This window comes from Alcanivorax xiamenensis (genome assembly GCF_009846745.1).
In the GTDB taxonomy this organism is placed as follows: domain Bacteria; phylum Pseudomonadota; class Gammaproteobacteria; order Pseudomonadales; family Alcanivoracaceae; genus Alloalcanivorax; species Alloalcanivorax xiamenensis.
In genome coordinates this window covers 1-56,553 of record NZ_AQPF01000024.1, presented here as the reverse complement: position 1 = coordinate 56,553, position 56,553 = coordinate 1, and the positions used below count along the sequence as shown (strand labels likewise).

The following is a 56,553-nucleotide window of genomic DNA, read 5'->3' as shown; positions in this document are numbered from 1 at the left end:
CGGCGCCGGGCAGTTGGAGCGCCGAGGCACCGTCGGTGCGGGTGTCGGTGCCGGGGCGGCTCTATCACAGCGAGGCGCTGCTGCCACCCGGGGACGCCGCCGCGCGCGGCAACTACATCCAGAAAGTGCGCTGGCGCTACAGCACGCCGCCGGGGCGTTCGTTGCGCGCCTGGCTGTGTCAGGGCGACCGCTGCCTGCCGCTATCCGGCAACCGGGGGATCAGCGAAGCGTTACAGGGGCCGGCGTGGTCGCCGCTGTCGTTCCGTTTTCAATTGCCCGATGGGGAGCGCCGCGCGGTGACGGTCACCGACATTCAGGTTCTGGTCAATTATTGATCTCAACCCCATCGTGGTCCTTTCCGGTATGAAGAGGACCAATTATGAAGAGGACCAATGCCGTCCCACAGTTCGCCAGCACGCTTGCACGCTAACACCCCGATTCGCGGCCAAGGCCGCTCCCACAAAGAGCGCTACGAAGCAGCTGTGGGAAGCTGGCTTGCCAGCGAATACAGCGCGAATTCATGTCTCCAGGGCTGACAATCAGGCTTTCAGGCTTAGCGTGCAAGCGTGTTGCGTGTAAGCCAGCTCCCGGTCCCCGCCAGTCGCCGGAATAACCCCCAACAATGCCGTCTTTTCCGGGCATGGCCATGGTCATGGAAGCGAATAATGGGAGGACTCCCACGATTCGGGGTGATCAGTGCGGACGCCGATGGGGCGCTGTTGAGGACAGGGCATGTACACCGCTCAAGGGAAAATCGACCAACAGGCACTGCTGGAAGAGCACCTGCCGGCAGTGCGGCGCCAGGCGCTGGCGCTGCAGGTCAAGCTGCCTGCCAGTATTGAACTGGATGATCTGATCCAGGCCGGCACCGTCGGTCTGCTTGACGCCCTGCGCCGCTATGACCCCAACGCCGGCGCCAGTTTCTCCACCTTCGCCAGCCAGCGTATTCGTGGCGCCATGATCGATGAACTGCGTTCACGCGACTGGTTGCCGCGCAGCGTGCGTCGCCATGCGCGGGAGCTGGACCGGTGCATGCACCGGCTCGAGCAGCGTCTCGGCCGCGCCCCCCAAGAGCGGGAGGTGGCGGCGGAGATGGGCATGGGCCTGGAGGACTACCGGCGGCTACTCAGCGATACCAACAGCGGCTTGTTGCTGCCGTTCGAGGACATTGTCGCCGAACAGGGCGAACCGGACGCTGGCGGCAACGGCCCGCCGGACCCGTTCAGCGCTCTGCTGGACGGGCAGCAGCGCGATCGCCTGATTGCCGCCATTGAATCGCTGCCGGATCGGGAAAAACTGCTGATCGGGTTGTATTACCAGGAAGATCTCAACCTCAAGGAAATCGGCGCCGTGCTGGGCGTCACCGAATCCCGGGTGTGTCAGTTGCACAGCCAAGCGGTGAGCCGGTTGCGCGGCCGTTTGAGCTGATTCCCGCCCGGCTCGCGCGGCTTCCTACACGAAGCGGCCCGTCGGCGCTACAATGCGCGCCGACGCAGACCGAGATCGCTATGAAGCCCATCGACGAAATCCACAAACGGCGCACTTTCGCCATCATCTCCCACCCGGATGCCGGTAAGACCACCATTACCGAGAAGCTGCTGCTGTACGGAAATCAAATCCAGCTGGCGGGTACGGTGAAGGGGAAGAAATCCGGCCGCCACGCCACCTCCGACTGGATGGAGATGGAGAAGGAGCGGGGGATTTCCGTGACCACCTCGGTGATGCAGTTCCCTTACCAGGACGCCATGGTCAACCTGCTCGACACGCCGGGGCACGCGGATTTCTCCGAGGACACCTATCGCACCCTGACCGCGGTGGATGCCGCCTTGATGGTGATTGATGCCGCCAAGGGCGTGGAGGAGAGGACCGTCAAGCTGATGGAAGTGTGCCGGCTGCGCGACACGCCGATCCTCACCTTCATCAACAAGCTGGACCGCGACGTGCGCGATCCCATCGAGGTGCTGGACGAGATCGAGGACGTGCTCAATATCGAGTGCGCCCCGGTGACCTGGCCGATCGGCATGGGCAAGAGCTTCAAGGGCGTCTACAACCTGCTGCGCGATACCACCGTGCTGTATAAAACCGGCCAGGGGCACACCATCCAGGACGTGCGTGAAATCCAGGGCCTGAATAGTCCGGAACTGGATCAGGCGGTGGGGGCGGACTACGCCCAGGAACTGCGTGACATGCTGGAACTGGTGCGCGGCGCCAGCCACGATTTCGATCTGGAGCGGTTTCTGGACGGCCGGCTGACGCCGGTGTTCTTTGGTACCGCGCTGGGCAACTTCGGCGTCGATCACATGCTTGATGGCCTGGTGAAATGGGCGCCGGCACCGCAATCCCGGGTGGCGGTGGAGCGCAAGGTGGAAGCGGAGGAGCCGAAGATGACCGGCTTCGTTTTCAAGATCCAGGCCAATATGGATCCGCGTCACCGGGACCGGATCGCCTTCATGCGCATCTGCTCCGGCAAGTATCAGAAGGGCATCAAGCTCAAGCAATGCCGTACCGGCAAGGAAGTGCGCATCTCCGATGCGCTGACGTTCCTGGCCGGAGAGAGGGACAATGTGGAGGAAGCGTTCGCCGGTGACATCATCGGCCTGCACAACCACGGCACCATCCAGATCGGTGACACTTTTACCGAGGGCGAGGATCTGCGCTTCACCGGTATCCCGCACTTCGCGCCGGAACTGTTCCGCCGGGTGGTGCTGAATGATCCGCTGAAGAGCAAGCAGCTCCATAAGGGCCTCACCCAGCTTGCGGAAGAGGGCGCCACCCAGGTGTTCTTCCCGCTGCGTAACAATGACGTGGTGCTGGGCGCGGTGGGAACGCTGCAGTTCGACGTGGTGGCGGCTCGCCTGAAGGCCGAGTACGGCGTGGAATGTCGGTACGAGCCGGTCAACGTCACCACCGCCCGCTGGATGGAAGCGGACAGCGAACGCGAACTGGCGTTGTTCGAGCGCAAAGCCTACGACAACCTGGCCCGTGACGGGGCCGGCCATCTGACCTACCTGGCGCCGACACGGGTCAACCTGCAACTCACCGAGGAACGGCACCCGGAAATCCGTTTCCTGGAAACCCGGGAGATTTGATCTCCCGGACTTCCCCGGACACCGTCACCGTACGAATTTTAAACAGACTGAAACCCGCCGGTCCCCGCTTTGCAACAACGGGGACCTAGGCTCCTCCCCCAGCGCCTTTGCCGTTATCTCCGCCCCGGCGACCATTCCATGGGCCATCGCGGCAACGATCGCCGTGATGCCGCCGGGAACCTTTTGGGGGCGCTTCCATAGCATCAATAACATCGGGGAGCACAGTCATGTTTTTTTCCTCTCGCCCCGGCCGTCTGGTCCGGGTGTTTCTGATTCTGCTGTTGTCGATGCCGTCGCTGGTGTCGGCGCAGTCCGCTCCGAATCCCACGGTTCGGGATACCGTATTTGAAATTCAGCAACGCTTTCTTGAGCAGTTCAGTACCGAAGAGTTGCAGTCGATGACGCCGGATCAGGTGCTCGGCAATATTTCCGCCGGAGAGCGTCATATCCTTGGCACCGATTTCGTTCGCTTCACCGTGAACGTGCCGGTGGTGGTTTCGGTGATACGGGATCCGTGGCCGGCGGAACAGTTCTGGCTGTCGGATCTGGGGTTCGAGAAGACCGATCTGAAGGCGCGCATTCGCCATGAGACCGAGTGGGAAGTATGGCAGGCGAGGTTTCCCGCCGGCGAGGTGGGGCTGGGCGTGAACGGCATCATCGACGGCGATTCCAATGGCAGCATCGAGTCCTACGCCATCGCGGTGGCGCCGGTGGACGCGACGGCGGAGCTGGTTATCAGCGATCTCTATCACCCGTCCTTCGGCCTGGACACCGTGGCGCTGGAGCGCCCGGCCTGGGCCGATGAGGAAAGCCGTTACTTTATCGAACTGCCGGAGCAACTGGTGGGGCAGCAGTCCGTGCAACTGCTAAGGACTCGCCGCAACGATGGCCAGTTGATCCGATTCGCCAACATCACGCCGTACCCGTCCACCGCGAGGCCGGATCAGGTGGTGTTGACGTTGGGTGATGACCCGGCCACATCCGCGGTGGTGCAATGGCGTACCGGTCGCACGGAAGGCGCCGGCAAGGTCCTGTTCCAGGAGAAAAGCCGCTTTACCGGCTTCGATGCTGGTGATGAGTATCTGTCGGCCTCCTCCGGGGGGCCGGTGGTGATTGATTCGCCTCGGGAGGACATTCTGGCCGAGTACGACACGCTGGACGATTACCCCGGTGGCTTGCTGGAGCTGCGCCCGGAGCCGGGCAATGATCCGGTGGTGAACCGGCATATCGTTCCCCTGCGTGACCTGAAATCGGCCACCACCTATGTCTATGCCGTGGGTAACGGCGAGGATGGCGGCTGGAGCGCGCCGCGGGAGTTCACCACCGATCCGGCTGATCCGGAGGCCTTTTCCTTCATCTATATGGGCGACGTGCAGCACGGCTTCGAGGAGTGGGAACCGCTGGTGCGTCGGGCCTATGAATACACGCCCAACGCCCGCTTTATCGTGATGACCGGCGACATGGTCAATCGCGGGCCGGAACGGGACGACTGGGACGCGTTTTTTCACGCCAGCGAAGGGGTGTATTCGGAACAGCCACTGGTGCCGGTGCTGGGTAACCACGAATACAACGGCCAGGAACCGACTCTCTATCTGGACCAGTTCATGCTGCCGGAGAACGGCCCACGGGGCATGGAGGAGCGTCTCTACAGCTTCCGTTACGGCGACGCCTTCTTCGCCATCGTCGACGGCAGTCTCAAGGGCGAGGATGAGTTGGCCAGGCAGGCGGCCTGGCTGGATCAGCAACTGGCCCAGGCGGATAGCACCTGGAAATTCGTCGCCATCCACCAGCCCATCTACGGCTCCCGTCCGACTCAGGACGAGCCGGAATTGCGCGAGGCTTTCCTGCCGGTACTGGACCGCCACGGCGTGGATTTGATGCTGCAGGGGCACACCCATGCCTATCTGCGCACCCAGCCGATGAAGGGCGGAGAGGTGGTCCCCGAAGGCGAGGGCACGGTGTACCTGGTGGCCAATTCCGGCACCAAGTTCTATGAAGTAGGCGGTTTCCAGGAGAAATACGGGGTGGAGCCGGCGGTCATGATCGCGGATCTGGCCACTTATCAGGTCATTGATGTGGACGGCGGAGAACTGCGGTACCGGGCCTATGATGTGGATGGCACCGTGGTGGATGCTTTCACGGTGGAGAAGACCCCGGTGGACCCCGAGCCGGAGCCGCCCGCATCCGGAGGGGGATCCGGTGGCGGAAGTTGGGGGCCGGGTCTACTGCTGGCCGGGGCTTTGCTGCTCCGGCGCCGCCGGCCCCGGGGCTGAGCGCGGCGAGTGGCCGGAAAACCCCGGCCGGCGCCCCGAAAAGGCTGACCATCCGGTCGCGCCGGCCTCCGCCGGCGCGGCGTTTCCGGGCCTTTTCGCGGTTTGCCACCATCATTCACCAGAGAAATATTGGGTATAACCCATATTGATTGTTTTTATGGGTGAGGGCCCCCTAGAATGCGCGCCATCGGTAGCCGGCGTCGGGTAGGGGCCCTTTTCCCTGCATGACCGGCGGCTTCGGTGTTCATTCTTCTATCGACAAGGATTGACCATGTCACAGTACCTCAAAGAGATCGAAGCACTGAGCTCCGTGGTTGGTGCCAACAACACCTGGCACGACATCAACCCGGAATCCGCTGTTCGCATGCGCCTGCAAAACCGCTTCAAAACGCATCTGGACATCGCCAAGTACAACGCCAAGATCATGCGCGAAGACATGGCGGCCTACGATGCGGACTCCTCCAAGTACACCCAGTCCCTGGGTTGCTGGCACGGTTTCATCGGTCAGCAGAAGATGATTTCCATCAAGAAGCACTTCGGCAGCACCAAAGGCCGGTACCTGTACCTGTCCGGCTGGATGGTTGCCGCGCTGCGTTCCGAATTCGGTCCGCTGCCCGATCAGTCCATGCATGAGAAGACCGCGGTCGCCGATCTGATCCGCGAACTGTACACCTTCCTCAAGCAAGCCGATGCCTGGGAACTGAACCACCTGTTCCGTGCCCTGGACGACGCCAAAGCCGCTGGTGACGAAGCCAAAAAAGCCGAAATCATCAGCCAGATCGACAACTTCGAAACCCACGTTGTGCCGATCATCGCCGATATCGATGCTGGCTTCGGTAACCCGGAAGCCACCTATCTGATGGCCAAGCAACTGATCGAAGCCGGTGCTTGCTGCATCCAGATCGAGAACCAGGTTTCCGATGAGAAGCAGTGTGGTCACCAGGACGGTAAAGTGACCGTTCCCCACGCCGACTTCCTGGCCAAAATCAACGCTGTGCGTTACGCCTTCCTCGAGCTGGGCGTTGACGACGGTGTCATCGTTGCCCGTACCGACTCCCTGGGCGCTGGCCTGACCAAGCAGATCGCCGTGACCAACGAGCCGGGCGACCTGGGCGACCAGTACAACGCGTTCCTGGATGGCGAGTACATCGACGACGCGTCCCAGATCAACAACGGCGACGTTGTCATCAAGTCCAACGGCAAGCTGCTCAAGCCGAAGCGTCTGGCTTCCGGCCTGTTCCAGTTCAAAGCCGGCTCCGGTATTGACCGCGTGGTTCTGGACTGTATCACCAGCCTGCAGAACGGCGCCGATCTGCTGTGGATCGAAACCGAGAAGCCGCACGTTGGCCAGATCGCGGAAATGGTTAACCGTATCCGTGAAGTAGTGCCGGACGCCAAGCTGGTTTACAACAACAGCCCGTCCTTCAACTGGACCCTGAACTTCCGTCAGCAAGTGTTCGACGCTTGGGAGAAGGAAGGCAAGGACGTGTCCGCTTACGACCGCGACCGCTTGATGAGCGCCGATTACGACGGCACCGAGCTGGCTCAACTGGCCGATCAGTGGACCCAGAACTTCCAGCGCGATGCTTCTCGCGAAGCGGGTATCTTCCACCACCTGATCACCCTGCCGACCTACCACACCGCTGCTCTGTCCACCGATCAGCTGGCCAAGGGTTACTTCGGCGACGAAGGCATGCTGGCTTATGTGGCCGGCGTACAGCGCCGCGAGATCCGCGAAGGCGTTGCCACCGTGAAGCACCAGGACATGGCCGGTTCCAACATCGGTGATGACCACAAAGAGTACTTCTCTGGTGAAGCCGCGCTGAAAGCCGGTGGTAAAGACAACACCATGGGTCAGTTCGAGAACATCTAAGTCTCGATCCTACTCAGGTAAGTCTGGAAAAGGCGGGCCCTCGGGCCCGCCTTTTTTGTTTGACGGAATTAGCCTGCGGATCGCGCTACAAGCTCCCGCGGCAGCCTTGTGGCTACCTCTGAATTCATGTCTCGCGTTCCTGTCACCATGACCGTTTTCGTCAATGGATCTGGCGTGATCGGCGATTGTCCCGGCCCGCTCCCCGGGCGGATGATGCTGGAACCCTCATAAAAGCGTGGGCAGCGCCCCGCGATATCAGAACAACAACATCCGATGCAAGGAGCCGAGATGCAAGACGCTCACGATGTGGGTCTGACGTTGGGCACGCTTGTCCTGCGTGCGCTGGCACGTTATCCGGACCGCACCGCCTTCACCTGGGAGGGCGGAGAACTCAGCTATCGCGGCGTCGCCGACCTGATCGGCCGCATCCAGAAGGTCTTTCTGGAGCACGGCCTGCAACGCGGCGACCGGGTCGCCGTGCTCAGCGCCAACCGGGCCGATGGCTGGTGCGCCGGGGTCGCCGCTCAACTTTGCGGCGCGGCCACCACCGCTTTGCATCCCAAGGGGGCGTTGTCGGACCATCAGTTCCAGCTGGAGGACTGCGGCGCCGCCTTCCTGGTGGCGGATGCCGAAGCGTTCGGCGAGGTCGGCGTGGCGTTGTCGACCCGGCCGGGAATGACCACCTTTACCCTGACGGCGGCGGAGTACGGCATTGATTTGAGTCGGGCCGTGGAACGGGCCGGCGCGGCGACGGCCCGCGATCTGGCCCACGCCGGTGATATTGCCACCCTGAACTACACCGGTGGCACCACCGGGCGCGCCAAGGGCGCGTTTCGCCGCCATCGGGCGCTGGTGGCTTCCGCCGTGGCGATCCTGGCGGATTTCGAGCTGCCGCGCCGGCCCTATTATCTGGCGGTGGCGCCGGTCAGCCATGTGTCCGGCACCAAGGTTTTGCCGACGTTGATCCGGGGCGGCTGTGTACACCTGATGCACGGTTTTGATAGCGGCGAGGTACTGGCGGCGATCGAGCGGCGGCGGATCAACGTCACCTTGATGGTGCCGACCATGCTCTACAGCCTGCTGGACGACACCCGTCTGGCGAAGACGGATCTGTCGTCCCTGGAGTCGCTGTTGTACGGCGCATCGCCGATGTCGCCGGCCCGGCTGGCGGAGGGCATGGAGCGGATCGGTCCGGTGTTCGCGCAGCTGTTCGGGCAGACCGAATGCTATCCGATCACCTATCTGCCGAAGGAAGATCATGACCGGGCCCAGCCACAGTGGTTGGCGTCCTGCGGCTTTCCGGTGACATCCAACCGGATCGCTCTGCTGGATGACGAGGGCAGGGCGGTGCCGCTTGGCGAAGCCGGGGAGATCTGCGTGCGCGGTCCGTCGATGATGGAAGGCTACTGGAACCAGCCGGAGCAAACCGAAGAGGCGATGCAATTCGGCTGGCTGCATACCGGGGATGTGGCGCGGGCCGACGAACAGGGCCGCCTGTACATCGTGGACCGTAAGAAGGACATGATCGTCACCGGTGGTTTCAACGTTTACACCCGCGCGGTGGAAGACGCGCTCAGCGCTCATCCGGCGGTGGCCATGGCGGCGGTGATCGGCGTGCCGGATCCGCGCTGGGGCGAAGCGGTCACCGCCATCGTGGTTTGCCACCCTGGGGAGCAGGTAACAGCGCGGACTCTGATCCAGCAGGTCAAGGATCTGAAAGGCGCCGCCCACGCTCCAAAGAAACTCGAGTTCGTCGATGCCCTGCCGTTGACCAGCCTGGGCAAGATCGACAAGAAAGCGCTGCGGGCCCGTTACTGGGCCGGCCAGAGCCGACAGATAGGATGAACAGCGTGACGCCGAACACCACCACGGAATTATCGTCTTCTATTGCGCGCCGGCTGCGTTTGCCGCTGATCGCCGCGCCCATGTTCCGGGTTTCCGGGCCGGAACTGGTGATCGCCGCCTGCCGTCAGGGCGTGATCGGTTCCTTTCCCACCGCCAACTGCCGCACGGTGGAAGAGTACGACCGCTGGTTGTGTGAAATCGGTGCCGCGCTGACGCCCGAGGACGCGCCGTTCTGTCCCAACCTGATCATGCGGCGGCGGAGCCTGAAGGAAGAACTGGCCTGCTTGCTGAAGCACAAAGTGGAAATGGTGATCACCAGCGTTGGCGAGCCGCGGCCGGTGATCGGCCCGTTGCACGACATCGGTTGCCTGGTGTTCGCCGATGTGGCCAATGTTCGTCACGCCGAGAAAGCCATTGCCGCTGGTGCCGATGGGCTGATTTTGCTCACCGCCGGTGCCGGCGGGCAAACCGGCTGGGCCAACGGTTTTGCCTTCGTCCGCGCGGTGCGGGCGATGTTCGACGGGCCGCTGGTGCTGGCTGGTGGCATCGGCGACGGGCAGGCGTTGTGGGCGGCCCGTACCCTGGGCTGTGATCTGGGGTATATGGGCACCAAGTTCATCGCCACCCGGGAAAGCCTGGCGGCGGAGGGTTATAAACGGATGCTGGTGGATTCCCGCCTGGATGACATCATGCTCAGCCGCGCCTTCACCGGCCTGGAGACCAATACTTTGCGTCCCTCGGTGATCGCCGCCGGGCTGGACCCGGACAACCTGCCCATCGACATGACCGAGGAGCGGGCCGCGGCCCTGTACGGTGGCGGCTCCGACAGCCCCGGGCCGAAACGCTGGGTGGACGTATGGAGCGCCGGACATTCGGTATCCGGTGTCTCCGGGGTGCCGTCGGTGACCGAGCTGGTAGCGAGAACCGTGCAAGAATACCGGCGGGCGCAGGCGGAAACCTTGTCGTTGCTGGACTCGAGCAGCAATGGATCAGAGGGCCGGTCTTGCGGGTAGCACGGCCGTCCACGGTTCGCTCGCACGCTTACACGCAACGCGCTGGTACGCCATTCGCTGCCAAGGCAGCTTCCCACAGTGACTTCGCAGTCCCGTGTGGGAAGCGAGCTTGCTCGCGAATAGAGAGTGCCAGCGAACGGTGCGATGGCCGATCGGTCGTAGTGCCTTCACATTCCCCCTTGCCGAGACCCGGCGCAGGTCAGGCACAGACGCGTCGTTGGGGCGAGACGTAGCCGCGGCACGGTTACGGCCCTTCATTTCTTTGCGATCATCGTCGTTCATTCTGGTACCTTGCTCTGATCATGCTTACTGTTGTGGCCGGTTTGTCCCGGTTGGTCAATAGTCAGGGCCTGACAGGATTGTTCGATAGTCAAACGGAGTAGTAATGAACATTGCGGTGTTTTGCGGTTCCAGTTCCGGTGTCGATCCCATCTATGAACAACAGGCGCGGGCGCTGGCCCGGGCGCTGGTGGCGCAGGGGCATGGTCTGGTCTATGGCGGTGGCCGAGTCGGGCTGATGGGCGTCATCGCCGATGCGGTCCTGGAGGCCGGCGGCGAGGTTATCGGAGTGATTCCCCAGGCGCTCAAGGACCGGGAAATCCAGCACACCGGTATCACCGAGTTGCACGTGGTGGAGAACATGCATCAGCGCAAGGCGATGATGGCGGAGCTGGCGGACGGTTTCATCGCCATGCCCGGCGGCGCCGGTACCCTGGAGGAAATCTTCGAGGTGTGGACCTGGGCGCAGCTGGGCTACCATCATAAGCCCTGTGGTTTCTTCAACGTGATCGGTTATTACGATGGCCTGATCGGCTTTCTTGAACACATGGTGGACCAGGGCTTCATGAAACCCGCCTACCGGGAAATGTTGACCGTGGACGCGGACCCCGAAGTCCTGGTGGCGGCGTTCGCCGATTACCAGGCGCCGGTGGCGAAATGGGAGAAGCAGTAAGCCATGGCGGAAATGCAATCTGACCAGGAGACCTGTCGATGATGGCGGTGCTTGCCGGTGGTTTGATCATCATATGGCTGGCGCTCTCCGCTGGCCGGACCATGCTGCACTATCTGCATGTGGAGCTGCATCGTCCAGCGGCCATCGCCGCGCCGCTGCTGCTGGCGGTGTTGGAATCGGCGCTGTTCCTGTGTCAGCTGCCGGGCACATCATTGCTGCCGGAATCCGAAGCGACCCTGGCCTTGCCGTTGCTGCTGGCGCTGGCCTGGGGGATTAATGGTCTGGTGGCGGTGAAGGCGGTAAGAGCCGGACGCTAGACGTTTAATAGAAAAATGACAGGCCGCCGGTGTCCCCGTTCGCTGCTAAAGCAGCTTCCCACAGCCGGTGCCACGAAGCCGCTGTGGGAAGCTGCTTTAGCAGCGAATGGGGGACGCCCCTCGTTCAGAACGTCGACCAGCCGGTGAACTCCATGATCCGATACAGCGCCACGCGCCAGTACGAGGTGTCCTCGTAGGCCTCGTAGGGCAGGCTGAACAGCATGTCGTCCGGGTTGCTCCAACGTCGTTCAAAGGTGCTCCGCGCTTCGCTGATCACCGGATCATCGGTCCCGGCCACCCATTCCACGCTGGTTTCCAGATTCAGATTATCCAGGTTGCGCCGGGTGTAGTTGGCGGAGCCGAGGATCAGCCGCGCCGGCCGGTCGCTGTCCGCCGCTGGGAAACGCAGCAACATCTTGGTATGGCATTGCTCCCCGGTGGTGGCGCACCAGCGCACCGCGGCGCCGGCGTCATGCAGTTCCCAGGCTACCTGACGGTTGGGCACACCGTTTTTCTCACGGCCGAAGGCATCCTTGTTCGGGTCCAGCAGCAGACGTACCCGTACGCCCCGCTGTTGCGCTTCGGCGAGAGCTCTCACCAGACGCCGGTGGGACAAATAAAATACGCCGACATCCAACTGCTCGCCCTGGCGGGCTTCGCTCACGGTGGCCAGCAGGGCATCGCGGATGGCACCTTCGGTGAGCAAGCGTAAATGGGGCAGGGCGTCGTCGCCGGTTTTCGAGGGCGCCGCCGGCCAGTCCCCGCCCACTTCGGCACCGGACCAACGCGCCACCGCCAGTTCCGAGTGCAGCACGTCGAGCGCCACCGAGCCGCTGAAGCGCAGAGCAATATTGGAGTGGGCACTGCTGGCGTCGTGGGCATTCGCCGAGGTGATCAGAGCAGTCCAGTCATCGCCCTCATCCACCACCAGGGTCTTGCGGTGATTGGCCTTGAAGTTGAGCAGGCTCAAATAGGTCCTCAAGGTCACCTCGTCTCCGCCGGTGGGATTGGGTAGCCAACCACCGCCGGCACTATTGCCGAACCACTGACAACATACCCGCCACGGCGCCGACCAGCTTGGGTTGGAGTCGCGCAGCCGGGGCAGACTGGTGAACACCACCGGAATGCCGGCTTCGCGCAGGCGTTCCAACTGGGGTGCCTGGACACCGCCATAGAGCGTGTTGAAGGGGTCGGTGATGACCAGCACACGCAGCCCGGGCACCGCTTGGTGCCGGGCCAGCAACGCTTCAGTGAGTTGCTCACTGAGCGGCCGATGAGCGCTGCCGCTGTCTCCGGCGAAGGTGTTGAACAGGAACATATCCACCACCACCAGCTTGCGGGCCTGGCCGATCAAGCGGAAATACTCGTCGAAGATGGCCTGATCAAAATGGCGATCCCCTTGCGCGTCGCTCCAGGTGTCGTCCACCAGCAGCGCCACCTGGTGGGCGGAACGTGGTGGTCCGGCTTCGCCGACGCCTTCCGGCAGAGGCTTGTAGCGTTGCCAGATCGCTATCGCGATGAGCAGCACCAGCACCGTCAGCAGTGCTTTTTTCCATGGCTTCATAGTGTTTCCTGTCGCAAGTAGGGAGCAGCCGGAACGTGGCCGACCGCTGATATTCGCGGGGAGGGCGGCGGCGGGTCAAGGCGGACGGCGTGATTCGATGGTGCAAGGGATAATGGCACCTTCGTACATGTTGAGAAAAAAATGACGGTTTGGTTAACGCTCCGGTAACCGCCAGCCAACAGTGTTTTCACCCCCGTTGGGATAACAATCGGGGAAAACCCGGCATCGGCCGGGACTGAAAACGGAGAATAATAATGAAACGGCTGTTCTTGATCGGACTTTATGGTCTGTGTTTGCTCCTGGCCGCGTGTGGCGGTTCAGGGTCCTCGTCTTCCGGTGATCCTGCCCCGTCCCCCAACCCCGGGGGACCGGATGAGCCGGGGGAAACGGTGTGGGCGGACGGTGAGATCCAGGTGCTGTCCAACCGCGCCGATCTGATCAGCGGCGGTGACGCCCTGATCAACATCGTGGTGGAGGAGCCCGCCTTGCTGGAAGGCGCCCGTGTCAGCGTGGGCGGGCAGGATGCCGGGGCTGATCTCCAGCGCACCGGCGACACCCTGAGCGGTTTGATTACCGGCCTGGCGGAAGGCGGGAACACCGTCACCGTGACGCTGGCGGACGGCTCGCTGCTGCAACGTTCCCTGGTCAACCACCCGATTGGCGGGCCCGTGTTCTCGGGGCCGCAGATCGGGCCCTGGACCTGCACCAACGCCGCCGCCGAGGACGCCTTCTGCAACCAGCCGGCGGAATACCGCTTCAAATATGTGCCGGCGGATCGTCTGCAAGCGCTACTCACCGGTTTCGATCCGATGAACCCGGGCCTGCCCGCGGCTTTTCAGGACTATGACCCGGACAACCCGCCGCCGGCGGACCAGATCGCCAGGGTCACCACCGACCAGGACGTGGCAGTGCCGTTCATCGTTCGCGTGGAAACCGGCGTGATCAACCGTGACCGCTACCAGATCATGGCGCTGTACCAGCCGGACCAGCCCTGGAACGCGCTGGCGCCACAGCCGCAATGGAATGGCAAGCTGCTGATCCATCATGGCGGCAATGTGGGCGTCAGTTACGGGCCCGGTGAACCGCCCAACGGCGACATCGCCGGTACCGCGCCGGAAGGGGCGGAGATGCTGTTGGGTGACAGTGTTTCCGTGGCGCTGGGGCGTGGCTTCATTACGCTTTCCACCGCCCAGGCCAATCTCGGCCATAACGTCAATCTGGTCACCGCCGCCGAGTCGTTGATGATGGCCAAGGAGCGCATCGTCGAGCAGTACGGGCCGCTGCGCTACACCATTGGCACCGGCTGCTCCGGCGGCGCCATCGCCCAGCAACACATCGCCAATGCCTATCCGGGTATTTACCAGGGACTGATCGTGCAGTGTTCCTATCCGGATGTGTGGACCACCGCCAGTCAGTTCGCTGACTACAACCTGCTCAGCCGTTATTTCGGTAACCAGTTGCCGGAGAGCCCCACGGATCTGCTGTCGGTGATCACCTCATTGCTGACCTCGGGGACCCTTCCCGCGCTGCAGTGGTCGGCGTTTTACGGGCACTTGCCGCTCAATCCGGTGGTCTCCGATCTGGCGTTCTTCCCCTCGGCGTACCCCACCCAGGACGACTGTCCGGGGCTGGCGGACGGGGTGCCGCTGTACCACCCGGAAGAGCAGCCGGACGGGCTGCGCTGCGGTCTGATCGATTACATGGTGAATCAGTTCGGCACCCGGCCACCGTCTGTGTGGAGTGCCAACGAACAGGCGCTCGGCCGGGGATTCGCTGGTATTCCGCTGGATAACGTGGGGGTGCAATACGGCCTGCAAGCGTTGCGCGACGGCACCATCACACCAGGGCAGTTCCTCACCGTGAACCGGGAGATCGGTGGCTTCGACGTGGACATTCGTCACCAGCCCGAGCGCACCAGGGCCGACCCGGAAGCGCTGCGTAATGCTTACCGCACCGGCGCCATCAATACCGCCGAACATCTCGCCAATGTGCCGATCATCGATCTGCGCGGCCCGGACCCGGGGCTGGCCCATGACGCCTACCATTCCTGGCAGATGCGTGAGCGGCTGATCAGGACCCAGGGGCATGCCGACAATCATGTGATCTGGTTCGGCGCCTTCCCGTTGGCCGGCGACACGGTCTACACCACCGAGGCGTTGCTGGTGATGGACCGCTGGCTGTCCGATATCGAGGCCGATCCGGAGCCCGGGACCATCGAGGAGAAAGTGGTGGCGCGCAAGCCGATTCAGGCGCGCGACCGTTGTCTGTCGGTATCGTCGCTGTTGGGCGCCGATGGCCCGATCGTGCCGTTCACTGGCAATCTGTTGTATCCGGACCCGTTGATTCCAGGGCTGGATTTGTCCCTGCTGCCACCGCCGCCGCCGGAGCTGGGCGTGGTGGTGGATGCGGTCACCGCCCAGGTGTGTGGTCTGGACCTGAGCGCGCTGGGTTTGCCGGGTATCGTCGGTGATCTGCTGTCCCCGATCACCGACATCGTCGCCGGATTGCAGCAAACCGTGGTGCAGACCCGCTTCGGTACGCCGCGCACCGTGGCTGGTGACGATATCACCACCCTGGTCAACAAATGCCAGTTGAAACCGGTGGACCCGGCGGACTATCCCTCCGGGCTGTTGTCCGGCATTCCCGATCCGGACGCCTTCGTCGCGCAGGTGGCGGAGATTTTCCCGGACGGGGTTTGTGATTACAGCCAGCCGGGCGTGGAGCAGGTGCCCACCGAAACCTGGTTGCAGTATGGCACCGCGGAGCAGGTGATCACCGGCGGCGCGCCGCTCACCGGCGACGCCGGCGATTCCCGTCAGGGATGGGCGTCACCGGCGTTCGGGGTGGGGCTGTAGGACGTTTGAAGGCGCTTCCATCGCGGCTCGTGAGCCGCGATTGATCAGCGGTAGTCGTCGAAGCCCGGATCGTCGCGGAAGGTCAGTGCCTGATCCCAACCGGGCAGACGGATATCCTGGTCGGTGATGCTCAGGTCATCGCCGCTCAAAACGCCGTCGTTGAAGTGGTAATCCGGCGCGGTTTCACCGGCCAGGGCCCGTCGTTCGTAGTCGGCGGCGGCTTCGCGGGTGCCGCTTACCCGGTCCCGCCAGCTGTCCAGAGCGCGCTCGCCATGACGACGACGCAGCAGGTCCAGAGTGGCGTCCGGGGACAGCATCACTGCGGTGGCGTTGTTGCCGCCGAACCCTTTCGAGTTGAGCAGCGCCGCCGAGGGCCGTAATTCGCGGTGCTCGCGGGAAAACGACAGATTGCTGTCGTGCAGATCGGCGGCGAAATGATCCACGGTGGCGATCCCCGGCAGTAATCCATCCTGGAAGGTGCCCGCCGCGGACGCCAGCTGGTCGCCGCCGGCGCTACCGAGGGAATGGCCCACATAGGCTTTGATCGCGGCCACCGGCCAGTCGCGGATGGCGAACGCCTTGGCCACTTCATTGAGGACGTGGGATTCGGTAACCCGGTTCTGCGGCGTGCCGGTGCCATGGGCGTGCACCACACTGTTGTTGCGCAGGGCGTCCTCGCCCAGCAACTGACGCACCAGGGAAGCGGCGCGGCCCAGGGTCAGATAGTTGCCAATGCCCGGCGATGAGATGGATTTCTTGGCGCCGTCGGCGTGAACGAACACATCCGGTACCGACGCCAGAATATCGGCGCCCAATTCCAGCGCCAAGCTGTCGTCCATCACCACCGCGAACTGAGCGGATTCCGCCATGGTGAAACCGCAGTTGTCCGAGAACGGCCGGCAGGCGCGGCGCAGGTCCGCCTGTTTGGCGCCATCCAGGGCCGCCAGGGCTTCATCCTCGGCCAGGGCACCCATGGCGCGATAGCCTTCCAGCACTTCCGGCACCAGTGGCGCTTCGCTGGTGCCCACCACCACCAGCCGGGCGCGGCCGTTGCGGATCGCGTGTATCGCTCGTTCCAGGTTGTAGAGGAACGTGGCGCAGGCGCCGAGCATGCCGCCGGTGCCGCCAGGGCTGCGCAGCACATAGGCGTTGATGAAATCGGCGGTCATCTCGCCGAGGCCCAGCGGACACTGCTTGGAGGTGGTGCGCTGGCCCAGCGACGGGGCGCGCATCATGCCGCCGAGACCATGGTCGTCCAGTTGCGCCATGGCGTTGGAGGCGAACATCGCGACCTCGTCCGGGGCCAGCCGGCCACGCAATTGATCCCAGGGAATACCGAGCATGCCAAAGGCGTCACTGACACCGTAAATAGCCATTTGCAGGGCGCGGGGATGATTGCGTGAAGCGTACAGAGTGGCGGGGTCGAAACCGCTGGGCAGTTGACCGGCGGCGCTGACCCGCCGGGCACTGGCCGCCGGTGCGCGCAGTTCGGCACCGGCGGGCAAAGTGACCCGGCTGCGGTGGCGGTTCAGTTCGGTGACTTGCCAGCCCTCCGGCAGCGGGTGGGGCAGATCCAGATTTCGCATCTCCAGAGTCACCGGAGCGTCGCTGTGGCCGTTGCTCGCCATGGTGATGCGCACCGCTTCCGGCAATTCGCGAATCAAAGTGGCGTTGAGCAGTTGCTGGCGATCGCTCAGGCCGGTGAGCGCGGACAGGCTGTCCAGAGTCTGTTGTTGTCGGTGGGCATCCAGCGCTTCGAACACCATGCGGCGGAAGCCGTGATGCATGGAGGTGCGGCCGGCGGCGTTGATGCCGCCCACGGCGGTAATGACGGGCAGGGCGGACATGGTACTCCCTAGAATGATGACTAATCGGTCAATTCTAGGCCCCAGGATAGCGTTTGCGTATCAATGCCGCCGCCGGAGTTGCAACGGGATATTACCGCTGGCACCTCCGCAGGCTGACTACTTTCCATTGAGGGTGCCACGAGGCCACTGTGGGAAGCTTGCTTGAAAGCGAATCTTGGTCTCCGAGAACCCATTCGCTTGCAAGCAAGCTTCCCACAGTGGCTCCGTGGCCCGGCCCGTGGGAAGCTGTCTGACGCGGCGGTTTTTACAGCAGTTCGATGGCCACCGCGGTGGCTTCGCCGCCGCCGATGCACAGGCTGGCCACGCCGCGTTTGCCGCCGGTGCGTTTGAGCGCGTGAATCAGTGTCAGGATGATGCGCGAGCCGGTGGACCCGATCGGGTGGCCCAATGCACAGGCGCCGCCATGGATGTTCAGTTTGTCGTGGGGAATGCCCAGGTCGATCATTGGCAGCATCGCCACCATGGCGAAGGCTTCGTTGATCTCGAACAGATCCACGTCATCCACGCTCCAACCGACCTTTTTCAGCAGTTTCTCGGTGGCGCCGATCGGTGCCACGGTGAACTCGCTGGGATGACGGCTGTTGGTGGCATGGCCGAGGATGCGTGCCACGGGTTGCAGCCCGCGCTCGGCGGCCACCGATTCCCGTGCCAGCACCAGCGCCGAAGCGCCGTCGGAGATGGAGCTGGCGTTGGCGGCGGTGACCGTGCCGTCTTTCTTGAACGCCGGTTTCAGATTCGGGATTTTGTCGATATTGGCGTTGCCCGGCTGCTCATCGGTATCCACCACGGTTTCGCCCTTACGGGTGGTGACTGTGACTGGCACGATTTCGTCCTTGAACCAGCCCTGCTGAATGGCGGCCTGGGCGCGTTTCAACGATTCGATGGCGAACGCGTCCATCTGCTCGCGGGTAATGCCGCGCTGATCCGCCACGTCCTGCGCGAACGAGCCCATCAACCGGCCAGTCTCGGCGTCTTCCAAGCCGTCCAGGAACATGTGGTCATGGACCTGACCGTGGCCCATCCGCAGGCCGGCACGGGCCTTGTCCAGCACATAGGGAGCGTTGGTCATGGATTCCATGCCGCCGGCGACGACGATGTCATGACTGCCCGCCTTGATCATGTCGTGACCGAACATGGTGGCACGCATGCCGGAACCGCACAGCTTATTGACGGTGGTGGCGCCGGTGCTGTCCGGCAGACCGGCCTGGCGCATGGCCTGACGCGCCGGGCCCTGTTTGAGGCCGGCCGGCAGTACGCAGCCCATGACCACATCTTCGATATCGGTGGCCTTGAGGCCGGCGCGGGCCACTGCTTCGCGGATGGCGACGGCGCCCAGGGTCGGCGCGGTCACTGGCGCCAGACTGCCTTGAAAGCCGCCCATGGGGGTACGAGCGCCATTAACGATGACAACGGAATCTTGGGACATGATGTTTCCTCGATCATGGGAGCCGTCCACCATTCCATGGCGGCCGGCCGGGATGTAAAAAGCGGGGTTATTGTACTTGAGATGGGCGGGATCGTCCCCAGGTGTCAGAGACACCGTCGCGGATGATACAGCCGCAGCCAATCGACACGATAGTGCCGGTCTATGTGGTTCGCCGAAAAGCCGCTTGCTATGATGCACCGGGCCACGGGTGGGAGCGCAACTTCCGCCTGCGGATGGCTGCGATCATCCGCTTCAATGGCAACACGTCAGATAACAGTCAGGGGAAATGACTATGGCTTTTGAACTTCCGCCGCTTCCGTACGAGAAGAACGCCCTGGAACCGCACATCTCCCAGGAAACCCTCGAATACCATCACGGCAAGCACCACAACGCCTACGTCACCAAGCTCAACGAGCTGACCAAAGGCACGGACGACGAGAACAAATCCCTGGAAGAGATCATTCAGTCCGCCAAGGGCGGCTTGTTCAACCAGGCGGCGCAGGTATGGAACCACACCTTCTACTGGAACAGCCTGAGCCCCAACGGTGGCGGTGCGCCCACCGGTGATCTGGCTGATGCGATCAACAGCGCCTTTGGTTCCTTCGACAAGTTCAAGGACGCGTTCAGCGCCAAAGCTGCCGGCAACTTCGGCTCCGGCTGGACCTGGCTGGTGAAAAACAGCGATGGCAGCCTGGAAATCGTCAACACCGACGACGCCGACACCCCGATCGCTCACGGCAAGGGCCAGACGCCGCTGCTGACCGTGGACGTGTGGGAACACGCCTATTACATCGATTACCGCAATGCCCGTCCCAAGTATCTGGAAACCATCTGGAACCTGATCAACTGGGACTTCGCCGCGAAAAACTTCGCCGGCTGATCCTGCCCGCAGGCGGTGCCCTGGTGCGCCGCTGTGGACTTGCCGCGCCGCCGGACGAGGCCTTCGGCCACGTCGTGGCGGCGACGGTACCCACTCTCCCCACCGGCCGTGACGCGATGCCGGACAAGATTCTCCCGACACGGTAATATGGGTGCCTTGAACGGCGGCCGTTTCCGCCTGTCTGACAGATTCCCGTCCACTTTACTGGTACCACTTCAGGATGCCCTATGACCCAAGAGCGTGACGTCAAGCTGGGTGATATCGACGATCTTTCCCTGGATGATCCGCCCCATTCCAACGACCATCGGCCGCCGCCAAAGGAACCGGCCCCGCGTGCCGGCGGAGGAAAAGGAGGCGGCGGCCGGCATGAGCCACCGGCGCGCTCCAAGAAGGGGAGCGGTGGCGGCGGCTGGATCGCCGCCACGCTGGTGCTGGCGGTACTGCTGGCGGTGGTCGCGGGCTACTTCTACACTGAAATCTCCCGTTTACAGGCGCAGATGGAAACGCGCATCAGTGAATCGTCCGAGCAACTCGGCGATCTGCAATCCAAGCTGTCCAAGACTGGCGAATCCGCCACCGAGTCCTACGGCAAGCTGCAGGCCAACGTCGGCGATCTGAACAAGACGGTGAAGGAACACGGTTCCGAGATCCGTAAACTGTGGGACCTTAGCAACAAGGGCAATAAAGACGCCATTGCCGCCAACGACGCGGCGATCAAGAAGCAGGCCCAGAGTGTTCAGTCCACCCAGGCCAGCCTGGCGGAACTGAAAAAAACCGTGGCCGGATACGACGATGCCATCCGCAAGGCCGGCGGCCAGGCGGACGCGGTGCGCAAGCAACTGGACAGCGCGGTGAAGTCGGTCAACGACAGCAACGCTCAATTGCGTACCCAGGTTGGCCAGTTGCAGACTCAGGTGGATGTACTGGTGGATTCGCTGAAACAGCTGGAACAGCAAAGCAAGAACCAGCAAACCGCCATCAGCCGCCTGCAAACCCGCACCAGCGGCCAAAGCGACGAGCGCCTCAAGGAAATCGAGGCCGCCATCCAGGCCTTCGACGCCTATCGCATCCAGGTCAACAACCGCCTGGATCAATTGGAGCGCTAAGGACTCTCTGAAAAACGCCATGCCGGACTTGATCCGGCATCTCCCGCTACGAAGTGATGCGCCCTCCAGAGGGAGAACCCGGGTCAACCCCGGGATGACGAGGTGTTTTTCAGTGGTTCCCTAAAGCCCCACGACCGGCTGGCTTTTGCCCGGCCGGCTGCTACAATGTGCCCGCCCGCGCCAGTGGTGGAATTGGTAGACACGCCAGATTTAGGTTCTGGTGCCGAGAGGTGTGGGGGTTCAAGTCCCTCCTGGCGCACCACTATCCCCTTGATTCATCCCCTCGAGTTTCGAGTGATATCCGCCGGATTTTCGGCAGGTTTATCATTCGTCGCTGTTACGACTCTTCCTTGTGGCCTTTCACCAACGGCAAAAAAATCCTGTCCACCCACGCCGTTCGTAATGCCTCCGGCGGTGGTGAGAAGGTCATCAGGACGTGGTGACGAAACAGCACGCCCAGCAGAGTATCCACCGGAGGGGCAAGGTTTTGCTCCAGGATCTCACCACGCTCCACCGCTCTGTCCAGTAGTGCCCTGAGCGTTTCCTTGCCGCCTGCCAACAGGGCAGTGCGCAGGTCCTGCGGCGTGGAGGAGGTGTCTTGAAAATACTCGCTGGAGAACAAGGTGAAGACAGCGGCGATCCCCTTGGCACGGGTGGATGCCAGCTCCAGGTATTCCAGCAATTCCGTGCGCAGATCACCTCGATCCGCCACGGCCATGGGGTGCTTCGCCATCTGCTGCCGGATCGCCGCGATGGCCAGTTCCGCTTTGTCGTTCCAGCGTCGGGCCAGTACCGGCCGGCTGGTGCCGGCCCGATTGGCCACGCCCTCCATGGTTAAACCGCTATATCCACGTTCGGTCAGTTCCGTCCAGGCTGCTTCCAGCAGAGCGGCCTCGAGATCCGCGCCGCGCCGGCGTCCCTTCATTGTATGAATCCTTTATTAAGATGCATTGATGTATCTTGACGTGCCAGAAGGTCCGCCAATAGGATGCGACAACGCATCTTAATTGACGGGGAATGAAAATGACAAACAGTGATGGGCTGAGACGCCTGGGTGAGGCGGGTTTTAGATGCTCGCTGGGTATGGTGATGCTGGGTATCTCGGCGTCGGCGGCGGCGGATTCGGAACAAGCCCGCTCCCGTCATTTGGCCCTGGGCCTGGGGGTCGCGGGGCTGCCCCGATACCAGGGCGCCGATGAGTACGAGGCCGAGCCCGTTCCGCTTATTGACGCACGCTATGGTCGCTTCTTCGCCAGAAGCGGCGAGGGCATTGGCATCACCGCCATCGATACCGACGGATTCACGGCGGGCGTCAGCGCTAACTGGATGAGAGGTTACCAGGATGATGACGTGCCCAGGGGGATCGACGAGGTAGACAGTGCTTTGGGGGCACGGTTGTTTGTCTCGACCAGACTTTGGGGCGTGGTGGCTACCCTGGCCACCACTCGGGCCATTACCGAAGTGGAGCGAGGGTTGCTGGTCAATGCCGTTCTGGCTTATCCCATTCACGCCACGGAACGGTTGGTGGTGACCCCGAGTCTGGGCGCGACCTGGGCCAATGAGAAATACATGATCAGTTATTTCGGTATTGATGCCACCGAGTCGGCGGCATCGGGATTGGCTCCATATCAGCCGGAGGATGGTTTCAAGGATGCCTCGCTCCGCATCAAGGCCAGCTATCGGATGACGGAGAACGTCAGCGCCTGGGGAGCCGTCGGGGTAACGCGTCTGCTTGGTGAAGCAGCGGATAGTCCTCTGGTCGAGGACGACACGCATGCCATCGGGCTGCTCGGGTTCGTCTACAGATTCTGAATCACGGACGGTGTGGCAGGGCTAGTGCATTTCATTCATGTCGTGGGTCAGGTTGCGCTGCAGGGTGTGCTTGAGCATGGCATTCAGATCCACATCCAGTTCGGCCAGTGAGCGCGCCGGCCGTTGCTCCCGGGTCGATAGCGGAGTGATACCTGTCGGTGCCGCGACTCGGGGGGCGAGGGAGAATTCATCGAGCAGTACTTCTTCCCCCTCGGGATACAGGTTGCCGTCTTCGTCGCTGACCGCGTAGCTGCGTGCACGGATTCGCCGGTCTTCCACATCCACGACGGTGAAGCCGTGGCATACCCTGGACACGGCGGCCCAGTTGGCGGGTTCCTCGATCAGCTCATAGAGACTTTGCCCGCCGCCTCCCTGAGTGACCTGGACATAACCGTTGTCGGATGGCTTGCCGTAGGCCATCGGATACGAGCGCTCAAAAACATGGTCGTGGCCCACCAGGACCAGGTCCACGTCGTAGCGCAGCAGAATTTGTTCTTCCACCGCCACCAGGGCAAAGTTGGCGGGGTCGCGGCCTTCGCAGTTGGTCCACAGGGTGTAGTGCTGGACAAAAACGATGAAGTCTATTTCGCCGTCACGCCGGCGCCGCCAGGCTTCGGCCAGGTCTTTTTCCATTGCCGCCAGTTCCACCAGAAGTTCGGTGGTGGAGGACAAATCGGTCAGCAGTGAACCACCAGTGCTGAAAAAGAAATGCACGCGATTGTAATCGAAACCGTAATAAATGCCTTTGCCCGGCTGGCTTACGCGGCTGCGGTAGCCCTGCCCGCCGCCGTCCTTGTTTTCATGATTGCCAGGACAGGTCATTACCGGTACTCGGGTAGCGAGGGGCTCGAGCATGTCGAAGTACCGGTCCCATACCGGCTGGTCGCCGTTGGCGTAGGAGAGATCGCCGGCGACGATGAAAAAATCCGGCGCCTGGTTTTCCACGTTGCTTAGAACACGCTGGCTGGCGTCCCGCAGTCCGTGATCGCCGAAGTGGCAAAAACGAAAGCCATCGGTGCGGGTGGGCGCGAATACCCGCGTTGGACTCCAGCCGCCGTTGTCTGACCCGACCCGATAGCGTACCGCCTGTCCCGCTTGCAGACCGGTCAGTGTGGCTACGTGCGTGAGGGCCTCCACGCCGTAAGTCTCATGCGCCGTGCCCGTGACCTCAAAAGGAAAGGCCGCGTTGGTGAGTGAGCATGAGTCCGCATCCCCAATGACGGGACCGTACTGAATCCGGGTGCCGGGATCCGTGGTGCCGTCGGTGAACCAGGTCAGGGTGCGGGTGGTGTGAGGATGATCGGTCCAACTGGCGTGAAGCCCTCGCGGGGGCTGCGCGCCGACGGTTTCCTCGGGAGGGCATTCGGGCTCCTCCGGTGTCTCCGGATCGTCCGGTTGGTTTGGGGAGGGGGGCGGGGTAGATGGGGTGGACGGTGGGTTGGAGCCGGAACCCCCGCCGCCGCAGGCGGTGAGGGTCGACGATGCCATTCCCAACAGAATGGCCCGGACGATAGCGCGGCGAGTAAAACGGGAATCCACGGCAAGCACCTTGGTTTCAGAGTAGTTGCAGCACGAAAGGGAAACCCTAAGAGGCCTTGTTGTCGCTAATGTGACGTTCCCGTTTGGGGATACATAAAAAAACAATAATCCGGAAGGAATAAAATTGCCGTTCAGCATAAACCGGTCAGGTTTATCCGTTCAGATTTTGCTGAAAGAACGCCTTGATCGTGTCCAACACTTCCTCCGGTTTTTCCTTGTGCGGCACGTGGCCGCAGTCCCGCACGATCTTCTTCGTCGCCGGTCCGGCGCAGAGTGAGGTGATGCGTTCCGGGTGAATCAGCGAGCCGTACTCATCACGGTCACCATGGATGGCGAGCACCGGGCAACGCACGCGCGGCAGGGCGTCATTGAGGGTCCAGTCCTGGAAGGGTTCGGAAAGCCAGGTGTCGACCCAGGCGCTGAGAACCCATTCCGCTTTGTCACCGTGGTATTTGCGCAGGCGGTCCATTTGTTCCTTTTCGGCGAAGCCACGGTCGGCGTCACGAATGCCGGCCAGGGTGAGGTCCTCGACGAAGGTTTGGGCGGACTCCGTGATCAACGCCCGGCAACGGTCGGCGAAAGCATCGGCGCAGAACGTGGCCATGCCGCCACCGACACTGTGTCCGAATACCACCGCGCTTTCCAATTGCAATGCCTGACAAAGTTCGGGGAAGGCATCCCGCGCTTCCTGCCGCACGAAGTCAGGGCCCAATTTGCCGGGGTGGGGATCCGATTGGCCGAAGCCGAGGCGGTCATAGGCGATCACTTCCCGTCCGCTGGCGCTGGCAAGCTGTTGCGGGAAGTCGCGCCATAGTGCGACACAGCCCAGTGAATCATGGAACAGGACTATCGGCGTTGGAGTGGAGACGTTTTTCGGTGTCCAGCGTTTCACGAAAAGGCGCCCCTGGGAGGCGTTGATCCAGGTTTCTTCCACGAAAAGCGAGTGCATGCGGCTTCCTTGATTCAATCGGTGGTGGTCTCTCCGGATGGCCGGGAACGGCCGGTCAGGGAATGGGGTGGTGGCCGGCATCAGCGGCGATCATAACAAGAGCTTGTTTTTCATGCCTGCTCCATCCCGGGAATGTCTTTCATCTTCTCAACCAGAAAATCGATCAACAAGCGCACCCGGGTGATGCCGGCGCGTTCCGGCACGATCAACAGATTGATCGGCACCGACGGCAAGGCATAGTCCGGCAGAATCCGCACCAGCCGCCCCGAGGCCAGCAGGTCGTCCACCAGCCAGTGGTGGGTGGGGCCGAGGCCACGGCCGGCGGCGAAGGCCTCACGGGCCGCCAGGCCATGATCGACACGCAGACGTCCGCCAAAGGGCACGGTGTGCTGGCGGCCATCCGGTCCTTGCAGGGTCAGGGTATCGCTGCCCGCCACGTTGGTCATGCGTACACCCTGATGCCGGGATAACGCCTCAATGGTGGTGGGCGTGCCGTGTCGGGCCAGATACTCCGGTGAGGCCACCATCAGGCGTTGGGAGCGGCCCAGTGGGCGCAGCTTGAGGTTGCTGTCATCGAGTGGGCCGAGACGCAGGGCCAGATCCACGCCTTCGCGAACCAGGTCGATGCGTTCATCGGTGAGATTGAATGCCACATCGATGTCCGGGTAACGATCCTGGAAGGCGAAAACCAGCCGGCAGGCTTGCCGCACGCCGAACGCGGCGGAGCAGGACAAGCGGATGGTGCCGGCTTCGGCGCCACGGGCACTGCGTGCCTCCGCCGCCGCCTGATCCACCAGGCGCAGAATCTGCACGCATCGGCTGTAATAACGGCGGCCTTCCTCGGTGACGGTGACACGGCGGGTGGTGCGGCTGAGCAGCGGTACCCCCAGTGCGTCCTCCAACTCCCTCAGGTGACGGGTCACGGTGGACTGGCCGATGCCAAGTTCCCGTGCCACCGCGGACAGACTGCCACGTTCGGCCACGCGAACGAAACTGCGCAGGCGCTCCAGGCTGATGTTTGATTTATCCATTTTTCGGCTAAATGTTATGTATTGAGTTGGTATACCGGATTAGTGCCTCGCTGGCTATGGTCCTTTCTCCGAGCAATCAATGGAGAGGATCCATGAAAGTATTACTGGTGTTCGCTCATCCTGAGCCCCGTTCCCTCAACGGTGCCTTGCGTGATGTGGCGGTGGCGGAGATGGAAGCGCTGGGGCATGAGGTACGAGTCTCGGATCTGTATGCCCGGGGTTGGAAGTCCCACGTGGATGGCGCCGATTTCCCGGCGTTGCCGGCGGAGGCGCGGTTGAAGGTGCCCGGCGCCTCCAGGGATGCGTTCGTCGGTGATGGCCTGACCGCCGACGTGGCGGCGGAAATCGAGAAACTGCGGTGGGCGGATACCCTGATTTTGCAGTTTCCGCTGTGGTGGTTTTCCATGCCGGCGATTCTCAAGGGCTGGGTGGATCGCGTGTTCGCCTATGGTTTTGCCTACGGCGTCGGCGAACACAGTAATGATCGCTGGGGTGACCGCTATGGCGAGGGGAGCCTGACCGGCAAAAAGGCCATGCTGATGGTGACCGCCGGTGGTTGGCGGGAGCATTACTCCGCTCGCGGTATTAACGGTCCGATAGAGGATCTGTTGTTCCCGATCCATCACGGCATCCTGTTCTATCCCGGTTATCAGGTGCTGCCGCCGTTCGTGGTGTATCAGGCGGACCGGTTCGGTGAACGGGACTTTGAGAGCGCGGCGCGGCGGTTGCGGGAACGGCTGGGCAATCTGAAAACCATTGCGCCGCTGGCATACCGCCAACAGAATGCCGGCGATTACACCATCCCCGAGTGCGAATTGCGGCCCGGATTGGAGGGCGCCGGCGGCAGCGGGTTCGCCCTGCACCTGTACGATGACGGAAAACGGTAACACCGGCGAAGTGTAATCAGCGTAACCGGACGTGCCTGGTGCCGCTCGCGGCGGGTATCATGCCCTTCCCGGAGTTCAGCCCTACATGGGAGGCACGCGTGAAAAACGGACTGTTCCTGTTGGTTGCCATTGTCTCTGAAGTGGCGGCGACATCGGCGTTGAAAGCCAGTGAAGGGTTTACCCGATTGTGGCCGTCGCTGGTGGTGGTGCTGGGGTACGGGTTGGCGTTTTACTTTCTGTCGTTGACGTTGCGGGCGATTCCGGTGGGGGTGGCCTACGCGATCTGGTCCGGACTCGGCGTGGTGCTGGTGGCGATACTGTCCTGGTTGCTTTACGGGCAAAAGCTGGATGCACCGGCGTTGCTGGGGATGGGCCTGATCATTAGCGGCGTGGTGGTCATGAACCTGTTCTCCAGTTCCTCTGTTCATTGAGCCGGGCGATCAGACGGGTCGAGGTTGAAATCGGCGCTGCGCGTCTCTATTATTTGACTATATCAACTATTTGCCGTCCCCCGTTCTCACCCCACTATCAGGTCTCCTATGTCCCGTCCTTACCCGGTTACCTTGCCTGTCATATTGGCACTGGCCATGGCCCTGGGGCCATTGTCGGTGGACGCTTATCTGCCGGCGTTTCCGCGCATGGCCGAAGCTTTGGGGGTGGAGATCAGCGAGATTGCCCGCAGCCTGTCGATTTACGTGTTCGGCCTGGCGGTGGGGCAACTGGTGGGCGGGCCCCTGTCCGATGCCATCGGCCGGGCGCGGGTGATGTATCTGGGGCTGCTCATTTTCATGGTCGCTTGTCTCGGCGTCAGCAGCTCGGAATCGGTCTCCGCGTTGTTGGGCTGGCGGGCGCTGCAGGCCTTCGGCGGCGGCTGCGTCGCGGTGCTGGTGCCGGCGTTGGTACGGGATCGGGTGCATGGCGCGGATGCCGCCAAACTGTTCAGTATGATCGGTTTGATCATGGTGGTGGCGCCGGGGGTGGCGCCAAGCATCGGCAGCGCCATTCTGGCGGTGGGAAGCTGGCATACCATTTTTCAGTTTCTGGCCGTGTACGCGGTCTGTCTGGCGCCGCTGACTTATTTTTTCGTGCTGCGGCAGGGCCCGCGCAATGGCGGCGGCGCGGCGCCAAGCGAGTCGCTCTGGCAGCGTTACAAGGCAGTGTTGGCCATCACCCCGGCGCTGCCGTTCCTGTATCTGCAGGCGTTCGCGTTTTCGGTAATGATGCTGTTCATCACCCACGCGTCCTTTATCTATCAGGAACATTTCGGTCACACGGAGAGCGTATTCGCGCTGATGTTTGGCGCCAACATCGTGATGATGCTGATCGCCAACCTCACCAACCGGGTATTGTTGAACCGATTTTCTTCCCGGCACATTCTTTGCGGTTTCCTGGTGCTGCAGTTCGTCGGCTGCGTGTGGCTGGCGATCATGACCGCCACCGAAGCCCCGGTGTGGCTGTTTCTGCCGGCGATGATGCTCACCGTGGGCGCTCAGGGTGGGGTGGTGCCGAACAACCAGGCGTGCTTCATGGAGTACTTCGACCGTCACGGCGGCACCGCCGCGTCACTGCTGGGAGCGGCTCAGTTCGGCATTGCCGGGGCGTTGAGCGCCTTGTCCACGCTGTTGCCGGAAACCCTGCCGTCGGTGATCGCCGCCATGTTCGCCTGCTCACTGGTGTGCATGGTGATCGTCATGGCGGTGGTGAGGCCATTCCGCGATCCGGCCTGAGTCGCAACGCATCATTGGCCATTCGCGAGCAAGCTCGCTCCCACAGCGACTTCGTAGCCCTCTGTGGGAACGAGCTTGCTCGCGAATGGCCGGGATCAGCGCCCCATTGGCGGCGCTGTCGCTTCCACGCATTGCGTGATCACTTCAACGACCAGATCCCGGCTCGGATCGGGCTGATCCCGCAGCCAGATGCACAGCGACTGATGATGAGCCGGGGCATCCTCGATAGGCAGGAACACCTCCTGGCGGAAGCGTGCTCCGGTCAGCGCCTTGGGCACCAGCGAGACACCCATGCCATGCGCCACCAGCGCCATGATGGTCAGCCAGTGCGTCACCTGGTGGCGGATTTGCGGCTCCAGTCCGGCCAGGTGGAATTGGGAAATGATGCGGTCGTAATAATGCGGCGCCAGATTGCGGCTGAACATGATCAGTGGCTCGCCGGCCAGATCCCGCAGCGTCAACGAGCGCCGTGAGGCCAGCGGGTGATGCGGAGGCAGACAGGCCAGGAAAGGGTCATCGGCAATGGGCAGCGAGGCGATGCCGTCCGGCAGCGGCATGGCATGAATGAAAGCCAGATCCAGTTGTCTGGCCTGCAGTGCCGCCAACTGTTCCGCCGAGTTACGCTCGATCAACTGAACCTCGATACCGGGGTGAGCGTCTTCCAACTGCCTCAGCATCGCTGGCAGGTGACGAAAAATCATCGCCGGCGTGAACCCCACCCGCACCACGCCGGAGGCGCTGGAAGCGATCCGTTGCACCAGGTTCTGGGAGGCTTCCAGATTCTCCAGCAGTCGCCGGGCCTCGCGCTGAAACACCTCCCCGGCGGGTGTCAGGGCCACGTGTTTACTGCTGCGTTCCAGCAGCTTTACCCCCAACTCTTCCTCCAACTGACGCAGACTGGCGCTCAGTGGTGGCTGGGAGATGTGCAGGCGTTTGGCGGCACGGCCGAAGTGCAGGTCCTCGGCGAGCACCAGGAAGTAGCGCAATTGGCGGAAGGTCAGGGCCATGGTCCGGCTCCCATTAAGAATACTTAAAATACTATTGATGAATAGAAAAATCGGATTGGAGGTCGGAAAAACCCCTTTATATCATGCGATAAATACTATGAATAAGAGAGGTTTGCCATGGCCAAGGCGATTTATCGCAATATTCCGGACAGCCAGGGGAACAACGCTTACCAACAGGACCCGGATTTCGCTCGTTTGTTGTCGGTGTATCTGCCCGCGGAACTGCGCGATCACCTTGAGCCGGTGTTTCAGGAACTGGGTGCCCTGACCGGGGATGAGCTGGAAGTGCTGGCCCGGGAAGCGGACCGCAATCCGCCGACATTGCGGTTCCGTAACCGGGATGGCAGCGACGCCCAGATGGTGGTGAAGCATCCCTCCTATCAGCGGTTGGAATACTACGCTTTTTCCCGCTTTGGTCTGGCCGCCATGTCCCATCGTGGCAATGTGCTGGGCTGGCCGGAAATCATGCCGCCGTTGGTCAAATACGGGCTTACTTATCTGTTCGTGCAGGCGGAATTCGGCCTGTGCTGTCCGTTGAGCATGACCGATGCGCTGACTCGCACCCTGCGCAAGTTCGGTGACCAGGAACTGATCAACCGCTTCATCGATGACCTCACCTCCCAGGACGAAGACACCCTGTTCCAGGGCGCCATGTTCATGACCGAGCAGGATGCCGGTTCCGACGTTGGCGCGATCACCACGGAGGCCCGTTTCGAGGACGGTGTCTGGCGTCTGTACGGTGACAAGTGGTTCTGCTCCAACGCCGACGCCGATCTGGCCATGGTGCTGGCTCGTCCCTCTGGCGGCGATGGCGGCACCAAGGGGCTGACGTTATTCCTGCTGCCGCGCCGTCTGCCCGACGGCAGCCTCAACCGCTATCGCCTTATCCGTCTCAAGGACAAGCTGGGCACCCGGTCCATGGCCAGCGGTGAAATCGTGTTGGAAGGCGCGGAAGCTTATGTGGTGGGGGAGCCGGGCAACGGCTTCAAGCAGATGACCGACATGATCAATATGTCGCGGTTGTCCAATGGCGTGCGTTCCGCCGGCATGATGCGCCGCTCCATCAATGAAGCCCTGTTCATTGCCCGTAACCGGGTGGCGTTCGGCCGCAAGCTGATCGATCTGCCGTTGCTGAAGCGGCAACTGGTGAAAATGATGGTCACCGCCGAACAGGGCCGCAGCATGGTGTTCCACACGGCGGAATGTTTGCGCCGAGCGGACCAGGGGGATGCGGTGGCGGCCAAACTGCTGCGCATCCTCACGCCGTTGATCAAGTTCCGCACCACCCGGGATGCCCGCAAGGTGGCCGCCGACGGCATGGAAGTGCGTGGTGGTTGCGGCTACATCGAAGAGTGGTCCGATGCCCGGGTATTGCGCGACGCCCACCTGGGCTCGATCTGGGAAGGCACCAGCAACATTGTCGCGCTGGACGTGTTCCGCGCGATCCGGCGGGAACAGACATTGCCGGTGTTGAGCGAGCATCTCCAACAACTGTTGTCGGAAAGCGCCTTGTCCGACAGCGAGCGCCAGCGTTTCGAGTCGGTGCTCGAACAGGTGACCGCCGCCGCTGAGCGGGTGGCTGGCGACAATACCCTGGAAGCGGATGCGCGCCGCATCGCCAGCGCGTTGTACAACTTCACCTCGGCGGTCTTCCTGGCCTGGGAAGCGGCGCGCATCGGCGATGACTTGCGCCGTCTGGCGCTGGCCAAACTGGTGTTGAGCCATAAACTGTTGCCACGGGATCCGCTCAAGCCGGAGGCCGGCGACGGTGACTGGTTAGCGGCCTTACTGGCGGAAACGCCGCTGTCCCGGGATCAGGTGGACGCGGTCTGGGACGAGGTGGATTGATACTTATGCGATTGGAGTGGATTCGGCTCTCCTGTGTTCACAAGTTCTGGTTTGTGAACACAGGCGCGCCGGGTGGTGGGGTTTACTGTCCGATGACCTCAATCTCTGAAACGTGTACGTTATGGGCGTTGCTCTCCATTTCCACCTGGGCGCGGAACGCCCTGGCGATTCGCGGCTCCTTCATTTCACAAGTAATCATGCCGCCGCCGATGGTGGCGGCATTGCAGTCATTGGTGAATGCAAAAGGCTCGAACGTTTCGCCATCCTCTGACAACCAGTAAGAGGTGTAGCCTGCGTTGTCGTTGCCGGTGAAATTAACGTAGACGGCAAACTCACTGATGGTGTAAGCCCGATCAAAGGTGATTTGCACGTAATCACCCTGGACATTGCCCTGCCAGTAGTACCCATCATACGGTTGGGTATCGCCGTCATTGACCAGACCGGCGGTTTCCTCGAGATAACTGGCGTTGGCTACTCCGCCATTGTCGGCCAGAGCGACATTGGTGGGTTCAGGCAATGGGCCGGGATCGCTGGAAGAGCCTCCACCGCCTCCGCCCCCGCAAGAGGCCAGCGCCATTGTCACTGCCACCAATGTCATTGTCCTTTTCGTCATTGAATTTCCCTCATTTTGATTTTTTTCCTGATAAACCAATGGCTCCGCCGACGATATGAGAACCGCTTTCGCTGACAACGAAAGCCGCTGCCGGATAAGACGGTTTCTTTCCTGTGAAACAGGTAAAGTCGCAACCAAACCCTCCCATTTGAGCAAAAACCTGCCCGGCAGTATGTAAAAGGAACAATAAGTGAGGAGGGGTTGGCAAAAATGGGATATTCCGCGCCTCCGCGCTGGCCCGGACCAAAGCCTCCGTCCCCGCCCATTCGGGCTGTTCGATGAAAAACCCTTTATTGTTATGTTATAACATGATAAAAATGCCCGGTCGTAATCCGCCTTCCCGCAAGGCCCTTATTGCCGTTTTCGGCACCCGCAGTCAGGAGCCCGCCATGACGCCAGCCCAACGCTTACCCGTCACCGTGTTGTCCGGTTTTCTCGGTGCCGGCAAGACCACGGTACTCAACCATATCCTCAATAACAGGCAGAACCGCCGGGTGGCGGTGATCGTCAACGATATGAGCGAGATCAATATCGATGCCGCCCTGGTTAACCAGCAGGTCAGTCTTAATCGTGCCGAGGAAAAGCTGGTGGAGATGAGCAACGGCTGTATTTGCTGCACCCTGCGCGAGGATCTGCTGGTGGAAGTGCAGCGGCTGGCCGGGGAAGGGCGCTTTGATTACCTGGTGATCGAGTCCACCGGCATTTCCGAGCCGTTGCCGGTGGCGGAGACCTTCACCTTCGAGGACGAAAGCGGCGCCAGCCTTTCCACGGTGGCGCGGCTGGATACCCTGGTGACCGTGGTGGACGGCGCCAATTTCCTGCGCGATTACCGCGAAGCCCGCTCGTTGCAACAGGTGGGAGAAAGCCTGGGCGAGGAGGATCAGCGTAATGTGGCGGACTTGCTGGCGGACCAGATCGAATTCTGCGACGTGCTGCTGGTCAGCAAGACCGACCTGATCGACGAGGACGAGCTCAAGCAAGTGGTCGCTTCCCTGCGGGCCTTGAATCCGGAGGCGGAAATCGTGCCGATCCGCCGGGGGCAGGTCGACCTGGATCGGGTCCTGGATACCGGCCGCTTTGATTTCGAACGGGCCAGCCAGGCGCCGGGCTGGCTCAAGGAAATGCGCGGCGAGCACACGCCGGAAACCGAGGAGTACGGTATCGCCAGCTTCACCTACAAGGCGCGCCGACCGTTTCATCCCAAGCGCTTTTTCGAGTTTCTTCATCAGGACTGGGAGCAGGGCAAGCTGCTGCGCTCCAAGGGCTTCTTCTGGCTCGCCTCGCGCCCGCGGTGGGCCGGCAGTTGGAGCCAGGCCGGCGGTATCGCCCATCACGGTCCCGCCGGTTTGTTCTGGAAGGCGGTGCCGCAAAGCCACTGGCCGAAGGATCCGGAGTACCGTGATAATATCCTTGCCAACTGGGAGGAGCCGTTCGGCGATATGCGTCAGGAGCTGGTGTTCATCGGCCAGGATCTGAGCCCCGAGCAGGCCCGCCGCGCGCTGGACGCCTGCCTGCTCGATGATGATGAACTGCGGGCCGGGCAAGACCATTGGCGCACCCTGGAGGACCCGTTCCCCGACTGGGGTGAGCCGCCGGTGGGGTAAAAGCGGCGGGGGTTGATGTAGAATGGGCGGTTCGCATTCCGCTCTCTGGAGCCCGCATGACGGAAACCGTGGAAAAGCAACTGCGCATCGCCGAGCAGCGCTGCGCCGAACAAGGCCTGCGGCTGACGCCGCAGCGGCGTCAGGTGATGGCACTGCTGCTGGAGCAGGACGGGCCGCGCAGTGCCTATGATCTGCTGGATGCCCTGCAAAGCCAGCATCACCCCGGCGCCAAGCCCCCCACCATTTACCGGGCACTGGACTTTCTGGTGACCGCCGGACTGGCCCATCGTCTGGCGTCCACCAACCGCTACCTCGCCTGCGGTCACCTGGCCTGTGAGCACGGCCATGACGGCACCCTGTTTCTGGTCTGTGACCGCTGCGGCGCGGTGCGTGAGGCACCGATGGAAGGCCGCTTCAAGCAGGCCCTGAACAACAGCCTGGCCCAGCAGGATTTCGTTGTCGGCATGCAACCGGTGGAAATCCACGGCCGCTGCCGCCAATGCCAGGACTGACTCCCTTCCCGATTCTCCACCGTTGAAGTCTCCGCGCGGCGCCCATAAGCGCGCGCGGATGCGGTAATACCGGTGGTTGTGTTTAGATAAATCGAAATAACACAGCAAATCGGGAGAGACGTATGAAAACAACAATGTCGGGTCTTCGGTCGGGATGTCGGTGTTTCCTGGCCGGCTGTCTGCTGGCCTCGGTGTCGCCGCTGTTGGCGGAAACCGCCATGGAGCGATTGCAAAAGGATGCCCCCAACAACTGGAGTAAATGGGGAGAAGATGATCAGGTCGGCGCGCTGAACTACCTTGCCGACGAGTCGGTGCTGACCGGACTCAAAGCGGTCAGCAAGGGGCGTGTCTTCACCCTGCAGATTCCAATGACCTCGGGGAGCGGGCCGGTATTCCCCGGGCGTATTCCCACCCAGCATTTCATGGCCAGTGACGCCAGTGTCTATGCCGCCGGCAAGGCCGATCCTCTGCCTGGCGGTATCAAGTATTCCGATGACGCGGCTTTCCTCTATCTACAGGGCACCACCCATGTGGATAGCCTGGCCCATGCCTGGTATGGCGAGCAGGTCTACGGCGGCAAGAGCGATCAGACCACGGTGCACGGTCACGCTCACGCGGACGTAGCGCAATTGGGCAAGAAAGGCATCGTCGGTCGCGCCGTGCTCCTGGATGTGGGCCGCCACCAGAACCAAAGCGCGCCGTTCCGGTTGCCGCCGAACACCTGCGTTGACCTGAAGGATCTCAAGGAGACCGCCGAGGCGCAGAAGGTGAAAATCAACAAGCGGGACATCCTGGTCATTCGTACCGGTTCCATCGCCCGGTTCTGGGAGGAAGAGCCCGATGCCAAGTGGGAGGCCTACACCGAGCCGGGTCTGTGCTACAGCAAGGAACTGGTGAGCTGGGTGGATGAGATGGAAATTCCGATGATCGCCTCGGATAACCTGGCCATCGAGAAAGTGTCCCAACAGATCGATGGCGAAACCATGATTATTCCCCTGCATGGTGCCTTCATGCGCGACCTGGGCGTGGTGCTTTCGGAGATATGGTGGCTTGATGATCTGGCGGCGGACAGCGCCAAGGACGGCAAATACGACTTCCTTCTGGTGGCGGCGCCATTGAAGATGGAAGGTGGCACCGGCGCGCCGGTGAACCCGGTGGCGATCAAATAGCTTGACATCCTCTCCGCCCTAAAGGGCGGAGATTTCCACTTCTGGACGGCGATGTCCCGCCGCGAGACTGAGGATATTCCGGGCGGCATTCACGTCCCGGTCGTGGAGCGCACCACACTCCACGCACTCCCAGTCTCTTACTCGCAGCCCGCTTACGCCTTGTGGCCCGCTGAGCGAGCCACAGGACGAGCAGGTGCGGCTGGTGTACGCCTCGCGAACCTCCTGGAAGACGATGCCTGCGTGATCGCACTTGTATTCCAGCATCGTCTTTAGTTGGCCCCAGCCAGCGTCCAGTACTGACTTGGCCATACGGGTCTTCGCGAGTTTCAGTGGGCTTACGTCGCCCACATAGATTTCGCCATGCTGATTAACCAGCCGACGGGAGAACTTGTGCAGTACATCCTTGCGCCGATTCGTGATTTTGGCGTGGATGGCCTTCACCCGACGCTTGTTGCGGGCGCGCTGAGCTGTGGCCAGCCTGGCTTCCAAGTCGCGGTAGAACTGACCGTTCTCCAGCTTCTCACCGTCGCTACAAGTGGCCACGTCCTTCAGTCCCAAGTCGATGCCGACGGCACCCTGTCCAGTCGAAGGCTGAACCTCTACTTCGACCACTACATTGAAGTACCAGCGGCCTCGGGTATCCTCGTTGAAGCTGCCGGAGCGGAACCTGTGCTGGCTCAACCCATAGCTGTCCCAAACCTTGAAGTAGCTGCCATTGTAGAAGACTTGCCCGTTTTTCCATTTGGCTGCCCCGGTCTTGAAAGGAACCCAGCCGAGAGAACGGCGGGTACCTCGGGACTTTCGCCAGGCAAGCCGTTGTTTCTTGAACTGTTGGCGGCGTGTCGCATACTCTCGGGAGACCTCTTGGAGCGTCTGCGAATGCAGGTTGAGGTCCTTGCTGGCCCCCTTGGTGTAGCGATCCATATCGTAGGCAGACAGAAAGACCCCGCGCTCACGGATCGACCGAGAACTCAGCTCGTTAAGGTAGTTCCAGACGAAATTCACGCTACGCGCCATACGATTGAGCTGGGTGGCGTGCTTGTCCTTCACTCGAACCTTTAGGGTCTTGGTTTGCTTCATGGTCCCGATTATACAATGTGTCGGTATCTTATTTGGTGAACAGCATGAAGGGTGTCTCCAGCTGGAGGCTTAAGCTGATGCCCTCCTGATCTGATGAAACCAGCCTACATGAAGAACGCCCTATGGAGCCCGAGCTATTTTGCCGGAAGCGTCGGCGGCGCACCGACCAAGGCATTGCGCGGCAAGCAAAACCGTACTAGGGGCCTGCTATCCATCCCCGCGCCCAAGTACGGGCCATTCCGCGAAATATTGGTAAACTGGGGCTCCGAGCCGAGAACGGAGCCCCGATGTCACCTGCCCAATTCTGGCGCGACCCGGCGCTGCCGTTCGTGGAGAGCCGGCGGGCCTGCCGCGGCCGCGCTTGTTATCGCGCCCATAGCCATCGCACCTGGTCCATCGGGGTGGTGGACGGCGGGCGCAGCCGTTTCACCAGCCTCGGAATCGGCCGTACGCTGCTGCCCGGCACCCTGATCAGTATTCCTGACGAACAGGTTCACGCCTGCAACCCGGTGCCCGGCGGAGACTGGAGTTACCAAATGCTTTATCTGGATCCGCAATGGCTCGGGCGGGTTCTGGGGGAGATGCCGCCGCGACGGGTGGAAGTGGGCCGGGACCCGGTGGCCTATGCCGCTTTCCGCAAGCTGAATCGATGTCTGTTCTCCGCTGCTTCGCCGGCGGTCAAGGAGCGTCACCTGACCGGTTTCCTGCGCGCTCAATGGTGGCGCGGCGAACCTCTGGAAGGGAAACAAACCGGTGAACCCGGAGAGCTGGAGGCCGCGCGCCGGGCATTGCGTGGCGCCGACCAGACCATTCCGCTGGAAGATCTGGCCGCCGCCAATGGCCTCAGCCGCTATCAACTGATCCGCCGTTTTCGTCGCCATCTGGGGCTGACGCCCCATGCCTACGGGCTGGATCAGCGTATAGATCGCGCCCGGGCGCTGCTACGGGCCGGGCTGGCGCCGGCGGAGGTGGCGCAGACGCTGGGGTTCACCGACCAGAGCCATTTTCAGCGGGCGTTCAAGGAGCGGGTGGCGGCGACGCCGGGGCAATATCGACGGGTGGCCGTGGACGACTGACCGCCGGGGGCCGGCACGTCAAACCCAAAGCCTGTTCGTGGGCTTTGCAGATGGAATTCCCTCCGTATTCGCTGCCAAGGCAGCTTCCCACAGCGGCTTCGTAACCCGGCTGTGGGAAGCTGCCTTGGCAGCGAAAGCGGGCTGGCCAAGAATTATTGGGCACCAGTAGTCCTCTTCATACAGGAAAGGACCGCGATCGACTGGCGCAATTTTCTACAATCCCGTCCGCTTTCCGCGCCGCTAGCATGTGCTTCCCTGTTGTTGGGAGGCGGTGTATTGGAACAGTTTCTGATGGTGGCCGGCGCCCATTTCCTGGCGCTGCTCAGTCCCGGTCCGGATTTCCTCTTGATTCTGCGGAGTGCCCTGGTGGAGGGTTGGCGCGGTGCCGCCGGTGTGTGCCTGGGAGTGGCCCTGGCCAACGGTGTGTTCATCACGTTGGCGCTGGCCGGTTTTGCGGTGCTAAGGCCGGGGAGTCCCTTGTTCGTGGCGGTGCTGTGGGCCGGGGCCGGCTACCTGTTTTACCTCGGCGTCCGTCTTATTCGCTCCGCCGCGCCCTTGAGTCTGTCGGTGGAGGCGCAGTCCGTGGCCGATATCGGCGGCCGCCTGCGCGGCTTTGCAGTGGGCTTTGCCTCGGCCATCCTCAATCCCAAGAACGCCCTGTTCTATGCCAGTCTGTTTTCGCTGCTGGCAGCCAGTGGCAGCGCTCTGGCGATACAAATGGGGTATGGGCTGTGGATGGTGGCGGTGGTGCTCGGTTGGGACTTGCTGGTGGCGTGGCTGGCGGCTCAACCACGCTGGATGAAGGTGTTCGGGTGTCGGTTGGCCTGGGTGGAACGGGGGGCCGGCGCGGCCTTGATTCTGCTGGCCGCCGCGGTGGCGTGGGAAGGTTGGGGTGGCGTGTCGTGACGGGCGCGGGGACTCAGTCGCCGCTGCCCACCAGTCCTTTCTCCTGAGCGGCGCGCAGGATCAGATCGCCGGTACTTTGGGTGCTTTGCACCGGACGGGCAAACGAGCGGTCATAATGGGCCTGGTTGAGGGCGTGACATTCCCGGCTGATGGCATCGTAAAGTTCCCGCGGGGTCAGGCCTTCGGCGGCGGGTAACGGTTGCAGCCCGTAATCCTCGTATCTGAGAGGCTGCCGGCCAGCCGCCTTGAGCAACTCCGGGACCCAGCCTTCCGCTGACATTTGCCGCTGGTAGCGCAGATTCTGATAGTCCAATTGCGCCGCCAGCCGCTCGCCATCCAGTACCTGGAAGTAGTTGCGCACCACCAGCGTGAGCAACTGGTCCAGACGGCGCCAGACGATACGTTTTTCGTCCTCGCTGTAGGCGTTCCAGTCCACCACCTCATGGCTGAAGCGGCGGCAGCCACGGCATACGGTGTCGCCGAAGACGGTGGAACAGACGCCAATACAGGGGGTGCGGATGCGGGAAGTGCTCATGACCCCAGTGTACTCAATCCGCCGCGGCCGGGGCAGGGGCAAAGGGCGCCTTTTACGAATTCCGGGAGTGTCTTTAACGGGAGCCGAGCGCCAGCGGGCTGTCGTCCTGTTCGGTCAGGCGGCGCTTGCTTTGCAGCAGGTTTTTCCAGTCCTGGACATAGTCCGGCAGCGCGGGGGAGCGTTGGTTCAGTCCGGTCATTTCCTGGAACGCCTGGGGGCTGATGGGCTTGCCGCCGTACAGGTGCGCCAGGCGCAGCAGCGCATGGGTATGCAATTTGCGCTGTGACTCAAAACGCTGATCGTAGTAGGTGTACTTGTCGTCCCAACCGAGAATGCGGGTGTGTACCTGGAAACGCTGATAGGGCCGCAGCTCGCGAATATAGGCGATCTCGGTGTTGGCGACGATGGTGTGGGTGCGCGCCTTGATCATACGGTCGAGCAGGCCGGTGACCACGCCATGTTCCAGGCGGCAGCGATCCATGATCTTGACGTACTTGCCGTTGTTCAGATGCAGGTTGATGTCGATGTCCAGCAGGCCGACACGGAAGTCCTGGCTGACCACGTCGAACAGTTCATGGGTCGGTGGCCGGCGGCGGCGCCGGGCGGCGCTGATCAACTCAAGCATGGGTGCATTCCGAAAAAGTCATGACCCCAGTATAGCCAGCTTGGCGCGTCGCTGTGGAGCCCGTTCATAATCTTTAAGGCCGCGCTTGGCTGGCCGCTGAAAAGCCGGGACCGCCGGAGCGCTCACGCGGCCCGGGCCAGATGCACGCTGAACAGGGCTTCATCGTCGAGCCAGCAGGATAGTGGCTGGAAGCCGGCGGTGACCAGCTCACGGCTGAATGCCTCCACCGAGAACTTGTAGGAGTTCTCGGTGTGGACCCGGGTCCCGGCGCTCAGTGTCAGGGGCTCGCCGGCGATGTGCACATGCTGGTCCCGGTGGCAGTGCAGGTGCATTTCCACCCGTTGTTGCTCTTCGTTGTAGAAGGCCTGATGTTCGAAAGCGTCAAGATCGAAGCCGCAGTCGAGGCGGCGGTTGAGGTGAGCGAGAATATTGAGGTTGAACGCGGCGGTGTGGCCGGCGCTGTCGTTGTAGGCCTGATGCAGCCGGGCCGGACTCTTTTGCAGGTCGGCGCCGATCAACAGGAAGCCGTCGTCGCCGGCCAGCCGCCGCAAGTCGGTGAGAAAGGCACGGCGGGCGGCGGGTTCGAAGTTGCCGATGGTGGAACCGGGAAAAAACACCAGCCGGGGCAACGCCTGATGGTCGATGGGCACGGTGAGGGCCTGGGAATAATCCGCGCAAACCGCCTGGAACTGGACTTGCGGGTACCGGGGCGCCAACTGGCGGGTAGCGTCGAGCAGGCACTCGCGGGAGATCTCCAGTGGCATGTAGCCGCGTGGCTGCCACTGATCCAGTAGAATCCGCGCCTTCTCGCAACCACCGGCGCCCGGTTCCACGATCGTCAGCTCAGTATCCAGGGCGCGCGCCATGGCCTGGGCATGTTCGTGCAGCAGGCCGGTCTCGGTGCGGGTGGGGTAATACTCCGGCGTCCGGGTGATGGCATCGAACAACGCGGAGCCCTGCTCGTCGTAGAAATACTTGGGATCCAGGTGTGGCGTCGCCGCGCTGAGCGAGGACAGCACTTCCCGGGCAGCGTCCGCCGCCGGCGGATACAAATCCAGAAAGGTCAGATTAGGGAGCAGTTGCCGAGGTTGCATCGGGTGCCTCCATGCTTTGGGCCAGCCGCACGCCGCTGAACTGCCAGCGCAAATGAGGGTAGAAAAAGTTACGGTAACTGGCGCGCAAATGATCGCGGCTGCTGGCACAGGAACCACCCCGCAGCACCATCTGATTGCACATGAATTTGCCGTTGTATTCGCCCACCGCGCCGGGCGCGGGTTGAAAGCCGGGGTAGGGCAGATAGGCGCTGGCGGTCCACTCCCAGACGTCGCCGAACAGTTGCCGTGGCCCCTCCCCGGGCGTGGCGATGGCGGGGTGATAGCGGCGGTTTTCCACGAAGCCGCCAGTCACCGGCCGGGCCGCCGCCGCGTGTTCCCATTCCACTTCCGTGGGGAGCCGCTTGCCGCACCAGCGGGCGAAAGCGTCCGCCTCGTAGTAATTCAGATGGGTAACCGGTTCCGCCAGATTCAAAGGGCGCCGGCCGGCCAGGGTGTAGTGCTCGGCCAACCCGTCATTCAGGAACCAGTACAGGGGGGCCCGTATCCGTTGCTGGCTGACCCAGGCCCAGCCGTCGGAGAGCCATAACTCCGGTCGCTGGTAACCGCCGTCCTCGATGAACGCCAGGTATTCGCCGCAGGTGGCCGGACGGCTGGCGAGAGCGAAAGGCTCCAGCCATTGCCGATGGCGCGGGGTTTCGTTGTCGAAATAAAACGAGTTCGTGGAAGAAGGACCGCCGGCGCCGATCGTCACCAGCCCGCCGTGATACTCCAGCCAGCTTAGCGCGGGAGCTTTGTCGGCCTGATCCTCGCGGGGCTGATATTGAGGGTACAGCGGATTATGAGAGAAATTGAACTTGAGATCGGTGAGCAGTAATTCCTGATGCTGTTGCTCGTGCTCGATACCGAGCCTCACCAGGGCAGCCAGTTCCGGGGTGGCCGAGCGGCTCAGCAAGTCCGCCAGGGCCTCGTCCACATGCCGGCGCCAGGCCAGTACGGTGGCGGTGTCCGGGCGCGATAGCAAATGCCGCCGTGGTCGCGGATATTGTTCGCCGACACCGTTGTAATAACTGTTGAAAAGGTATTCGAACCGGGGATCAAGAGGGCGGTAACCGGGAACATGGGGCTTGAGAATGAAGGTCTCGAAAAACCAGGTGGTGTGCGCCAGGTGCCAGCGCGGCGGGCTGACTTCCGGACAGGCCTGCAGACCCATATCCTCCGGCGTCAAAGGCGCGCACAGCGTTTCGCTGAAAGCGCGATTGGCTAACAGCGTTCCGGCCAGGTCGTCGTCCTGCAACCGGGCTTGGGGATAGCTCATAAGCGCTGCTCTCGTATGGCGAGCGGGTGAAATGAACCGACCCGTACAAGAATGCGTATGTTGACCGGAGGACGCAAGACTGCGGCCCTGTTCCGAGCTGGGTATACTCCCTGTTTCTGAAATCGAGGAGGATGTATGGATATCAAAAACAAAGTGGCGGTGGTGACCGGTGGAGCCTCAGGCCTGGGCCGGGCCACGGTGGAAGCGCTGGCCGCGCGTGGCGCCAAGGTGATGATTCTGGATCGTGACGCGCAGCGCGGGGAAGAAGCCGCCGCCGCCATCGGCCCGTCGGTGGCGTTCACTCAGACCGATGTCACCGAAGAGGCTTCCGTGCAGGCGGCCATTGATGCCACCCGGGATGCCTTCGGTGCGATTCATCTCTGCGTCAACTGCGCTGGTGTCGGCTCCGCCATGAAAACCGTGGGCCGGGACAACAAACCCCACGACCTGGGGGTGTTCAACACCGTGGTGCAGATCAATCTGATCGGCACTTTCAATGTGACCCGTCTGGCCGCGGCGGTGATGGCCGAGAACGAACCGGGCGAGGACAACGAGCGGGGACTGATCGTCAACACCGCTTCCGTGGCCGCCTTTGACGGTCAGGTGGGGCAGGTGGCGTATTCCGCCACCAAAGGCGCGGTGGTCGGCATGACCCTGCCCATCGCCCGTGATCTGGCATCCCTGGGCATCCGCTGCAACACCATCGCGCCGGGTATTTTCAATACGCCGCTGATGAACGCTGCGCCGGACAAGGTGAAAATGCCGCTGATCGAAATGACCCAGTTCCCGAAACGCCTGGGCCACCCGGAGGAATATGCCGCCATGGTCTGCCATATGGCGGAGAACCGTTTCCTTAATGGTGAAACCATCCGCCTGGATGGTGGTATCCGCATGCAGCCGCGGTAAAGGAGCGCAGCAAGCACGCGGCACGCCTGCACGCTTGCACGCAGAAGGAGGCGGCCTGGCTGGCCGCACTCTTGATCCGGAAAAGCATTGACAGGAGAGGTTGGTCTGGCAGTGTTTTTGTCAGCGTGTCAGCGTGTCAGCGTGTCAGCGTGTCAGCGTGTTCCTGCGCCTTGTGCCAGGCGGTCCAAGCGGCGATCAGATGGCAGACCCAGCCGAACAGGCCGCCGCTGCCGATCCATAGCCCCGGCGTCACGATCAGCCAGAACAGCGCTCGCCAGATATGGCCGTTATAGAGCTGGCCGGCCCCCGGGATGACAAAACTCAGCAGCGCGGCGATGGTGCTTGGTTTCATGAGCCCAGCCGGTAGCAGGGTTGATAATGGCTGCCGGGCAGCTTCATCCGCTGTTGTTCGACGAACGCCTTCAACAAGGTGTCCAAATGGGTCATCAGGCCCGGCTCCGCGTGCAGCTCATAGGGGCCGCGTTCCTCGATGGCGCGAATGCCCGCTTCCTTCACATTCCCCGCCACGATGCCGGAAAACGCCCGGCGCAGGTTGGCGGCCAGTTCGTGCACGGGCAGTGAAGTGCTCAAGCGCAACTCCGCCATGGCCTCGTGGCTGGGCTCGAACGGTTGTTGGAACTCCAGCGGCACGGTGAGTCGCCAGTTGAAGTAAAAGGCATCGTCGTTTTCCCGGCGAAACTGGGTCAGCTCCCGCACGCCCTCACGCACGGTCAGCGCCACCTCTTCCGGATCATCGATGATGATGCGATAGCGGCTGGCCGCTTGCTCGCCCAGGGCGTAACGGATGAACTGATCCACCTTGTCAAAGTAATCGGCGCTGTCCGCCGGTCCGGTAAAGAGCACGGGAACCGGAAGATGCTGGTTGGCCGGGTGCAGCAGGACACCGAGCAGATAAAGGATCTCCTCGGTGGTGCCGACACCACCGGGAAAAACGATGATGGCGTGGGCGACCCGCACGAACGCCTCCAGACGTTTTTCGATGTCCGGCATGATCACCAGCTCATTGACGATCGGATTGGGCGCTTCGGCGGCGATGATGCCGGGTTCGGAAATCCCCAGATAGCGGCCATTACGGCGGCGTTGTTTGGCGTGGGCCACATGGGCGCCTTTCATCGGGCCTTTCATGGCACCGGGGCCGCAACCGGTGCAGATGTCCAGATGGCGGAGCCCCAATTGATAGCCCACGCTCTTGCTGTAGTCGTACTCTTCCCGGGAGATCGAATGACCGCCCCAACACACCACCAGATTGGGTGCCTCGCCGGCATGCAGCACGCCAGCGTTGCGCAGGATATGGAAGACCGCGTTGCTGATGCCGTCGGTGCTGTTCAGGTCGAAACGGCCGCCGGTGTGGATCTCATTGGCCACGTAGACAATGTCGCGCAGCACCGCCGAGAGATGTTCCCGGATACCGCGGATCATGCGGCCATCGACGAAGGCGCCGGCCGGCGCGTTGTCCAGCTTGAGCATCAGCCCCCGGTCTTCCTGCATCACCTGGATATCGAAATCCGCGTAGGTTTCCAGCACCTGGCGGCTGTCGTCGGTGGGGGTGCCGGCGTTGAGCACCGCCAGCGCGCAGCGGCGCAGCAGATCATGCAGCCCCCGTGACGAGGTGTCGCGCAGGCGTTCCACCTCCTGCTGGCTGAGCACTTCCAGACTGCCTTCCGGGGCGACGATAGTGGACACGGTGGCCGGCCGCGTGGCGGTGGCCGCGTTGATAACGGTCATTCAGGGCGGTTCCTTGCTCCAGGGTCGAGGGTTCTAATCTGGGGGTTGGCGGGGGTGGAATCAAGTTTCCCGGATGCGACACATCGCGGTTCACCGGCCACTTCTGCCCCACGGTTGAGGGACGGCCCGCTTGCACGCAACACGCTGGCACGCCTACACGCTGATTCGCTGGCAAGCCAGCTTCCCACGGCGGCTCCGTACCTCCCGCTGTGGGAAGCTGGCTTGCCAGCGAATTATGGGACACCAGTGGCTCACCAGCCGCGATGACGTGTTGTTGGGAGCGGTCATTTCACTGCCGCTTTTCCCGCAGCGCCTGCTCCCGTTCCTTCGGGAACAGGTCCGGTTGCCGCGGAGACTTCAGATCACGCAGGCGGGCGCCGATGCCGAGCAGGCGCACCGGGGCCGAGTGCCGCTCCCACAATTGCCGCAGCAATTGTTCGAACACGGTTTTGTCCAGAACGGTTTCGCTCTGATCGGCGCTGACGATACGGAAGTCACTGTAGCGTACCTTTACGGTCAGGCCCTGGACCAGATAGTGGCTGTCGAGGCGCTCAAGGCGTTGCTCCAGACGGGGCATCAGGACGTCCAGTTCCCGCATCCAGTCGCTGAAATGAGTCAGGTCCTGGTGGTAGGTCTCCTCCACGCTGACCGATTTGCGCCGCCGGCTGGTCTGCACTGGCCGGTCGTCCTCGCCCCGGCACAAGTGGTACAGGCGCTCGCCGAAACTGCCAAACTGCTGGGCCAGTTCCAGCCGACTCAGTGGCTGCAGGTCGGCACAGGTGCGAATGCCCTGCAAGGCCATTTTCTCCGCGGTGACCCGGCCAACGCCGAAGATGCGGGTGACCGGCAGGGCCGCGACGAAAGCCGCCACCTGATCCGGCGCGATCACGCACAGACCGTCCGGTTTGCGCCAGTCGCTGGCCACCTTGGCGAGAAACTTGTTCGGCGCCACGCCGGCGGACACGGTGATGCCAACGTTCTCTCTTACCCGCTGGCGGATCGCCTCGGCGATACGGGTGGCACTATTGCTGTGCAGCGGGCTCTCACTCACGTCCAGGAAGGCTTCGTCCAGGGACAGGGGCTCGATGATCGGAGTAAAGGTTCGAAAAATATCCTGAATCTGCGCGGAGACCCGGCGGTATTTGTCGAAGTCCGGGCGCAGTATGACCAGTTCCGGGCACAGGCGCAGAGCATGGGCCGAGGACATCGCTGAGCGCACGCCGAAGTCCCGGGCCGGATAATTGCATGTGGCGATAACGCCCCGGCGCTGAGGATCACCCCCCACCGCCACTGGCCGGCCGCGCAGGCGTGGATCGTCGCGGACTTCCACCGCGGCGTAGAAGCAGTCGCAATCCACGTGAATGATTTTGCGGCTCATGGCGCTTCCAGGGACAGGAATGGACGGACCGCGACGCGCGGGCGGCCCTGGATGTGATACATTTCGTCGCGGTGCCGGTGGCGGGTTGCACGGGCATCCTCGGCGGCGGGGCCGCCGTCGCACCAGTTCCGGGGAGCCGGCCGCGCATGACGGCTTTTCATACACCGATTGTAGCATCGCATTCATGATCACGGGATCACGTCAAGCCAAAGTACTGATCGTCGGCGCCGGCCCCACCGGCCTGACCCTGGGCGTCAATTTGCTGCGCGGCGGCATTCCCTGCCGCATCATCGACCGTTTACCGGAGCGCCGGCCCTGGTCCCGGGCGTTGGGGCTGCACGCCCGCACCCTGGAATTCCTCGACGCCATGGGGGTACTGCAAACCCTGCGTGAACGCAGCCGTCCGATTCGCGCGGTGAACATCCATGGCGAGAAGGGGCCCCTGCTGCATTTGGATTTCGCCGCCCTGGAGACGCCGGAACCGGCCCTGCTCAGCTGTCCGCAGTCACAGGTGGAAGCCGTTCTGGAGGAACGTTTCCGCAGCCTGGGCGGGGAACTCTGGCGCGATGCCGAACTGCTGAACTGCTCACAGGATGGCGCCGGAGCGCGGGCCCGGATCCGTGTCGGCGAGCAAGTCACCGAAGTGGAAGCGGAGATACTGGTGGGCGCGGACGGTGCCCATTCCCGGGTGCGTGAATTGCTCGGCCTGCCCTTTGAAGGCATGGACTACGAGGAAACGTTCCTGTTGGCGGATCTGGATGTGGAACTGGGTCTGCCGGAGGATCAAAGCCACGGTTTCCTGCTGCCCGGCGGTGCCTTGTTGGCGATTCCGCTGCCGTCCGGCTGGCGTTTGATCACCGTGCTGGAAGAAGACGCGGAACCGGGGCCGGCGGACGCGGAGAGGGATCTGGCGTTGTTGAGTGAGCGTCTCGCTCAGGTACTGGAACCGGTGCCGGAATTGCCGGAGCCGATCTGGTTGACGCGCTTTTCGGCGCACCGCCGGCTGGTCAGCCATTATCGTCGCAATCGTATTTTCCTTGCCGGTGACGCCTGTCATATCCAGAGCCCGATGGGCGCCCAGGGCATGAACACCGGAATCGCCGACGCCGTCAATCTGGCCTGGAAACTGGTGCTGTTCCTGCGTGGCTACGGTGGTGGCGCCTTGCTCGACAGCTACCAGCAGGAGCGCCGGCCAGTGGCGGTGGAGATGCTGCGTGAAGTGAATTTGTTGTCACGGGACTCGACGTTGCGGCGGCCGTTTCTGCGTGGCGCCCGGGATTCGCTGTTGAAACTGACCGGCCAGCGTGCGCCCGCCGAATACAAAATAATACGCCGGGCCAGTCAGCTGGACATTCACTATCGCGCCTCCCCGCTGGTGGACGCCGGGCCGGACGCGGATCTGGGGTGGCGGCATCAGGGGCCGTTGCCCGGCGACCGGGTGCCGGATGTTGCCCTGGTATCGCTGCACGATGGCGGGCCCCGGCACCTGCACGGCTTGTTGCGCCAACCGGTGCATCACTTGTTGCTGCAATTGGGTGAGACGCCGGATCATCCCACCCGGGTTATCCTGCATGCGCTGCTTTCCAGGGTGCCGGACGAGTACCTCAACGAGTTGCGCATCACCCTGATCCTCAATGAGCCGCCGGAAGGGGCCGCGCCGGACATGGCGCCGGGACGGGCCCACCTTTGGCATGACAAGGACGGTGAGTTCGCCGAGCACTTCGGCAATGGCAGCCGCTTGTGGCTGATGCGCCCGGATGGCCACCTGGCTTACCGGGCGCCGCTGTCCGACGCGGACTTTCTGCTGGCTTATCTGGAGCGGTTGTTTCGGCGCGGCGGCTGAGCACGCAGCGCCAGCCCCGCCAGAGCGAGCAGCCACCAGCCGCCGAGTGAACCACCGCCGCCACCGCTGCCGCCTCCATCGGAATCACGTGCATTGCCACCGGAATAGGACACGGCCGTGTCGTGCTGGTTGTTATCCTGGGGGAAGTCTTCGCCATCCTGGTCTGTCACGGTGAGGGTCAGGGTACCGGTTTCCGGCGTTCCGCTGGTAAGCGTCAGGGTGAAATCGGCGCTGGCGCCGCTGGCCATGGGCCCTACCCAGCACAACGTATCGCACTGGACGGTATCGTCACCGCGGGCGGTGGTGCCGGCGGGCAGTGTCAGTGCCACGGTGGCGTCGTTGGCGGCGTTCACGGTGGACAGGTTGGTGACCCGTACCGCAACGGTGGCAATACCCTGGCCATCACTGTCCAGATGACCGGCGGTCTGCTCGGCGCTGACGGTGAGGTCCGACCGGTTGGAGAAGACCACGGTGATCGGGGCCTGATTGTTTTTGATCCGGTATTCGTCCTCGTCGCTGCCCACCTCCAGGGTCAGGGTAGCATCGGTTTCGGTGGCACCATTGTGGTTGACTTCCACCTGGCCGCTGCTGTCGGCCCCGGCGGTCAGGGGAGACGTCAAGGTGCACTGATCATTGCCCGCCAACAGGCCGCCGCTGCCACAGTCGCTCCATTGCAAAGAAGCGTCGGCGCTGGCGTCGTCGGTGTTCGCCTGGATCACGACGTTGTGGGCGGTGTTTCGCAGGCTGCCATTGGTGACCGTGGCGGGGACCGTGACCTGCCCTCCCGGAGAGCCGTAGTACCGTTGTGGGTCGCTGTTGACGCTTACGTCCACCAGGGGGACGTTTTCTTCCACGAAGTCCACCATGTTCAGCACCCGGGTGAACACCGTGGGCCGGCCGCCCTGGCAACTGTCGGCGGAGCCAAAGCTGGTCAAACCGACGATATAAGGCGCTGGATCGTCGCCCAGAATCAGCGGACCGCCGGAGTCGCCAAGGCAAGTGTTCTCGATTTCGTTGTCTTGCGGGTTCAGTTCAGCGGCGCAAATGACGCTGCTTTGAACCGGAATCAGGAAACCGTTCCAACTTTGATTGCAGGTGGAAAACGGCACGTAATCCAAAGCGACCTGCTGCAGAGTAGGGGAGATCGCTTGGTTGTTCCGATCGGTGGTGGTCGCGCCCCAACCGATGGCGGTAAGTGCTTCGTCACGGCCCGGGGCATCGCGGGTAAGTAGCTCGTCAAAATGAGCGCCGTCCACAAGGCTGGGCAGGGGAGAGACGTCGATGGCCGAACTCAATTGAATCAAGGCGATATCGTTGCCGATGGGATTGGCGGTGTTGTCGTAGCCGGAATGGAGATGATAAATGTCGGCCGCATGGGTTGAATTCGGGCCGTTGGGAGCACTGCCTACATGCACGGTGATCGCTGAGGCGTCGACCTGCTGACCGTTTTCATCGAAGAAACAATGCGCGGCGGTCAGCACCTGATCAGGACTGAGCAAGGAGCCGGAACAAGCCCCTCGTCCTTGCGCACCAAAATCGATTTCCACCAGCGCCGCCCAGGGCCAATTGGCGGTGGCGTCCTCGCCGCCGACGATATAGGTCTGGAAATCGTTGGCCACGACAGGAGCGGACAGGGCAAGCACGAAAAAACCAAGACGGTGGACCATGACGTTTCCCCTGTTGTCGACATGGGAGTAGGCGTGGTCGGGCTTCCCTTCCCGGGTTTCCTGTGTCTTTTTTAATCCAGCGGCGGCGCGTAGACCAGCCAGTGGGTGTCATCGTCCCGGCTGCGGGGCAGGGCCTGCTGTAAATGATGCAGCACCTGTTCCAGGGCCAGATTGGAGCTGTTCAGGGTCAGTACGGCCGCGCGCAGATCCGGCACCCGCTGACGCAAATGCTCGATCACCTGGCTGGCTTCCGAGCCGCCGGTGCAGGGCAGCAGCAAGGCCAGTTGATCATCGTCGTTGCGAGCCACCACATCGCTGCGGCGCAGTCTTTGCATGATCGCGTCCGCCAAACCATTAAGGTCCGGGTGTTGCAACAGCACCACGGTCAGCGGCGAGGACAGGCGATCGTGCAGAGGAATCATCCAGCCGGCGGTGCTGACCAGGGCGGCGCGGCTGATGAAACCGGTTTGAGGATCGTTCCAGGCCGCTTCCAGGGCGGACCGGCCCAGCACCTGATTGCGCCAGATCATCAACCCGAAGTAGATCATGCACACGGTCAGGGCGGCGAGCAGGAACAAGCTGGCGGAAGCTGGCTGCGTGACGTTCGCCGGCAGATAAGCCATGCGAATCGGTAACACGATGGCCAATACCACTTCGGCGGCCAACAGCATTACCAAAAACCGCTTCAGACCGTACAGCAGGCCGTTACTGAGTACCGCCAGGAACAGTAGCGCCATGGTCGGCGGCGGTTCGCCGCCGTCCAGCAGCATCACCACACCGAGCACCACCATGTCCAGGGTCGAGGCGAGAATCACCGCGTAATCGGCACGGCTGACCAACAGCAGTAACTGCAGCCCCAGGTAGGCGCCGGCGATCAGCCAGGGGGTGCTTTCCGGCACCGTGACGAAGAACCGGGGAGTGTGATGGAAATAAATCACCGCCAGCACGGCGAACAGGGCCCGGGCCAGATACTGCAGAATGATGGCGCCCTGTTCGGAGGACACGCGGTTGGTCGAGTTCATTGAGGTTCCGTGGATAACCAGATGCGCCTATGTTGCGGTAGCTGGCCGGGGGAATAAAGACTTGCAATGGGCGTAATGTTGTAAAAAGGTATTTTGTGCCGTCTTTTCCGCCACGGACTATAGTGCTATTGCCTGTGCCCCCGTTCCCGGTAGCATGAAGGAGCTCTATTAACGGAGAGACGTATTGATGGTACAGGATCAGCACGCGCCGTTGCGCGAAGATGTCCGTTGGCTGGGGGAATTGCTTGGCCACACGTTGCGTGAGCAGGTGGGAGAAAACCTGTATGAAACGGTGGAGAGGATCCGACTGGCGGCGGTGGAGACCCGCTCCAACGATGAAATGTCGGTGGCGCGCCTGCGCGCTCTGCTCGATCCCCTGGAGGATGACGCCCTGTTGGAGGTGGCACGGGCGTTCAGCCAGTTCCTGAACCTGGCCAACATCGCCGAACAGCATCACCGTGAACGTCTGCACCGTCAGCATCAACGGTATCCCGGTGATCCCGACAGCGATCAGGGTTTGCGCAATGTGCTGGAGCGGCTGTCCGCCGGACAGGTGTCGGCGCAAACCGTGCGCGATACCCTGACGGACCTGTCCGTGGAACTGGTACTCACCGCTCACCCCACCGAGGTGACCCGGCGTACCCTGATCCGCAAGTACGATCAGATGGCGGACCTGCTGGCTGAATCGGATCGCCCGGATCTGACCGCGGAGGAGCGGCTGCGTCTCGAGCAGCGTTTGCGCGAGCTGATTATCTCCGCCTGGAGTACCGACGAAATTCGTCGTGAGAAACCGACACCAGTGGATGAAGCCAAATGGGGTTTCGCCACCATTGAACAAAGCCTGTGGCGGGCGGTGCCGGACTTCATGCGGCAGCTTGATGAGGAACTGCAACGGGCCGGCTTGCCGTCACCGCCGGCGGACTGGGTGCCGATTCGTCTTGCCTCCTGGATGGGCGGTGACCGTGATGGCAATCCCAACGTCACCGCCGCGGTCACTCGCGAGGTTCTGTTGCTGGCGCGCTGGATGGCGGCGGACCTGTATTTGCGTGATGTGGAGAATCTGCTGGCGGACCTGTCCATGCACCGGGCCAGCGACGAACTGCTGGCCCGCACCGGGCCCAGCCATGAACCCTACCGCGTGGTGCTGCGTGATGTGCGTGACCGTCTCAAGGTGACACGGCGCCGCATGGAAGCACTGGTGGAAGAACGGCCGGTGCCGGATGGCGAGGGCTTTCTCAACGGTGCCCAGTTGCGTGACGAGCTACGCCTGCTGGACCGTTCCCTGCGCGCCGTCGGCCTTGAATCCATCGCCAACGGCCCGCTCAAGGACACGCTTCGTCGTCTGAGTTGCTTTGGCATCACGCTATTGTGTCTGGACGTGCGCCAGGAATCCGGCCGGCATGCGGACACCATCAATGCTATTACCCGTTACCTGGAGCTGGGGTCCTATCTGGAATGGGATGAAGCCGAGCGGCAACGTTTTCTGCTGAACGAGCTGGAAAGCCGCCGCCCCCTGGTGGATGACCTTTTCTACCAGAGCGAACAGTGCGATCCGCAAGTGCGTGAAGTGCTGGATACCTGCAAGGTCATCGCCGAACAAGGGCCGGAAGGCTTAGGCGCCTATGTCATTTCCATGGCGCGGGCGCCCTCGGACGTGCTGGCGGTGATGCTGCTGCAGAAGATTGCCGGGGTGGTCCAGCCGATGCGAGTGGTGCCGCTGTTCGAGACCCTGAACGATCTGGACAACGCCGGGGAAACCATGTCCGCGCTGTTGTCGATTCCGTTTTATCGGGAGCGGGTCAGGGGTGGCCAGGAAGTGATGATCGGCTATTCCGATTCCGCCAAGGACGCCGGTTTCCTTGGCGCCGCCTGGGCCCAGTTCCGCGCCCAGGAAAAACTCACTGGACTGTTCCGCGAGCACGGCATACCGCTGACATTGTTCCATGGCCGTGGCGGGTCCATTTCCCGTGGCGGCTCGCCCACGCGCATGGCGCTGTTGTCCCAGCCGTCCGGCTCGGTGGCCGGACGCATCCGTGTGACCGAGCAGGGCGAAGTGATTCGCTTCAAATATGGCCGCCCGTCGGTGGCCGCGTTCAATCTGGAGCAGTATGTGGCCGCCACCCTGGAAGCGACGCTGCTGCCGCCCCGTGAACCGCAGCCGCAATGGCGAGAGCAAATGGAAAAGCTCACCCGGGTGTCGGTGCAAGGCTACCGTCAGGTGGTGCGCGATGACCCGGCGCTGGTGCGTTACCTGCGCACGGTGACGCCGGAGACCGAGCTCAGCCGTCTGGCTCTGGGCAGCCGTCCGGCACGGCGTAAAAGCGACGGCGGCATCGAATCCCTGCGTGCCATTCCCTGGGTGTTCGCGTGGACGCAGATCCGTCTGATGCTGCCGGCCTGGTTGGGCACAGGCGCCGCTTTGGAAGCAGCCCTGGAAGATCAATCCGATACCGATCGGGTCCGGGAAATGGCCAGCCACTGGCCGTTTTTCCAGGGCGTGGTGGACATGCTGGAAATGGTGCTGGCGAAGGCGGATTCGCGGGTGGCCGCCTGGTACGAGGAGCGGCTCACCGATGACGCCGACCTGACGCGGCTGGGCGAATCCCTGCGCCAGCGTCTGGCCGGCACGGTGGGGGCGCTGGGCCGTCTGACCGGCCGTGGTGATCTGCTCGATAACAATCCGGTCATGCGCTGGTCGATCCGCGTGCGCGATCCCTATACCGATCCGCTGCACTTGTTGCAGGCGGAACTGATGGCTCGTCTACGTGACCGTGACTCCGACAGAGTGCTGGAAAGCGCCTTGATGGTCACCATCGCCGGTATCGCCGCCGGATTGCGCAACACCGGCTGAGCGGTTGTCTCTAAGGAAACCTTCGCTTGCAAGCAAGCTTCCCACAGCGGCTTCGTGGAGCATTTGTGGGAGGCTGTCTTGGCAGCGAATTGTTTTCCCGTCGTTAGATGTGAAGAGCGGATTACGACTCCCGCAATGTCTTCTCGAAAAACGACAGCACCCGACGCCAGCTGTCCTCGGCGGCGTCGGGATCATGCCGGGAGCGCAGCGGCGAATACCAGCCCAGCCGCTTGAAGGTGAATGTCTGATGGTCATTCATATAAGAATGGCCGGCATGCTCGTAGGTGCGTATGTCGTGGGGAACGTCCAGGCGGGTCAGATGGCCGGCCAGACGGTCGCCGTGCCCGCCGTAAATCAGATCCTTGCGTCCCCAGCCGCCCACCACCGGGCAGATGCCGCGCAGTGATTCCGTCGTTTTCGGTACACCGCCATAGAACGGCGCTACCACCTGTATCGGTGCCCGCGCCGCGAACAGCAGAGCAAAACGGCCGCCCATGCAAAATCCCATGACGCCCACCTTGGTGACCTCGGCGTCGCTTTGCCGCAACAACCATTGGCGGCAGGTTTCCAGCTGCTCGAAAGCGAATCCCCGTCCCCGTTCATGATCGCGCAGCGTTCTCACCACGCAGGACGCCTTGCCACCGGCCTGGTCATACAGGTCCGGCGCCAGCACCGGGTAGCCGGCCCGCGACAGCCGTTCGGCGATGCGCCGCACATCCGGGGTGTAACCGAAAATATCGTGGATCACGATAATGCCCGCCCCGAGACCGTTGTTCTCGGCGGGAACGATCCAACGCGCCCGCATCGGGTGCCCGTCAGGCAGAGAGAGACTCACTTGTTCGGTGGTCATGGCAACGTCCTGTTGGTTTCAGTCGCAAGAGACGGCTTCAACCGGAAAGCGATTGCGACATCGCCGCCATTATGGCGTGCCGGAAGCCCGGTTTCGCCCGCCAAGTAGGCCAATTGGCGTGGCGTTGATCGCAATCATGACGTGACCTGACAGGCGCTGGGCGAGACGGCTCCGTGTCGCGGAACTGTCACAAGGTTGTCACCGCGCCGACATGGCCGGCTTCCAGACTGCCGGAAAAAGAGCCATGGAGCCCGTTATGCTTGCGCAAGCCGCTGGAAAATTGAAAGCCTTGAAGCCGCAATGGCGGGTGGTTTTCCGCCAGCCTGCCCGTGAGCGGGAACAGGCGAATACCAATAACAGTCGTTTCAGCGCTTACTTCACCCGGTCTCGACGCGAGATCCTCAAGGTGCAACGCATGCGCTACCGGATTTTCTCCGAGGAATACGGTGCCAGCTTCCACGCGCCGTTCGGCCTGGACCGGGATCGCTTCGATCGTCATTGTCTGCATTTGGTGGTGCGCGATAACCAGACCGGAGAACTGGTGGGCTATACCCGGATATTGCCTGGTGACCGGGTGTCGCGCACCGGCGGCTTTTACTCCACGGGTGAGTTCCATATGCCGATGGTGCGGCATCTGGATGGCCAGGTGGCGGAGATTGGCCGCACCTGTATTGATCCCCGCCATCGCGGCGGCGCGGTCATCACCGTGTTGTGGGCGCGGCTGGCACGCTACATGATCGAGCAGAACACCCGCTACCTGATCGGCTGTGCCAGCATCGCTCTGGGCGAGGGCTACAACGTGGTCGCCATCGATCGGCATATCCGTGAGAATCACCAAACGCCGGCGCGATACCGGGTCTCACCAAGGTACCGTCTGGAAAGCCTGCCCGGCGATCCGATGGAAAATGGCAAGCGCATGCCGCCGCTGCTCAAGGCTTACCTGCGCATGGGCGCCAAGGTCTGCGGCGAACCGTGCTGGGATCCGGATTTCAACTGTCTGGACTACTTCATTCTGCTGGCGGTGGACGATCTGCCCAGCCGCTACGTGCAGCATTTCCTGCAACCGGCGCAGGCGGTGTAATGGAACGGTTGGAAACCTCCGCCGCCGCCAACCGCCATGGCTCCGCTCTGGCGGCGACATGGCGCCGTGCCTGGCGTTTGCCGCTGGTGGTTCTCCATATTCTGGCCGGGGTGCTGGAGGCGTTGTGGCTGCGTGCTCGCTATCCGCAATCTCATCCGGCCATGGCGATGGCCAAGCAACGTTGGTATTTGCGCCTGCTGTCCGTGCTGGGCGTGCGCTTGTGCGTGACCGGCGCCCCGGCCGGCGGCGCCACGCTGTTGATCAGCAACCATGTTTCCTGGCTGGACATTCCCGTGATCGGCGCGTTGCGGCCCTGCGATATGTTGTCCAAGGCGGAAGTGGCCGAGTGGCCGGTGATCGGCTGGCTGGCCCGCAACGTGGGGACCCTGTTCATTCGTCGTGGCAATGGAGAAGTCAGCCGCAAGGTCGAGGAAATCCGCGAGCGCCTGGCGGATGGCCGTTCGGTGCTGGTCTTCCCCGAGGGTACCACCACCGATGGCCGAGCCGTGCGGCGATTTTTCCCACAATTGCTGGCCGCCGCCGACCCGGCGCCGGTGCAGCCGGTGGCGCTGCGTTACCGGGACCATAACGGTGACTTTGACCCGGCGCTGGCGTTCATCGGCAACGACGAATTCCACCATCATCTGTGGCGGCTGCTGGGTCGTCCACGGGTCATCGTCGATCTGACCTTCGGCGCGCCCCTGCCGGCGGAGGACGACCCCAAGCGCCTGAGCGAACGCGCCCGGGAGTGGATTGGGGGGGAGCTTGACGCCGGACGCTAGACGCCGGACGCCGGACGCTAAAGTCAAAACCCGGGGCTACGAGCGTTGCGGAAATAAAAAAAGCGTTTTAGTGCTT

At 62.5% G+C, this 56,553-nt stretch carries 47 protein-coding genes, 1 tRNA gene and 1 pseudogene; 29 read left to right on the top strand and 20 right to left on the bottom strand.

Annotation, left to right across the window (positions count from 1 at the left end):
* The 9 genes from A6D6_RS14080 to A6D6_RS14040 form a co-directional block, all read left to right on the top strand.
* The coding region (locus A6D6_RS14080; protein WP_159661089.1) for a flagellar protein FlhE at window positions 1–335 on the top strand (335 nt) is incomplete at its 5' end.
* A 397-nt stretch (window positions 336–732) separates the two neighbouring features.
* Complete coding sequence (locus tag A6D6_RS14075; protein ID WP_133491379.1) at window positions 733–1,428, top strand: RNA polymerase sigma factor FliA; 696 nt, start codon at window positions 733–735, stop codon at window positions 1,426–1,428.
* 80 nt (window positions 1,429–1,508) lie between these two features.
* Window positions 1,509–3,089 (top strand): peptide chain release factor 3, encoded by a 1,581-nt coding sequence (prfC, locus tag A6D6_RS14070; protein WP_159661088.1) that lies wholly within the window; start codon window positions 1,509–1,511, stop codon window positions 3,087–3,089.
* Between the two features lie 227 nt (window positions 3,090–3,316).
* The gene (locus A6D6_RS14065) at window positions 3,317–5,362 is read left to right on the top strand and encodes a purple acid phosphatase family protein (RefSeq protein WP_159661087.1); all 2,046 of its coding nucleotides are present in this window, start codon (window positions 3,317–3,319) and stop codon (window positions 5,360–5,362) included.
* Window positions 5,363–5,633: 271 nt separating this feature from the next.
* On the top strand, window positions 5,634–7,235 hold the full coding sequence (locus A6D6_RS14060; RefSeq protein ID WP_133491376.1) for an isocitrate lyase: 1,602 nt from the start codon (window positions 5,634–5,636) through the stop codon (window positions 7,233–7,235).
* Window positions 7,236–7,523: 288 nt separating this feature from the next.
* Window positions 7,524–9,080: an AMP-binding protein gene (locus tag A6D6_RS14055; RefSeq protein WP_133491375.1), complete on the top strand. Its 1,557-nt coding sequence runs from the start codon at window positions 7,524–7,526 to the stop codon at window positions 9,078–9,080.
* On the top strand, window positions 9,077–10,093 hold the full coding sequence (locus tag A6D6_RS14050; protein WP_159661086.1) for an NAD(P)H-dependent flavin oxidoreductase: 1,017 nt from the start codon (window positions 9,077–9,079) through the stop codon (window positions 10,091–10,093). The genes A6D6_RS14055 and A6D6_RS14050 overlap by 4 nt, the downstream gene beginning before the upstream one ends.
* A gap of 385 nt (window positions 10,094–10,478) precedes the next feature.
* The gene (locus tag A6D6_RS14045) at window positions 10,479–11,045 is read left to right on the top strand and encodes an LOG family protein (RefSeq protein WP_133491373.1); all 567 of its coding nucleotides are present in this window, start codon (window positions 10,479–10,481) and stop codon (window positions 11,043–11,045) included.
* Between the two features lie 38 nt (window positions 11,046–11,083).
* Complete coding sequence (locus A6D6_RS14040; RefSeq protein WP_159661085.1) at window positions 11,084–11,362, top strand: hypothetical protein; 279 nt, start codon at window positions 11,084–11,086, stop codon at window positions 11,360–11,362.
* Window positions 11,363–11,486: 124 nt separating this feature from the next.
* Here A6D6_RS14040 and A6D6_RS14035 read toward each other — a convergent pair whose 3' ends face one another.
* A complete protein-coding gene (locus A6D6_RS14035) occupies window positions 11,487–12,926 on the bottom strand; it encodes a phospholipase D family protein (RefSeq protein WP_159661084.1) in 1,440 nt (479 codons plus the stop codon).
* 254 nt (window positions 12,927–13,180) lie between these two features.
* On the opposite strand from A6D6_RS14035, the gene A6D6_RS14030 reads away from it, so the two are divergent.
* A complete protein-coding gene (locus A6D6_RS14030; protein ID WP_159661083.1) occupies window positions 13,181–15,781 on the top strand; it encodes a DUF6351 family protein in 2,601 nt (866 codons plus the stop codon).
* A 44-nt stretch (window positions 15,782–15,825) separates the two neighbouring features.
* Here A6D6_RS14030 and A6D6_RS14025 read toward each other — a convergent pair whose 3' ends face one another.
* Both A6D6_RS14025 and A6D6_RS14020 read right to left on the bottom strand, forming a co-directional pair.
* A complete protein-coding gene (locus A6D6_RS14025) occupies window positions 15,826–17,628 on the bottom strand; it encodes a beta-ketoacyl synthase (protein ID WP_159661082.1) in 1,803 nt (600 codons plus the stop codon).
* A gap of 265 nt (window positions 17,629–17,893) precedes the next feature.
* Window positions 17,894–19,075 carry an acetyl-CoA C-acyltransferase gene (locus A6D6_RS14020; RefSeq protein ID WP_159661081.1) on the bottom strand — a complete coding sequence of 394 codons (1,182 nt, stop codon included), beginning with the start codon at window positions 19,073–19,075 and terminating at the stop codon, window positions 17,894–17,896.
* A 292-nt stretch (window positions 19,076–19,367) separates the two neighbouring features.
* Between A6D6_RS14020 and A6D6_RS14015 the strand changes: the two genes are divergently transcribed.
* From A6D6_RS14015 to A6D6_RS14005, 3 genes are all read left to right on the top strand, one after another.
* Complete coding sequence (locus tag A6D6_RS14015) at window positions 19,368–19,955, top strand: superoxide dismutase (protein ID WP_159661080.1); 588 nt, start codon at window positions 19,368–19,370, stop codon at window positions 19,953–19,955.
* Window positions 19,956–20,182: 227 nt separating this feature from the next.
* Window positions 20,183–21,061, top strand: a complete 879-nt coding sequence (locus A6D6_RS14010) for a hypothetical protein (protein ID WP_159661079.1) — start codon at window positions 20,183–20,185, stop codon at window positions 21,059–21,061.
* Window positions 21,062–21,238: 177 nt separating this feature from the next.
* A tRNA-Leu gene (locus A6D6_RS14005) sits at window positions 21,239–21,323 on the top strand.
* 75 nt (window positions 21,324–21,398) lie between these two features.
* On the opposite strand, the gene A6D6_RS14000 is transcribed toward A6D6_RS14005, so the two are convergent.
* Window positions 21,399–21,986: a TetR/AcrR family transcriptional regulator gene (locus A6D6_RS14000; RefSeq protein ID WP_159661078.1), complete on the bottom strand. Its 588-nt coding sequence runs from the start codon at window positions 21,984–21,986 to the stop codon at window positions 21,399–21,401.
* A 98-nt stretch (window positions 21,987–22,084) separates the two neighbouring features.
* On the opposite strand from A6D6_RS14000, the gene A6D6_RS13995 reads away from it, so the two are divergent.
* On the top strand, window positions 22,085–22,873 hold the full coding sequence (locus A6D6_RS13995; protein WP_236564108.1) for a MipA/OmpV family protein: 789 nt from the start codon (window positions 22,085–22,087) through the stop codon (window positions 22,871–22,873).
* A 21-nt stretch (window positions 22,874–22,894) separates the two neighbouring features.
* Here the strand turns inward: A6D6_RS13995 and A6D6_RS13990 are convergent, their stop codons facing one another.
* From A6D6_RS13990 to A6D6_RS13980, 3 genes are all read right to left on the bottom strand, one after another.
* Window positions 22,895–24,412, bottom strand: a complete 1,518-nt coding sequence (locus tag A6D6_RS13990) for a purple acid phosphatase family protein (RefSeq protein ID WP_133491364.1) — start codon at window positions 24,410–24,412, stop codon at window positions 22,895–22,897.
* A 151-nt stretch (window positions 24,413–24,563) separates the two neighbouring features.
* On the bottom strand, window positions 24,564–25,361 hold the full coding sequence (locus A6D6_RS13985; protein WP_159661077.1) for an alpha/beta fold hydrolase: 798 nt from the start codon (window positions 25,359–25,361) through the stop codon (window positions 24,564–24,566).
* Between the two features lie 110 nt (window positions 25,362–25,471).
* Window positions 25,472–26,392, bottom strand: a complete 921-nt coding sequence (locus tag A6D6_RS13980; RefSeq protein ID WP_159661076.1) for a LysR family transcriptional regulator — start codon at window positions 26,390–26,392, stop codon at window positions 25,472–25,474.
* A 92-nt stretch (window positions 26,393–26,484) separates the two neighbouring features.
* Here A6D6_RS13980 and A6D6_RS13975 point away from each other — a divergent pair, with 92 nt between their 5' ends.
* From A6D6_RS13975 to A6D6_RS13965, 3 genes are all read left to right on the top strand, one after another.
* Window positions 26,485–27,279, top strand: coding sequence for an NAD(P)H-dependent oxidoreductase (locus tag A6D6_RS13975; protein ID WP_159661075.1), 795 nt, complete (start codon window positions 26,485–26,487; stop codon window positions 27,277–27,279).
* Window positions 27,280–27,377: 98 nt separating this feature from the next.
* Entirely contained in the window at window positions 27,378–27,710 is a 333-nt protein-coding gene (locus A6D6_RS13970; RefSeq protein ID WP_133491360.1) for a DMT family transporter, read from the top strand.
* Between the two features lie 108 nt (window positions 27,711–27,818).
* Entirely contained in the window at window positions 27,819–29,006 is a 1,188-nt protein-coding gene (locus A6D6_RS13965) for a multidrug effflux MFS transporter (RefSeq protein WP_159661074.1), read from the top strand.
* Between the two features lie 95 nt (window positions 29,007–29,101).
* Here the strand turns inward: A6D6_RS13965 and A6D6_RS13960 are convergent, their stop codons facing one another.
* Window positions 29,102–30,013, bottom strand: a complete 912-nt coding sequence (locus A6D6_RS13960; protein WP_159661073.1) for a LysR family transcriptional regulator — start codon at window positions 30,011–30,013, stop codon at window positions 29,102–29,104.
* A 117-nt stretch (window positions 30,014–30,130) separates the two neighbouring features.
* Between A6D6_RS13960 and A6D6_RS13955 the strand changes: the two genes are divergently transcribed.
* The gene (locus A6D6_RS13955) at window positions 30,131–31,861 is read left to right on the top strand and encodes an acyl-CoA dehydrogenase family protein (RefSeq protein ID WP_159661072.1); all 1,731 of its coding nucleotides are present in this window, start codon (window positions 30,131–30,133) and stop codon (window positions 31,859–31,861) included.
* Between the two features lie 82 nt (window positions 31,862–31,943).
* Here the strand turns inward: A6D6_RS13955 and A6D6_RS13950 are convergent, their stop codons facing one another.
* The gene (locus tag A6D6_RS13950; RefSeq protein ID WP_159661071.1) at window positions 31,944–32,612 is read right to left on the bottom strand and encodes a hypothetical protein; all 669 of its coding nucleotides are present in this window, start codon (window positions 32,610–32,612) and stop codon (window positions 31,944–31,946) included.
* A 251-nt stretch (window positions 32,613–32,863) separates the two neighbouring features.
* Between A6D6_RS13950 and zigA the strand changes: the two genes are divergently transcribed.
* The 3 genes from zigA (at window position 32,864) to A6D6_RS13935 (ending at window position 35,759) form a co-directional block, all read left to right on the top strand.
* Window positions 32,864–34,078, top strand: a complete 1,215-nt coding sequence (gene zigA / locus A6D6_RS13945; RefSeq protein ID WP_097058593.1) for a zinc metallochaperone GTPase ZigA — start codon at window positions 32,864–32,866, stop codon at window positions 34,076–34,078.
* Between the two features lie 56 nt (window positions 34,079–34,134).
* On the top strand, window positions 34,135–34,590 hold the full coding sequence (locus tag A6D6_RS13940; RefSeq protein ID WP_133491356.1) for a transcriptional repressor: 456 nt from the start codon (window positions 34,135–34,137) through the stop codon (window positions 34,588–34,590).
* A gap of 122 nt (window positions 34,591–34,712) precedes the next feature.
* Window positions 34,713–35,759, top strand: coding sequence for a cyclase family protein (locus tag A6D6_RS13935; protein WP_133491355.1), 1,047 nt, complete (start codon window positions 34,713–34,715; stop codon window positions 35,757–35,759).
* A gap of 18 nt (window positions 35,760–35,777) precedes the next feature.
* Here the strand turns inward: A6D6_RS13935 and A6D6_RS13930 are convergent, their stop codons facing one another.
* Window positions 35,778–36,839, bottom strand: a complete 1,062-nt coding sequence (locus tag A6D6_RS13930; RefSeq protein WP_159661070.1) for an RNA-guided endonuclease InsQ/TnpB family protein — start codon at window positions 36,837–36,839, stop codon at window positions 35,778–35,780.
* Between the two features lie 17 nt (window positions 36,840–36,856).
* Here A6D6_RS13930 and A6D6_RS21895 point away from each other — a divergent pair.
* From A6D6_RS21895 to A6D6_RS13920, 3 genes and pseudogenes are all read left to right on the top strand, one after another.
* A pseudogene (locus A6D6_RS21895) lies at window positions 36,857–37,019 on the top strand (transposase); the annotation flags it as partial.
* Between the two features lie 107 nt (window positions 37,020–37,126).
* Window positions 37,127–37,915 carry a helix-turn-helix transcriptional regulator gene (locus A6D6_RS13925; RefSeq protein WP_159661069.1) on the top strand — a complete coding sequence of 263 codons (789 nt, stop codon included), beginning with the start codon at window positions 37,127–37,129 and terminating at the stop codon, window positions 37,913–37,915.
* A gap of 276 nt (window positions 37,916–38,191) precedes the next feature.
* Window positions 38,192–38,821: a LysE family translocator gene (locus A6D6_RS13920; RefSeq protein ID WP_236564107.1), complete on the top strand. Its 630-nt coding sequence runs from the start codon at window positions 38,192–38,194 to the stop codon at window positions 38,819–38,821.
* 13 nt (window positions 38,822–38,834) lie between these two features.
* Here A6D6_RS13920 and A6D6_RS13915 read toward each other — a convergent pair whose 3' ends face one another.
* From A6D6_RS13915 to egtB, 4 genes are all read right to left on the bottom strand, one after another.
* Window positions 38,835–39,356, bottom strand: coding sequence for a DUF1289 domain-containing protein (locus A6D6_RS13915; protein ID WP_159661068.1), 522 nt, complete (start codon window positions 39,354–39,356; stop codon window positions 38,835–38,837).
* Between the two features lie 73 nt (window positions 39,357–39,429).
* On the bottom strand, window positions 39,430–39,981 hold the full coding sequence (locus tag A6D6_RS13910) for an acyl-CoA thioesterase (protein ID WP_133491352.1): 552 nt from the start codon (window positions 39,979–39,981) through the stop codon (window positions 39,430–39,432).
* A gap of 122 nt (window positions 39,982–40,103) precedes the next feature.
* The gene (egtD, locus tag A6D6_RS13905; protein WP_133491351.1) at window positions 40,104–41,075 is read right to left on the bottom strand and encodes an L-histidine N(alpha)-methyltransferase; all 972 of its coding nucleotides are present in this window, start codon (window positions 41,073–41,075) and stop codon (window positions 40,104–40,106) included.
* On the bottom strand, window positions 41,050–42,351 hold the full coding sequence (egtB, locus tag A6D6_RS13900; protein WP_159661067.1) for an ergothioneine biosynthesis protein EgtB: 1,302 nt from the start codon (window positions 42,349–42,351) through the stop codon (window positions 41,050–41,052). Before egtB ends, egtD begins: the two co-directional genes overlap by 26 nt.
* A 135-nt stretch (window positions 42,352–42,486) precedes the next feature.
* Between egtB and A6D6_RS13895 the strand changes: the two genes are divergently transcribed.
* Complete coding sequence (locus A6D6_RS13895; RefSeq protein ID WP_133491349.1) at window positions 42,487–43,257, top strand: 3-hydroxyacyl-CoA dehydrogenase; 771 nt, start codon at window positions 42,487–42,489, stop codon at window positions 43,255–43,257.
* A gap of 136 nt (window positions 43,258–43,393) precedes the next feature.
* On the opposite strand, the gene A6D6_RS13890 is transcribed toward A6D6_RS13895, so the two are convergent.
* The 3 genes from A6D6_RS13890 to dinB all read right to left on the bottom strand — a co-directional run bounded on the left by A6D6_RS13890 (window position 43,394) and on the right by dinB (window position 46,381).
* The gene (locus A6D6_RS13890) at window positions 43,394–43,609 is read right to left on the bottom strand and encodes a DUF5683 domain-containing protein (protein WP_133491348.1); all 216 of its coding nucleotides are present in this window, start codon (window positions 43,607–43,609) and stop codon (window positions 43,394–43,396) included.
* Window positions 43,606–45,003: a nucleotide 5'-monophosphate nucleosidase PpnN gene (gene ppnN, locus A6D6_RS13885; RefSeq protein WP_159661066.1), complete on the bottom strand. Its 1,398-nt coding sequence runs from the start codon at window positions 45,001–45,003 to the stop codon at window positions 43,606–43,608. Before ppnN ends, A6D6_RS13890 begins: the two co-directional genes overlap by 4 nt.
* A 289-nt stretch (window positions 45,004–45,292) precedes the next feature.
* On the bottom strand, window positions 45,293–46,381 hold the full coding sequence (dinB, locus tag A6D6_RS13880; RefSeq protein WP_159661065.1) for a DNA polymerase IV: 1,089 nt from the start codon (window positions 46,379–46,381) through the stop codon (window positions 45,293–45,295).
* A 184-nt stretch (window positions 46,382–46,565) separates the two neighbouring features.
* On the opposite strand from dinB, the gene A6D6_RS13875 reads away from it, so the two are divergent.
* The gene (locus A6D6_RS13875; protein ID WP_159661064.1) at window positions 46,566–48,224 is read left to right on the top strand and encodes an FAD-dependent monooxygenase; all 1,659 of its coding nucleotides are present in this window, start codon (window positions 46,566–46,568) and stop codon (window positions 48,222–48,224) included.
* Here the strand turns inward: A6D6_RS13875 and A6D6_RS13870 are convergent.
* Both A6D6_RS13870 and A6D6_RS13865 read right to left on the bottom strand, forming a co-directional pair.
* Entirely contained in the window at window positions 48,191–49,891 is a 1,701-nt protein-coding gene (locus A6D6_RS13870) for a serine protease (RefSeq protein ID WP_133491344.1), read from the bottom strand. The genes A6D6_RS13875 and A6D6_RS13870 overlap by 34 nt on opposite strands.
* 71 nt (window positions 49,892–49,962) lie before the next feature.
* Window positions 49,963–50,913, bottom strand: a complete 951-nt coding sequence (locus A6D6_RS13865) for a diguanylate cyclase (protein ID WP_133491343.1) — start codon at window positions 50,911–50,913, stop codon at window positions 49,963–49,965.
* Between the two features lie 187 nt (window positions 50,914–51,100).
* Between A6D6_RS13865 and ppc the strand changes: the two genes are divergently transcribed.
* On the top strand, window positions 51,101–53,764 hold the full coding sequence (ppc, locus tag A6D6_RS13860) for a phosphoenolpyruvate carboxylase (protein WP_133491342.1): 2,664 nt from the start codon (window positions 51,101–51,103) through the stop codon (window positions 53,762–53,764).
* A 121-nt stretch (window positions 53,765–53,885) separates the two neighbouring features.
* Here ppc and A6D6_RS13855 read toward each other — a convergent pair whose 3' ends face one another.
* Window positions 53,886–54,614 carry a dienelactone hydrolase family protein gene (locus A6D6_RS13855; protein ID WP_133491341.1) on the bottom strand — a complete coding sequence of 243 codons (729 nt, stop codon included), beginning with the start codon at window positions 54,612–54,614 and terminating at the stop codon, window positions 53,886–53,888.
* A 256-nt stretch (window positions 54,615–54,870) separates the two neighbouring features.
* Between A6D6_RS13855 and A6D6_RS13850 the strand changes: the two genes are divergently transcribed.
* On the top strand, window positions 54,871–55,695 hold the full coding sequence (locus tag A6D6_RS13850) for a GNAT family N-acetyltransferase (RefSeq protein ID WP_159661063.1): 825 nt from the start codon (window positions 54,871–54,873) through the stop codon (window positions 55,693–55,695).
* On the top strand, window positions 55,695–56,477 hold the full coding sequence (locus A6D6_RS13845; RefSeq protein ID WP_159661062.1) for a lysophospholipid acyltransferase family protein: 783 nt from the start codon (window positions 55,695–55,697) through the stop codon (window positions 56,475–56,477). The genes A6D6_RS13850 and A6D6_RS13845 overlap by 1 nt, the downstream gene beginning before the upstream one ends.
* The last annotated feature ends 76 nt before the right edge of the window (window positions 56,478–56,553 follow it).

Bases quoted from the DNA above. Each gene is read 5' to 3' on its own strand.
- A6D6_RS14075 (WP_133491379.1), top strand. From the start codon at position 733: ATGTACACCGCTCAAGGGAAAATCGACCAACAGGCACTGCTGGAAGAG.
- prfC (WP_159661088.1), top strand. From the start codon at position 1,509: ATGAAGCCCATCGACGAAATCCACAAACGGCGCACTTTCGCCATCATC.
- A6D6_RS14065 (WP_159661087.1), top strand. From the start codon at position 3,317: ATGTTTTTTTCCTCTCGCCCCGGCCGTCTGGTCCGGGTGTTTCTGATT.
- A6D6_RS14060 (WP_133491376.1), top strand. From the start codon at position 5,634: ATGTCACAGTACCTCAAAGAGATCGAAGCACTGAGCTCCGTGGTTGGT.
- A6D6_RS14055 (WP_133491375.1), top strand. From the start codon at position 7,524: ATGCAAGACGCTCACGATGTGGGTCTGACGTTGGGCACGCTTGTCCTG.
- A6D6_RS14050 (WP_159661086.1), top strand. From the start codon at position 9,077: ATGAACAGCGTGACGCCGAACACCACCACGGAATTATCGTCTTCTATT.
- A6D6_RS14045 (WP_133491373.1), top strand. From the start codon at position 10,479: ATGAACATTGCGGTGTTTTGCGGTTCCAGTTCCGGTGTCGATCCCATC.
- A6D6_RS14040 (WP_159661085.1), top strand. From the start codon at position 11,084: ATGATGGCGGTGCTTGCCGGTGGTTTGATCATCATATGGCTGGCGCTC.
- A6D6_RS14035 (WP_159661084.1), bottom strand. From the start codon at position 12,926: ATGAAGCCATGGAAAAAAGCACTGCTGACGGTGCTGGTGCTGCTCATC.
- A6D6_RS14030 (WP_159661083.1), top strand. From the start codon at position 13,181: ATGAAACGGCTGTTCTTGATCGGACTTTATGGTCTGTGTTTGCTCCTG.
- A6D6_RS14025 (WP_159661082.1), bottom strand. From the start codon at position 17,628: ATGTCCGCCCTGCCCGTCATTACCGCCGTGGGCGGCATCAACGCCGCC.
- A6D6_RS14020 (WP_159661081.1), bottom strand. From the start codon at position 19,075: ATGTCCCAAGATTCCGTTGTCATCGTTAATGGCGCTCGTACCCCCATG.
- A6D6_RS14015 (WP_159661080.1), top strand. From the start codon at position 19,368: ATGGCTTTTGAACTTCCGCCGCTTCCGTACGAGAAGAACGCCCTGGAA.
- A6D6_RS14010 (WP_159661079.1), top strand. From the start codon at position 20,183: ATGACCCAAGAGCGTGACGTCAAGCTGGGTGATATCGACGATCTTTCC.
- A6D6_RS14000 (WP_159661078.1), bottom strand. From the start codon at position 21,986: ATGAAGGGACGCCGGCGCGGCGCGGATCTCGAGGCCGCTCTGCTGGAA.
- A6D6_RS13995 (WP_236564108.1), top strand. From the start codon at position 22,085: ATGACAAACAGTGATGGGCTGAGACGCCTGGGTGAGGCGGGTTTTAGA.
- A6D6_RS13985 (WP_159661077.1), bottom strand. From the start codon at position 25,361: ATGCACTCGCTTTTCGTGGAAGAAACCTGGATCAACGCCTCCCAGGGG.
- A6D6_RS13980 (WP_159661076.1), bottom strand. From the start codon at position 26,392: ATGGATAAATCAAACATCAGCCTGGAGCGCCTGCGCAGTTTCGTTCGC.
- A6D6_RS13975 (WP_159661075.1), top strand. From the start codon at position 26,485: ATGAAAGTATTACTGGTGTTCGCTCATCCTGAGCCCCGTTCCCTCAAC.
- A6D6_RS13965 (WP_159661074.1), top strand. From the start codon at position 27,819: ATGTCCCGTCCTTACCCGGTTACCTTGCCTGTCATATTGGCACTGGCC.
- A6D6_RS13960 (WP_159661073.1), bottom strand. From the start codon at position 30,013: ATGGCCCTGACCTTCCGCCAATTGCGCTACTTCCTGGTGCTCGCCGAG.
- A6D6_RS13955 (WP_159661072.1), top strand. From the start codon at position 30,131: ATGGCCAAGGCGATTTATCGCAATATTCCGGACAGCCAGGGGAACAAC.
- zigA (WP_097058593.1), top strand. From the start codon at position 32,864: ATGACGCCAGCCCAACGCTTACCCGTCACCGTGTTGTCCGGTTTTCTC.
- A6D6_RS13940 (WP_133491356.1), top strand. From the start codon at position 34,135: ATGACGGAAACCGTGGAAAAGCAACTGCGCATCGCCGAGCAGCGCTGC.
- A6D6_RS13935 (WP_133491355.1), top strand. From the start codon at position 34,713: ATGAAAACAACAATGTCGGGTCTTCGGTCGGGATGTCGGTGTTTCCTG.
- A6D6_RS13930 (WP_159661070.1), bottom strand. From the start codon at position 36,839: ATGAAGCAAACCAAGACCCTAAAGGTTCGAGTGAAGGACAAGCACGCC.
- A6D6_RS13925 (WP_159661069.1), top strand. From the start codon at position 37,127: ATGTCACCTGCCCAATTCTGGCGCGACCCGGCGCTGCCGTTCGTGGAG.
- A6D6_RS13915 (WP_159661068.1), bottom strand. From the start codon at position 39,356: ATGAGCACTTCCCGCATCCGCACCCCCTGTATTGGCGTCTGTTCCACC.
- A6D6_RS13910 (WP_133491352.1), bottom strand. From the start codon at position 39,981: ATGCTTGAGTTGATCAGCGCCGCCCGGCGCCGCCGCCGGCCACCGACC.
- egtD (WP_133491351.1), bottom strand. From the start codon at position 41,075: ATGCAACCTCGGCAACTGCTCCCTAATCTGACCTTTCTGGATTTGTAT.
- egtB (WP_159661067.1), bottom strand. From the start codon at position 42,351: ATGAGCTATCCCCAAGCCCGGTTGCAGGACGACGACCTGGCCGGAACG.
- A6D6_RS13895 (WP_133491349.1), top strand. From the start codon at position 42,487: ATGGATATCAAAAACAAAGTGGCGGTGGTGACCGGTGGAGCCTCAGGC.
- A6D6_RS13890 (WP_133491348.1), bottom strand. From the start codon at position 43,609: ATGAAACCAAGCACCATCGCCGCGCTGCTGAGTTTTGTCATCCCGGGG.
- ppnN (WP_159661066.1), bottom strand. From the start codon at position 45,003: ATGACCGTTATCAACGCGGCCACCGCCACGCGGCCGGCCACCGTGTCC.
- dinB (WP_159661065.1), bottom strand. From the start codon at position 46,381: ATGAGCCGCAAAATCATTCACGTGGATTGCGACTGCTTCTACGCCGCG.
- A6D6_RS13875 (WP_159661064.1), top strand. From the start codon at position 46,566: ATGATCACGGGATCACGTCAAGCCAAAGTACTGATCGTCGGCGCCGGC.
- A6D6_RS13870 (WP_133491344.1), bottom strand. From the start codon at position 49,891: ATGGTCCACCGTCTTGGTTTTTTCGTGCTTGCCCTGTCCGCTCCTGTC.
- A6D6_RS13865 (WP_133491343.1), bottom strand. From the start codon at position 50,913: ATGAACTCGACCAACCGCGTGTCCTCCGAACAGGGCGCCATCATTCTG.
- ppc (WP_133491342.1), top strand. From the start codon at position 51,101: ATGGTACAGGATCAGCACGCGCCGTTGCGCGAAGATGTCCGTTGGCTG.
- A6D6_RS13855 (WP_133491341.1), bottom strand. From the start codon at position 54,614: ATGACCACCGAACAAGTGAGTCTCTCTCTGCCTGACGGGCACCCGATG.
- A6D6_RS13850 (WP_159661063.1), top strand. From the start codon at position 54,871: ATGCTTGCGCAAGCCGCTGGAAAATTGAAAGCCTTGAAGCCGCAATGG.
- A6D6_RS13845 (WP_159661062.1), top strand. From the start codon at position 55,695: ATGGAACGGTTGGAAACCTCCGCCGCCGCCAACCGCCATGGCTCCGCT.